Source organism: Actinoplanes sp. ATCC 53533 (assembly GCF_003947245.1).
The window spans coordinates 1-55,627 of sequence record NZ_QHHV01000137.1 but is presented as its reverse complement, the minus strand read 5'-3'; the positions used below and the strand labels follow the sequence as shown (position 1 = coordinate 55,627).

At 72.1% G+C, this 55,627-nt stretch carries 53 protein-coding genes and 2 pseudogenes (1 of these 55 cut by a window edge); 34 read left to right on the top strand and 21 right to left on the bottom strand.

From position 1 onward, the window contains the following. A protein-coding gene (locus DMB66_RS38515) for a hypothetical protein (protein WP_125809066.1) crosses the window boundary here: on the top strand, positions 1-530 show its 3' portion. It extends 190 nt beyond the left edge of the window; only the last 530 of its 720 coding nucleotides appear in the window; its start codon lies off the left edge, out of view; its stop codon occupies positions 528-530. Positions 531-538: 8 nt separating this feature from the next. Continuing rightward, positions 539-1,975 carry a pyridoxal-dependent decarboxylase gene (locus DMB66_RS38510; protein ID WP_125809065.1) on the top strand — a complete coding sequence of 479 codons (1,437 nt, stop codon included), beginning with the start codon at positions 539-541 and terminating at the stop codon, positions 1,973-1,975. Between the two features lie 33 nt (positions 1,976-2,008). On the opposite strand, the gene DMB66_RS38505 is transcribed toward DMB66_RS38510, so the two are convergent. The 3 genes from DMB66_RS38505 to DMB66_RS38495 form a co-directional block, all read right to left on the bottom strand. Next, the gene (locus tag DMB66_RS38505; protein WP_125809064.1) at positions 2,009-2,656 is read right to left on the bottom strand and encodes an OmpA family protein; all 648 of its coding nucleotides are present in this window, start codon (positions 2,654-2,656) and stop codon (positions 2,009-2,011) included. Then, positions 2,653-4,929 carry an IPT/TIG domain-containing protein gene (locus tag DMB66_RS38500; protein WP_125809063.1) on the bottom strand — a complete coding sequence of 759 codons (2,277 nt, stop codon included), beginning with the start codon at positions 4,927-4,929 and terminating at the stop codon, positions 2,653-2,655. Before DMB66_RS38500 ends, DMB66_RS38505 begins: the two co-directional genes overlap by 4 nt. Before the next feature lie 185 nt (positions 4,930-5,114). Continuing rightward, a complete protein-coding gene (locus DMB66_RS38495; RefSeq protein WP_125809062.1) occupies positions 5,115-7,205 on the bottom strand; it encodes a M14 family zinc carboxypeptidase in 2,091 nt (696 codons plus the stop codon). 187 nt (positions 7,206-7,392) lie between these two features. Here DMB66_RS38495 and DMB66_RS38490 point away from each other — a divergent pair, with 187 nt between their 5' ends. From DMB66_RS38490 to DMB66_RS38480, 3 genes are read left to right on the top strand one after another with little or no spacing between them, the layout of a single operon-like run. Next, positions 7,393-8,940: a hypothetical protein gene (locus tag DMB66_RS38490; RefSeq protein WP_199752871.1), complete on the top strand. Its 1,548-nt coding sequence runs from the start codon at positions 7,393-7,395 to the stop codon at positions 8,938-8,940. A gap of 27 nt (positions 8,941-8,967) precedes the next feature. Beyond that, positions 8,968-10,047 carry a hypothetical protein gene (locus tag DMB66_RS38485; RefSeq protein WP_125809061.1) on the top strand — a complete coding sequence of 360 codons (1,080 nt, stop codon included), beginning with the start codon at positions 8,968-8,970 and terminating at the stop codon, positions 10,045-10,047. Further along, positions 10,044-11,630: a deoxyguanosinetriphosphate triphosphohydrolase family protein gene (locus DMB66_RS38480; RefSeq protein WP_158647510.1), complete on the top strand. Its 1,587-nt coding sequence runs from the start codon at positions 10,044-10,046 to the stop codon at positions 11,628-11,630. The genes DMB66_RS38485 and DMB66_RS38480 overlap by 4 nt, the downstream gene beginning before the upstream one ends. A gap of 54 nt (positions 11,631-11,684) precedes the next feature. On the opposite strand, the gene DMB66_RS38475 is transcribed toward DMB66_RS38480, so the two are convergent. Together DMB66_RS38475 and DMB66_RS38470 are read right to left on the bottom strand one after the other, a co-directional pair. Then, positions 11,685-12,965, bottom strand: a complete 1,281-nt coding sequence (locus DMB66_RS38475) for an MFS transporter (protein ID WP_125809059.1) — start codon at positions 12,963-12,965, stop codon at positions 11,685-11,687. After that, positions 12,962-13,549, bottom strand: coding sequence for a helix-turn-helix domain-containing protein (locus DMB66_RS38470; protein WP_125809058.1), 588 nt, complete (start codon positions 13,547-13,549; stop codon positions 12,962-12,964). Before DMB66_RS38470 ends, DMB66_RS38475 begins: the two co-directional genes overlap by 4 nt. 146 nt (positions 13,550-13,695) lie before the next feature. On the opposite strand from DMB66_RS38470, the gene DMB66_RS38465 reads away from it, so the two are divergent. Both DMB66_RS38465 and DMB66_RS38460 read left to right on the top strand, forming a co-directional pair. Then, the gene (locus tag DMB66_RS38465; protein WP_125809057.1) at positions 13,696-14,019 is read left to right on the top strand and encodes a YciI family protein; all 324 of its coding nucleotides are present in this window, start codon (positions 13,696-13,698) and stop codon (positions 14,017-14,019) included. Then, on the top strand, positions 14,016-15,257 hold the full coding sequence (locus DMB66_RS38460; RefSeq protein WP_125809056.1) for an RNA polymerase sigma factor: 1,242 nt from the start codon (positions 14,016-14,018) through the stop codon (positions 15,255-15,257). The genes DMB66_RS38465 and DMB66_RS38460 overlap by 4 nt, the downstream gene beginning before the upstream one ends. Positions 15,258-15,284: 27 nt before the next feature. Here the strand turns inward: DMB66_RS38460 and DMB66_RS38455 are convergent, their stop codons facing one another. From DMB66_RS38455 to rox, 3 genes are all read right to left on the bottom strand, one after another. After that, a complete protein-coding gene (locus DMB66_RS38455) occupies positions 15,285-16,520 on the bottom strand; it encodes an MFS transporter (protein ID WP_233625139.1) in 1,236 nt (411 codons plus the stop codon). 150 nt (positions 16,521-16,670) lie between these two features. Then, positions 16,671-18,095, bottom strand: a complete 1,425-nt coding sequence (locus DMB66_RS38450; RefSeq protein ID WP_125809054.1) for a PLP-dependent aminotransferase family protein — start codon at positions 18,093-18,095, stop codon at positions 16,671-16,673. A gap of 125 nt (positions 18,096-18,220) precedes the next feature. Beyond that, complete coding sequence (gene rox, locus DMB66_RS38445) at positions 18,221-19,687, bottom strand: rifampin monooxygenase (protein ID WP_125809053.1); 1,467 nt, start codon at positions 19,685-19,687, stop codon at positions 18,221-18,223. Between the two features lie 171 nt (positions 19,688-19,858). Here rox and DMB66_RS38440 point away from each other — a divergent pair, with 171 nt between their 5' ends. Then, on the top strand, positions 19,859-21,211 hold the full coding sequence (locus DMB66_RS38440; protein WP_125809052.1) for a sorbosone dehydrogenase family protein: 1,353 nt from the start codon (positions 19,859-19,861) through the stop codon (positions 21,209-21,211). A gap of 154 nt (positions 21,212-21,365) precedes the next feature. Here DMB66_RS38440 and DMB66_RS38435 read toward each other — a convergent pair whose 3' ends face one another. Continuing rightward, complete coding sequence (locus DMB66_RS38435; RefSeq protein ID WP_125809051.1) at positions 21,366-22,364, bottom strand: nitronate monooxygenase; 999 nt, start codon at positions 22,362-22,364, stop codon at positions 21,366-21,368. A 91-nt stretch (positions 22,365-22,455) separates the two neighbouring features. Here DMB66_RS38435 and DMB66_RS38430 point away from each other — a divergent pair, with 91 nt between their 5' ends. The 8 genes from DMB66_RS38430 to DMB66_RS38395 all read left to right on the top strand — a co-directional run bounded on the left by DMB66_RS38430 (position 22,456) and on the right by DMB66_RS38395 (position 29,301). Further along, the gene (locus tag DMB66_RS38430) at positions 22,456-23,349 is read left to right on the top strand and encodes a S1C family serine protease (protein WP_125809050.1); all 894 of its coding nucleotides are present in this window, start codon (positions 22,456-22,458) and stop codon (positions 23,347-23,349) included. Positions 23,350-23,385: 36 nt separating this feature from the next. Then, entirely contained in the window at positions 23,386-24,426 is a 1,041-nt protein-coding gene (locus DMB66_RS38425) for a MoxR family ATPase (protein ID WP_125809049.1), read from the top strand. 3 nt (positions 24,427-24,429) lie between these two features. Next, a complete protein-coding gene (locus DMB66_RS38420) occupies positions 24,430-25,314 on the top strand; it encodes a DUF58 domain-containing protein (RefSeq protein WP_125809048.1) in 885 nt (294 codons plus the stop codon). 2 nt (positions 25,315-25,316) lie between these two features. Next, positions 25,317-26,285: a VWA domain-containing protein gene (locus DMB66_RS38415; protein ID WP_233625138.1), complete on the top strand. Its 969-nt coding sequence runs from the start codon at positions 25,317-25,319 to the stop codon at positions 26,283-26,285. Next, the gene (locus DMB66_RS38410; RefSeq protein ID WP_125809046.1) at positions 26,285-27,370 is read left to right on the top strand and encodes a VWA domain-containing protein; all 1,086 of its coding nucleotides are present in this window, start codon (positions 26,285-26,287) and stop codon (positions 27,368-27,370) included. Before DMB66_RS38415 ends, DMB66_RS38410 begins: the two co-directional genes overlap by 1 nt. A gap of 91 nt (positions 27,371-27,461) precedes the next feature. Beyond that, positions 27,462-27,803: an anti-sigma factor antagonist gene (locus tag DMB66_RS38405; protein ID WP_125809045.1), complete on the top strand. Its 342-nt coding sequence runs from the start codon at positions 27,462-27,464 to the stop codon at positions 27,801-27,803. A 36-nt stretch (positions 27,804-27,839) separates the two neighbouring features. Beyond that, positions 27,840-28,478: a LysE family translocator gene (locus DMB66_RS38400; protein ID WP_125809044.1), complete on the top strand. Its 639-nt coding sequence runs from the start codon at positions 27,840-27,842 to the stop codon at positions 28,476-28,478. A gap of 10 nt (positions 28,479-28,488) precedes the next feature. Then, complete coding sequence (locus DMB66_RS38395; RefSeq protein ID WP_125809043.1) at positions 28,489-29,301, top strand: LLM class flavin-dependent oxidoreductase; 813 nt, start codon at positions 28,489-28,491, stop codon at positions 29,299-29,301. 34 nt (positions 29,302-29,335) lie between these two features. Here the strand turns inward: DMB66_RS38395 and DMB66_RS61655 are convergent, their stop codons facing one another. The 4 genes from DMB66_RS61655 to DMB66_RS38375 all read right to left on the bottom strand — a co-directional run bounded on the left by DMB66_RS61655 (position 29,336) and on the right by DMB66_RS38375 (position 31,393). Beyond that, positions 29,336-29,509 (bottom strand): hypothetical protein, encoded by a 174-nt coding sequence (locus DMB66_RS61655; RefSeq protein WP_158647509.1) that lies wholly within the window; start codon positions 29,507-29,509, stop codon positions 29,336-29,338. 13 nt (positions 29,510-29,522) lie between these two features. Continuing rightward, entirely contained in the window at positions 29,523-30,335 is an 813-nt protein-coding gene (locus DMB66_RS38385) for a phosphotransferase enzyme family protein (RefSeq protein WP_125809042.1), read from the bottom strand. Positions 30,336-30,479: 144 nt separating this feature from the next. After that, positions 30,480-30,821, bottom strand: a complete 342-nt coding sequence (locus tag DMB66_RS38380) for a hypothetical protein (RefSeq protein WP_125809041.1) — start codon at positions 30,819-30,821, stop codon at positions 30,480-30,482. Next, the gene (locus DMB66_RS38375) at positions 30,818-31,393 is read right to left on the bottom strand and encodes an alpha/beta hydrolase (protein WP_233625137.1); all 576 of its coding nucleotides are present in this window, start codon (positions 31,391-31,393) and stop codon (positions 30,818-30,820) included. The genes DMB66_RS38380 and DMB66_RS38375 overlap by 4 nt, the downstream gene beginning before the upstream one ends. Positions 31,394-31,490: 97 nt before the next feature. Between DMB66_RS38375 and DMB66_RS38370 the strand changes: the two genes are divergently transcribed. Continuing rightward, positions 31,491-31,976, top strand: coding sequence for an Lrp/AsnC family transcriptional regulator (locus DMB66_RS38370; RefSeq protein WP_370320012.1), 486 nt, complete (start codon positions 31,491-31,493; stop codon positions 31,974-31,976). Positions 31,977-32,422: 446 nt separating this feature from the next. After that, positions 32,423-33,043 (top strand): DUF3159 domain-containing protein, encoded by a 621-nt coding sequence (locus DMB66_RS38365; protein ID WP_125809038.1) that lies wholly within the window; start codon positions 32,423-32,425, stop codon positions 33,041-33,043. A 7-nt stretch (positions 33,044-33,050) separates the two neighbouring features. Here the strand turns inward: DMB66_RS38365 and DMB66_RS38360 are convergent, their stop codons facing one another. Beyond that, the gene (locus DMB66_RS38360) at positions 33,051-34,808 is read right to left on the bottom strand and encodes an alpha/beta hydrolase (RefSeq protein ID WP_125809037.1); all 1,758 of its coding nucleotides are present in this window, start codon (positions 34,806-34,808) and stop codon (positions 33,051-33,053) included. A gap of 389 nt (positions 34,809-35,197) precedes the next feature. Between DMB66_RS38360 and DMB66_RS38355 the strand changes: the two genes are divergently transcribed. The 9 genes and pseudogenes from DMB66_RS38355 to DMB66_RS62965 all read left to right on the top strand — a co-directional run bounded on the left by DMB66_RS38355 (position 35,198) and on the right by DMB66_RS62965 (position 43,542). Beyond that, on the top strand, positions 35,198-35,956 hold the full coding sequence (locus tag DMB66_RS38355) for an ABC transporter ATP-binding protein (RefSeq protein WP_125809036.1): 759 nt from the start codon (positions 35,198-35,200) through the stop codon (positions 35,954-35,956). Beyond that, positions 35,943-36,638, top strand: a complete 696-nt coding sequence (locus tag DMB66_RS38350; RefSeq protein ID WP_125809035.1) for an ABC transporter ATP-binding protein — start codon at positions 35,943-35,945, stop codon at positions 36,636-36,638. The genes DMB66_RS38355 and DMB66_RS38350 overlap by 14 nt, the downstream gene beginning before the upstream one ends. A gap of 39 nt (positions 36,639-36,677) precedes the next feature. Next, entirely contained in the window at positions 36,678-37,901 is a 1,224-nt protein-coding gene (locus DMB66_RS38345; RefSeq protein WP_125809092.1) for an ABC transporter substrate-binding protein, read from the top strand. Further along, positions 37,898-38,770, top strand: a complete 873-nt coding sequence (locus DMB66_RS38340) for a branched-chain amino acid ABC transporter permease (RefSeq protein ID WP_125809034.1) — start codon at positions 37,898-37,900, stop codon at positions 38,768-38,770. The genes DMB66_RS38345 and DMB66_RS38340 overlap by 4 nt, the downstream gene beginning before the upstream one ends. Positions 38,771-38,775: 5 nt before the next feature. Further along, positions 38,776-39,711 (top strand): annotated as a pseudogene (locus tag DMB66_RS38335) (branched-chain amino acid ABC transporter permease); the annotation flags it as partial. Positions 39,712-39,819: 108 nt separating this feature from the next. Beyond that, positions 39,820-40,581, top strand: coding sequence for a 3-hydroxybutyrate dehydrogenase (locus DMB66_RS38330; protein ID WP_125809033.1), 762 nt, complete (start codon positions 39,820-39,822; stop codon positions 40,579-40,581). After that, positions 40,566-42,428, top strand: a pseudogene (locus DMB66_RS38325) (helix-turn-helix domain-containing protein); the annotation flags it as partial. The gene DMB66_RS38330 and the pseudogene DMB66_RS38325, both read left to right, overlap by 16 nt. Before the next feature lie 92 nt (positions 42,429-42,520). Beyond that, positions 42,521-42,967 (top strand): tannase/feruloyl esterase family alpha/beta hydrolase, encoded by a 447-nt coding sequence (locus tag DMB66_RS62970; protein ID WP_199752869.1) that lies wholly within the window; start codon positions 42,521-42,523, stop codon positions 42,965-42,967. A gap of 233 nt (positions 42,968-43,200) precedes the next feature. After that, positions 43,201-43,542 (top strand): hypothetical protein, encoded by a 342-nt coding sequence (locus tag DMB66_RS62965; RefSeq protein WP_199752868.1) that lies wholly within the window; start codon positions 43,201-43,203, stop codon positions 43,540-43,542. A 109-nt stretch (positions 43,543-43,651) separates the two neighbouring features. Here the strand turns inward: DMB66_RS62965 and DMB66_RS38315 are convergent, their stop codons facing one another. From DMB66_RS38315 to DMB66_RS38305, 3 genes are all read right to left on the bottom strand, one after another. Further along, the gene (locus DMB66_RS38315; protein WP_125809031.1) at positions 43,652-44,215 is read right to left on the bottom strand and encodes a pyridoxamine 5'-phosphate oxidase family protein; all 564 of its coding nucleotides are present in this window, start codon (positions 44,213-44,215) and stop codon (positions 43,652-43,654) included. Between the two features lie 132 nt (positions 44,216-44,347). Then, complete coding sequence (locus DMB66_RS38310; RefSeq protein ID WP_233625136.1) at positions 44,348-45,484, bottom strand: calcium-binding protein; 1,137 nt, start codon at positions 45,482-45,484, stop codon at positions 44,348-44,350. 116 nt (positions 45,485-45,600) lie between these two features. Continuing rightward, positions 45,601-45,807: a hypothetical protein gene (locus DMB66_RS38305; protein ID WP_125809029.1), complete on the bottom strand. Its 207-nt coding sequence runs from the start codon at positions 45,805-45,807 to the stop codon at positions 45,601-45,603. A gap of 135 nt (positions 45,808-45,942) precedes the next feature. Between DMB66_RS38305 and DMB66_RS38300 the strand changes: the two genes are divergently transcribed. Together DMB66_RS38300 and DMB66_RS38295 are read left to right on the top strand one after the other, a co-directional pair. After that, positions 45,943-46,674, top strand: coding sequence for a hypothetical protein (locus DMB66_RS38300; protein ID WP_125809028.1), 732 nt, complete (start codon positions 45,943-45,945; stop codon positions 46,672-46,674). A gap of 75 nt (positions 46,675-46,749) precedes the next feature. Then, positions 46,750-47,415 carry a hypothetical protein gene (locus DMB66_RS38295; protein WP_125809027.1) on the top strand — a complete coding sequence of 222 codons (666 nt, stop codon included), beginning with the start codon at positions 46,750-46,752 and terminating at the stop codon, positions 47,413-47,415. Positions 47,416-47,425: 10 nt separating this feature from the next. Here DMB66_RS38295 and DMB66_RS64400 read toward each other — a convergent pair whose 3' ends face one another. Continuing rightward, the gene (locus tag DMB66_RS64400; protein ID WP_233625135.1) at positions 47,426-47,956 is read right to left on the bottom strand and encodes a DUF6308 family protein; all 531 of its coding nucleotides are present in this window, start codon (positions 47,954-47,956) and stop codon (positions 47,426-47,428) included. On the opposite strand from DMB66_RS64400, the gene DMB66_RS38285 reads away from it, so the two are divergent. The 3 genes from DMB66_RS38285 (at position 47,925) to DMB66_RS38275 (ending at position 50,469) form a co-directional block, all read left to right on the top strand. Next, the gene (locus DMB66_RS38285) at positions 47,925-49,079 is read left to right on the top strand and encodes an ATP/GTP-binding protein (protein WP_125809025.1); all 1,155 of its coding nucleotides are present in this window, start codon (positions 47,925-47,927) and stop codon (positions 49,077-49,079) included. The genes DMB66_RS64400 and DMB66_RS38285 overlap by 32 nt on opposite strands. Then, a complete protein-coding gene (locus DMB66_RS38280; protein WP_125809024.1) occupies positions 49,076-49,426 on the top strand; it encodes a hypothetical protein in 351 nt (116 codons plus the stop codon). The genes DMB66_RS38285 and DMB66_RS38280 overlap by 4 nt, the downstream gene beginning before the upstream one ends. A 242-nt stretch (positions 49,427-49,668) precedes the next feature. Then, positions 49,669-50,469, top strand: a complete 801-nt coding sequence (locus DMB66_RS38275) for an SAM-dependent methyltransferase (protein WP_233625134.1) — start codon at positions 49,669-49,671, stop codon at positions 50,467-50,469. Between the two features lie 106 nt (positions 50,470-50,575). On the opposite strand, the gene DMB66_RS38270 is transcribed toward DMB66_RS38275, so the two are convergent. Both DMB66_RS38270 and DMB66_RS38265 read right to left on the bottom strand, forming a co-directional pair. Then, positions 50,576-51,016, bottom strand: coding sequence for a pyridoxamine 5'-phosphate oxidase family protein (locus DMB66_RS38270; protein ID WP_125809022.1), 441 nt, complete (start codon positions 51,014-51,016; stop codon positions 50,576-50,578). Positions 51,017-51,055: 39 nt separating this feature from the next. Then, positions 51,056-52,252 (bottom strand): cytochrome P450, encoded by a 1,197-nt coding sequence (locus DMB66_RS38265; protein WP_125809021.1) that lies wholly within the window; start codon positions 52,250-52,252, stop codon positions 51,056-51,058. 163 nt (positions 52,253-52,415) lie between these two features. On the opposite strand from DMB66_RS38265, the gene DMB66_RS38260 reads away from it, so the two are divergent. Next, positions 52,416-53,378, top strand: coding sequence for a phosphodiester glycosidase family protein (locus DMB66_RS38260; protein WP_233625133.1), 963 nt, complete (start codon positions 52,416-52,418; stop codon positions 53,376-53,378). Then, positions 53,375-54,439 carry a glycosyltransferase gene (locus DMB66_RS38255; protein ID WP_125809019.1) on the top strand — a complete coding sequence of 355 codons (1,065 nt, stop codon included), beginning with the start codon at positions 53,375-53,377 and terminating at the stop codon, positions 54,437-54,439. Before DMB66_RS38260 ends, DMB66_RS38255 begins: the two co-directional genes overlap by 4 nt. A 22-nt stretch (positions 54,440-54,461) precedes the next feature. Here the strand turns inward: DMB66_RS38255 and DMB66_RS38250 are convergent, their stop codons facing one another. After that, positions 54,462-55,409 (bottom strand): carbohydrate kinase family protein, encoded by a 948-nt coding sequence (locus DMB66_RS38250; RefSeq protein ID WP_125809018.1) that lies wholly within the window; start codon positions 55,407-55,409, stop codon positions 54,462-54,464. Positions 55,410-55,627 lie beyond the last annotated feature (218 nt).

Here is a 55,627-nt window from a genome sequence, read left to right as displayed (position 1 = left end):
CGGTCACCAGCAGGCGCAGGGGGTTCGCCAGGTCGGTGGTCGTGAAGGTGGCCGCGGGCGTGGCTGTCGTCCTGTTCGGCGGCACGGCGCTGGCGGCCGAGACCGGCAACCTGCCGGGGGCCTCCCAGCGGCACGCCCACGAGCTTTTCTCCGGCCTCGGAGTGCCGGCGCCACCCAGCGCCCGCCCGGCCCCGACGGTTCCCGCCGCGTCCGAGAGCGCCGTCGTGCCCACCCCCGAGCCGAGCTCGGTCAGCCCGAGCAGGACCCCCGGCCCGGCCGGCGCCGCGACGCGCGGGCTGTGCCGATCGTGGCAGGCCCGGCAGCAGAACCCGAAGAAGAAGCCGATGAAGGCCGAGTCCCTGCGGAGCCTGACCGCGGCGGCCGGCGGCGCGGAGCACATCACCGACTTCTGCGCGGCCCTGCTGACCGACGACCCGAGCGCGACCACCACCCAGGGCCCGGCCGCGGTCTCACCCACTCCGAGCCATCCGGGTAAGGGCAAAGCCAAGGGGCACAGCAAGAAGGAGTAGACAGGCGCATGGCTGATCCACTGCTCGACCGGGACATCGCGGCGGCGGCGCTGGCCCAGGTCTGTGCTGCCGCCGGCCCCTATGTCGAGGCCCTGGCCGAGCGGCCCGTGCACGATCCCGCCGCCGCCGGGTCGCTCGCCGGCATCGGCGGCCCGTTGCCGGAGGAGGGCACCGGCACCACCGCGGCCGTCGACCGTCTGCTCGCGATCGGTACGGCCACCGCCACGGCCTCGTCCGGCCCGCGGTTCTTCCATTTCGTCACCGGCGGCACCACCCCGGCCGCCCTCGCCGGCGACTGGACCGCCGCGCTGCTGGACCAGAACGCCTTCGCCCGGGTGTCGTCTCCCTTCGCGCACGAGGTGGAGACCGTGGTGCTCGGCTGGCTGCGGGAGCTGTTCGGGCTTCCGGCCGGCTGGGGCGGGGCCCTGGTCGGCAGCGCCACGTTCGCCAACTTCACCTCGCTCGGCTGCGCCACCCAGTGGTGGGGCGAGCGCCACGGCGCCGACACGGTGCGGGACGGGCTGTCCGGGCTGCCGCGGATGGCGGTGCTCTCCGGCGGCTACGTGCACGCCTCCGCCCGCAAGGCGTTGCAGATGCTCGGGCACGGGCGCGACGCCGTCCAGGTCTGCGCGCGCGACGACGTCGGCCGGGTCGACCTGGTGGGCATCGAACGCCGGCTGATCGCGCTCGACGGCGCCCCCGCGGTGCTCATCGCCAACGCCGGGGAGGTCAACGCCGGCGACTTCGATCCGGTGGACGCCCTGGCCGAGCTGGCCGAGCGGTACGGCGCCTGGCTGCACGTCGACGGCGCGTTCGGGCTGTTCGCCGCCCTGTCCCCGCGCAGCGCGCACCTCGTGCGCGGCATCGACCGGGCGCACTCCATCGCCGCCGACGCGCACAAGTGGCTCAATGTGCCGTACGAGAGCGGGTTCGCGCTGATCCGCGAGCCGGGCCGGCTCGGCACGGCGTTCGGCATGCCCGGGGCCGCGTACCTGCCCGGGCCGCGGGATCCCGGCGGCGGCTACGGCCTGCACGGGCCCGAGTCGTCGCGCCGGGCCCGGTCGCTGCCGATCTGGGCGACCCTGACCGCGTACGGGCGCCAGGGGCACCGGGCCATGGTGGAGCGGCACCTCGACCTCGCCCAGCACCTGGCCCGGCGGATCGACGAGGCGCCCGAGTTGCAGCGCCTCGCCGACGTGCCGCTGTGCATCGTGTGTTTCCGGGTCGCGCCGCCCGGCGTACCGGATGAGGATCTTGACCGGTGGAACCGGGCCGTCGGCGAAGCGCTGATCGCCGACGGCCGGGTCTTCTGCGGGACCACCGTCTACGGCGGCCGGGTGGCGTTGCGGCCCGCCATCGTCAACTGGCGCAGCACCGTGGCCGACGTCGACCTGTTCGTCGATGTGGTCCGGGAACTGGCCGCCCGCACCAGAGCGGAGCCCTGACCGGCCGGATCTCGCGGTCGGCCGGTTCGCGGGTCAGTAGCGGACCCTGATGACCACCCGCCGGTTGTACTTCTGGGCCTTGCCGCGGAGCGGGCTGACGCCGCCGGCACCCACGATGGTGATCGGCGCCCTGACACCCAGGCTCCGCAGATAGGCGCGGACCGCGGCGGCACGCCGTTTCGCCAGGTCACGGTTGAACTTCCTGGCCGCTTTCGACTTCATGGTCGTCTGGGTGTAGCCGGTGATGGTCATCCGCTTCGCGGTCCTGATCGGGCTCCGCAGGCCGCGCAACACCGACTTCGAGTGCGGGGTCAGCTTGGCCGACAGATGCGGGAAGATGAACGTCCCCAGCGTGACCGTGTTGTCGACCGGTTTCGCCTTGCGCACGCTGCGGCTCTTGCAGTTGTCGTCCAGCACGATCCAACTACTGTCGCGCAGCGCGTCGCCGTCCGGTGTGATCCCGGTGAGCACCAACTCGTGCAGGCCGCCGGAGACGCAGATCTTGCTGGGCAGCTTGATCTGGGCCCGGAAGTTGCCGGCGTCGTCGGTGAGGCCGGCGGCCACCTGCACCGGCGTCGAGCGCATCGTCAGCACGTACTTCGACTGCGACCGCAGGCCGCCGCCGGTCATCACGGCCTGGGCGCCGACCACCGGTGAGTTGACCTCCAGGTCCAGCGTCAACTGCAGGCGCGGGGCCGCGCTGGGTGCCGGCGCCGGGGGCGGGGGCGGGGGCGGCGTAGGCCCGGGAGGGGGCGCCGTGCGTCGGGTCCCGGCGCCGGGGTCCCGGTCGGCGTGGGCTCAGCCGTGGGCTCAGGTGTGGGCTCAAGAGTGGGCTCAACGGTTGGCTCAGGCGTGGGCTCAAGGGTGGGCGCCGTGGTCGGGGTCATGACGGGTGGCGGAGCGGTCGCCGTGGCCACGTAGGTGTACGCGCCGGCCGCCCCGACGAATCCGCCGGCCGTGGTCACGTTCACCTGCACCGGGCCGAGCGCCGTCCCGGCGGGAATGGTGCAGGTCACCTGGGTCGGCGACACGTTCACGATGGTCGTGCACGCGGTCTCCTCGAGCATGACCGAGCTGGTCAGCGAGAGGTTGGTGCCGGTGATGGTGAGCGTGCCACCGCCGGAGAGCCGGCCGGAGATGGGCGACACCGAGTCGATGGTCGGCGCCGGTTGGGTGTATTCGTACGCGCTGGCCAGCGAGGCCGTGCCGGCGGTCGCGGTGAGTTCCAGGCCGACCGTGCCGGTGGTGAGCCGGGACGGGATCGTGCAGGTCACCTCGGTCGCGGACACGTTCGCGATGGTCGTGCACGCCGTGCCGCCGAGGGACACCGCGGAGGTGTCGGTCAGCAGGGTGCCGGTGATCGTCAGCGTGCCGCCGCCGGCCAGTAGGCCCGTCACCGGCGAGATCGATGTCACCGTGGGTGTCTCCACGTACTCGTACGCCGCGAGCTTGGTGCCCGAGGCGATCGGGTTGGTGGCCACCACGTCGAAGGCGCCGGCCTCGAGCTTCTCCGGAAGGGTGCAGGTCACTTCCGTCGCGGACTGCACCACGACCGACGTGCAGGCGTCGCTGCCGACCGTGACCGAGTTCGTACCGAGCAGGTTGGTGCCGGTGATGGTCAGCGTGGTGCCACCGGCCAGCGGGCCGGACGTGGGCGACACCGAGGTCACCGTCGGCGCCGCCGCGTAGGTGTAGGAGCTGAACAGCGGTGACACCCCCCGCGGGCTGACGACCTGCACACTCACCGGGATGGCCAGGGCACTCATCGGAATGGTGCAGGTGACCTGCGTCGGCGACACCACCACGACGGAACCGCAGGCCATCGCCCCCACCATGACGGCCTGCGTCCCCTCCAGGTCGGTGCCGGTGATGGTCAGCGTGCCGCCACCGCTCGGCAGGCCCGTCGTCGGCGAGATCGAGGTGATCGCGGGCGTCGGCACGACCTCGACGAACGTCGCCTCGACCGCGCCGGTGCCGCCGTCGGGCATCGTCGTCGGGTCGCCGGCGGCCAGCCCCGTACCCCCGGAACCGGCGCCGGTGCCGCCGGCGTGACCGAACCACCTGGCCGGCATCGCGCCGGTGTTGGTGTAGTTGCCACCGCCGCCACCGCCGCCGCCGAGGTACTGGGTGGTCAGCGTCATCACGCTGCCGACGCTGCCGGCGCCGGCCAGGGCGAGGTCCTGCGCGCCGCCGCCACCACCGCCGGAGTAGCCGCCGCCGCCGTTGCCGGCGCGCCGGGTGCCGATCGAGGCACCGATCCCGCCCGACGCGATGGCTCCCCACATGGCGCCGCCCCCGGCCGTGCCGGCGTAGTCCCCGGACCCACCGGCGCCCCCGTTGACCCCCGAGGCGGCGGCCCCACCGTTGGCGCTGTAGGCACTGCCGTAGCCGGTGCCGGCGGCACCGGCGTTACCGCCTGCCCCGCCGCCGGTGACCGTCGTGCTCGTATCCTGCCCGCCGGCGCCGCCGCCACCACCGGTGATGACCAGCGTGCCGAGCATGACGGAGGTGGCGCTGTAGGCGAAGACACCGGAGCCGCCGCCACCGCCGCCACCGCCGAGGGAGTCGTCCGTGCCGGCGACGCCGCCCGCGCCGCCCGCGCCCACCTTGATCCGCAGGAAGCTCGTCCCGAGCGGCAGGGTCGCCCAGCCGGAGGTCACCGCGCCCTTGCCGCCGCTGGCCCAGCCGTCCGCCGCCCGGCTGCCGCCACCGCCGCCGCCGGTGACCTTCAGGTGCACGGCGGTCGCCCCGGCGGGGACGGTGACGTCCTGGGTGCCGGCGCTGGTGCAGGTGACCTGCGTGTCCAGGGCCGGCGTCGCGCTGGCGCAGACGGCCGTGGCACGCGCCGGGGCGGCCGGCGCCACAGCGAGGCCGACCCCGAGCAGAACGGCGGCGGTTCCGGCGCCCCACGGTCGGAGCACACCGTTCCGGGGCGATGCGGGAAGGGCCGGCATAACTCATCTCCTGACAGGTCGGCTGCGGGCTCAGGCCCAGCTTGCCCGACTTTCTGCCTGTAAAGACATGAAATGCCCTCTTTTTCGGTGACCCGGCCGGCGCCGACGGCCGGGTCACCGGCGGGACCACCGGCTACGGCGGCCGGGTGGCGTCGCGGCCCGCCATCGTCACCTGGCGCACCGCCCTAGCCGGTCGCCGCGCTGTCGCGGGCGATGCGGACCAGTTCGAGCAGGCCGTCGGCGTATTCCTGGGACTCGGCGTGCGCCTCGGCGAAGGGCGGCTGGAAGCCCACCCCTTCCCACTGCTGGGTCTGCTCGTTCCAGAGGTCGTTGCCGATCTCGAAGTTCCAGGCGACGATGCCGAGGTCGTAGTAGAGCTGGTCGGCGGAGTTGCCCGCCGCCGAGTACAGCACGTCGGCGACCGGGCCGGTGTACGCCGGCCAGGTCACCGTCCCGCGCCCGGCGCCGATGGCACCGATGATGCGGCGGGCGCTGTCCTGGAAGTACTTCGACTCGTCGATCGACGGGCGGGGCAGGGTGACCCGGCCCGCCGCCTTGTACGCCCCCGGCGACCACATGAAGTAGCCGCCGTAACTGTGCACGTTCAGCGAGTACTTGATGTTCCGGTGGGCCTTCGCGAACGCGACCACGTTGCCGCTCTCCGCCTCGGACAGCTCACCCGTGCCCGAATACACCCCCGACAGACAGTTGGTGCTGCCGCCGACGTAGCCGTCGAACAGGGAGCCGACCGTGTAGTTGCGGTTCACGTCGACACCCCACTGGTCGCGCAGGCGGGGGTCGCGGGCCGCGCCCGTACAGTGGTTGACCAGGTTCTTGCGTTGGAAGTTGAAGTCGTTGAACGAGTAGTTCGCGCCGTCCGGGTTGACCGTGGGGATGACGAAGACCTCGACCGAGTTCAGCAGCTCGCGGGTCGCCGGGTCGGTCCGGTAGTTGGCCAGCAGGCGCTCGGCGAACTCCATGGTCACCAACGGCGTCGCCCACTCCCGGGCGTGCTCCTGGCTGTAGGCCAGCACGCCCACCTTCGAGCCGTCGCGGACCGCGCCGATCCGCAGTGCCTGCACCGTCCACGGCCGCCGGGAGACCTCGGTGCCCCGCAGTCCGTCGTCGAGGCGCGCCGGGCCGGCGACCGGCATCGGCAGGCCCGCGGAACCGTCCTCGACGAAGGCGGTGAAGCGCTGCGGGTACCGCGCGGTGATGAAGGCGGCCACGTCGTCGGTCGTGCTGATCACCTTGCCGCCGGCGTCGGTGGCCAGCGAGACGGTCAAGACCCGGTCCCGGTACGCCGCACCGAGCGGCCGGTTCGCCCGCCCGGGGTCCACAGTGCGCACCTGGACGCCGTTCAGGCCCTGGTCGCCGAACTTCACCGACTCCACCACGACGGCCGCGGCGGCGGGGTCACCGAGGTAGGCCGCGGCCGTACGGCGGTAGCCCTGGGTCTTGTTCGGCAGGTTGACCACGTCGACCAGGCCGCGGTACTGCCGGCCCAGCCGCTGGATCCGCGCCCGCAGGTCGGTCGGCGTCAGGTACGCGTCGATGAAGTCCTTCTGGTATCCGCTCGGCAGCGCGGGCGGGGTCGCGTTCGGCCAGGCCGCCGGGGTGATCACCCGCGACTGCCCGCCGAGGCTGGAGACCGCGCTCACCTTGACCGGCTGCGCGGGCAGCCGCTGCGGCACCTGCACGTGGTACTGGTATTCGCCGGCGTCCTCGAACCGGTACAGCGGGTAGCTGCCGGTGGTGCCGTCGGCGGTCGTCCAGGTCACCGTGATCTCGACGTCCGGGTCGTCGGAGGCCGACGTGGCGACCTGCGTCTGCAGGAAGGTCCGCCCGCCGCTGCTCCACCAGTACGCCTGCAGGAACTGCAGGGTGTCCGCGCCGGCGGCCCGGGCCGTGCCCCGGCGCTCGGCGAGCCGGCGGGCGCCGTCGGCCTCGGTCTGGATCACCTGTACGGCGACCGCGCCGCGCGCCGTCAGCGCGGCGAACTCGGCGGAGGTCACCACGACATCGGCCATGACCTGCCCGTTCGTGCTCCGTGGCCGGGTCGCGACGTCGGCACCGGAGGCGACCAGGTCGTGGAACGCGGCCTCGTCCGGCAACCGGAAGCGGATCAGGGCGGTCTCGCCGGCGGCCGGCGCGACCACCGCACCGGCGGCCGGGGTGGCGGGTGGTGCGGCGGCGCTCGCACCGGGATGGGTGAGTAGTCCGACTGTCAGTACGGCGGTGGCGGCGGTGGCCGCCCAGCGGCGTCGGGATGACATCGAGCCTCCTGCGACATCGAAGGATGGTGATTCCAGAGCAGTCCATCAATCGACCGATGTCAACTCCACGGAAATTCGCCTACGCCGTACGGCGTACCCCGGTGCCTTTGTTGACCGCATTTCGCAGACGCGGAAGGGCGCCGCGAAATCGACCATGGGGGTATCCGTTTCTGGAAGGACTGCCGTCATGCCCGCACCCCTGCCTCCCGACGTCGACATCACCGATCAGGCGCGCACCCCGGTCGAGGACCCCACCCTCGGCATCGACGTCGCGGCCGGCCTCGGCGACGTCCCACCTCCGAAGCACCGGTTGGTCACCATCGGGGACTCGCTGCTGCACGGCATGCAGAGCGGCGCCGTCTATCAGACCGGCCTGTCCGCGCCCGCCATCGTCGCCTACGAGCTCGGCTGCCTCGACTCCTTCCGGTACCCGACCTACGGCGGCCCCGGCGGCCTGCCGTTCAACATCGAGCTGTTTCTTCGCGTCCTGCAGGACCAGCACGGCGACGAGGTCGACTGGTGGGAGGTCCCCGCCGCGCTGTTCACCGCACGGCAGTGGATGGACGGCGGCGAGGACTACTGGGAGCGCGGCCCCGGCTCGGCCCTGCCCACGACCACGAGTATCCCGCACAACCTCGCCATGTACGGCTGGGACCTGCGCGACGCGCTGAGCCAGACCGCCGCCCGCCTGCTGTCCCGGCTGGGCGACCCGGCGGACGACTGGGTGAACCAGCGGATCGAGAACGACTCCGAACGCGCCGCGCTGCGCATCTACCCCACCCAGCCGGAGACCGGCCGCGACCGGACCGTCTTCGACCTGGCCGCCGAGCTCGGCGAGGGCGGCATCGAGACCCTGGTCGTCTTCCTCGGAGCGAACAACGCCCTCGGCGCGGTCAGCGAATTGAAGGTCGTCTGGAGCGGCGACAACTACCGCGACCTCGACGGTAAGGGCGCCTACACCGTGTGGCGCCCGCTGCACTTCGCCGCGGAACTGGCCGAGGTGGCCGCCCGGGTCCGGGGGATCGGGGCCCGGCACGTCATCTGGTGCACGGTCCCGCATGTCACCATCGCCCCGATCTGCCGCGGCACCGGCGGCAAGATCGAGCCCGGGTCGCGGTACTTCCCCTACTACACCCGGCCGTGGATCAGCGACCGTGACTTCGACCCCGGCCGCGATCCGCACATCACCGCGGCCGAGGCGCGCGCCGTGGACAGCGCGGTCGACCAGTACAACGACGCGATCACCGACGTCGTCCGGGAAGCCCGCACCGGCGGCGAGGACTGGTACCTGCTCGACACGGCCGGCGTCCTGGACCGGCTCGCCGACCGTCGCTATCTCACCGATGTGACGGCCCGGCCGGACTGGTGGCGGCCCTACCCGCTGCCCGCGGACCTGGCCGCGCTGACGCCGCCGTACACCTCGGGTTTCCTGACCGCCGACGGCAACGGTGGCCGCGCGACGGGCGGCTTGTTCTCCCTGGACGGCATCCACCCCACCGTCACCGGCGCCGGCATCATCGCCCAGGAGCTCATCACCGTGATGCGGCAGGCCGGGGTCGAGTTCCGGTCGCCCCTCGGCGCGCCGCGCATCGAGCCGGTCACCGTCGATTTCGGCCGGCTGCTGCGGCGGGACACTCTGGTCACCCGGCCGCCGCAGAACATCGACTCCACCCTGTCGGTGTTCGGCTGGGCGGACGAGGTCCTCGATCTCATCCGCGCCGCTGTCCCGTTCTGACCGGCCCGCCCCCGCCGTGGAGACCCGATGAACCAGCCAGCGCCCCAAGTCCCGCCGCCGTGGCCCGAGCCGTGGGCGGTGCAGGTCTCCGTCGAGGCCGACCGGATCGAGCACCGCATGCGTGCCGCGACGGCCGATGCCCTGACCGGACCGGAGGCTGTCAGCAAGGCAGCCGTCGAACGCCACCTGACCCGGGCGCGCGAGGCCTGCCGATGCCGTTCGAAGCTCAAGCGCCGCGGGTTGCGGGACAAGTGGCGAGGCACCTCCGTCGAGAGCGCCTACATGCATCTGCACGCCGCGAAGATCTTCCTCGTCGACCTGCTGCCCGGCCCCGAGTTCGAGGCCGTGGTGCCCGACGTCACCACCCGCCTGGCCATGGTGCTCGACCGCAACGATCCGCGCCGTTTGGAAGCGGAGGAGCTCCTGCGTCGCAGCCGCCGCAAGCAACGGCGAGCGGCCCTGAAGCAGGCGATGGAGACGGTGTACGACGCGGCGGACGAGGAATACATCCGGCTGCGGGACTTCCGCAACATCCTCCTGCTCACGGCGATGGCCATCGCCTTGCTCACCGGCATCCTGGTGGCCGCGGTGGCGCTCTCTCCGGCCGCCATTCCGCTGTGCTTCGAGCCGGGCGTGACCACCTCGGAAATCGCGCAGCAGCCGGTGCCACAGCTGATGAGTGTGTGCCCGAGCGGTGACCGTCAGGAGCCCACCGGCGGCGACATCCTGATCGTCGCGGGCCTCGGCGCGGTCGGTGGCCTCGTGGGAGCGACCGTCGGCATCCGCAATCTCCGCGGCTCGTCGACGCCCTACCCGGTCTCCACGGCGCTGGCCGTCCTCAAGGTCCCGGCCGGCGCGCTCAGCGCGATCATCGGAGTCCTGCTCCTGTCCGGAGCCTTCGTCCCCGGACTCTCCAACCTCGACAACCAACGGCAGATCCTCGCCTACGCGCTCGTCTTCGGCATAGCTCAGCAGCTGGTCACCCGCGTCGCGGACGACCGCGCGCAGCAGATCCTCGCCCACCTGCCGAGCAAGGAATCGCCGGCTCCGCCCGAACCATTACCGGTCAAGCTGTCGGCCGGTGCGCAGCCAGGAGGCAAGACGTGACGAACAGGCTGGCCGAACTCATCCTTGAAACGGTGCACGCCCACCGGCTGATCGGCATCGAAGATCTCCTGCAGAAGGTCGGGGCGCGGGCACACACCAGCAAGCTCAACGTCGCCGCCGAACTGTGGGATCTCATTCACTGGGAGCAGATCCGACTGACCGTCGACAGCTGCGTGACCACCCAGGAGAACGGGGAGCACGGCCCCGCGCCCTCGACCGGCCGCGACTCGCGCGCGCGTGCGGAGAAGCGCCCGAACGACATCCGCACCGAGGCGCGTCTCGATCGCGACCGGGTGCTGCATTCTCCCGCGCTGCACAGGCTCGCGGGCGTCACGCAGATCGTCAGCCCCGACTATTCCGGCCACCTCATGCACAGCAGGCTGACCCACTCCATCAAGGTCGGTCAGGTCGGCAGGAGGATCGCCGACCAGCTCGCCTCGCGAACCGATGAAGCCGTCATCGCGGCCGGCGGCGGGCTCGATGCGGACGTCGTCGAGGCGGCCTGCCTGGCGCACGATGTCGGGCATCCCCCCTTCGGCCACGCGGGCGAGCAAGCTCTCGACGTGTACGCCCGCGAGCAGATGGATCTGCCGAACGGTTTCGAGGGGAACGCGCAGAGCTTCCGGGTTCTCAGCCGGCTGGAGAGCCGGTTCCAGCATCACCCCGGGCTCAACCTCACGGCGGCCACCCTGGCCGCGGTCATCAAATACCCGTGGCTGCGCGACGAGGACCCGGACAGCGTGAAATGGCGCAAGTTCAACGCCTACGAGTCCGACAAGCTCACCTTCGACAACGTGAGAGCAGCCGTGCCCGTCGCCCCGGAAGCCCAGACTCTCGAAGCGTCGATCATGGACACGGCCGACGACATCACCTACGCGCTGCACGACCTCGAGGACTTCTACTGCGCCGGGTCGTTCCCCCGTAACCAGATCGTCGCCGTGCTCGGCGACTTTCTGGGCGCCCGGCGAAACACGACCGCCCACGTCCCGGTAGCCGAGGACTTTCACGAGCTGGAAGCGCTGGACCTGAGGCTGAAGCGCGACTTTCCGTCCCGGCACAGAGACGGACACCTGGCGCTCGCGGCCGAGAAGGTGCTCGTGCTCATCGAATACACCATGCTGCGCCATTTCAACGGTTCGCGAACCGCGTACACGATGATCCGTTCCGCATTCGCCGCCCGGACCGACTCCTACGTCCGCGGCATCACAGCCGGGCCGAACGGCCCGCACGAGGCCGTCACGGCCAGGCTGAGGGACGACCATTGGCACGAGGTGCAGGTGCTCAAATGGCTGACCCGCAAGTTCGTGATCGCCCGCGCCGAACTGGCGCTGAGCCAGCTCGGCCAGACCCGCGTCCTGCGAGACACCGTGGCCCGGCTGCTGGAGTGGTCGGAACGAGACCCGCGGCGGTTGCCGAGAACCTTGTACGAATACCGGGAAGGCATGCCGGATTCTCCGACCAGCGGCCGCCGTGCGATTCTCGACTACGTATCGTCGTTGACCGACGCCCAATTGCTGACGCTGTCGAGAACGCTGGCGGGATCCGGCGAGCGAGGTATCGGCAACACGTTCTTCGTCTTCTAGACGCGACGGGCAGGTCGATCCGGGTTGCTGTTTCTGCGAAACGTTCGCATGCGTCTATGTGAGGGCCCCGAACGCTCTCGCGGGTGCCTCGGCGGCGATCCGCGGCGCCGCCCGCAGGCGCAGGAAGAGCCCGGCCGAGGCGAGCAGGGCGACCGCGGCGATGGCGTAGCCCACCTCGATGCCGTTCCGGGTGGCCTGCCAGCCGATCACCGGGATGACCACCGCGCCGACGGCCTGCATCAGCAGGGACTGCACGGACAGGACCGTGGCGCGCTCGCCCGGCTCGACCCGTTCGTGCAGCAGGTGGGCCTGGGCCGGGAAGCCGGCGCCGAGCCCGATGAACAGCACGCAGTAGGCCACCCCGGCGAACACCATGGCCGCCGTCCCGGACAGCAGCGCGCAGCCCGCGAGCCCGGCCAGGGCCAGCGCCGACACGCCCCAGCCGGCCATCGCGGCCCGGGCGTGCGACCCGAAGTGCCGCACCGCGGCGACGGCCAGCATCCCGCCGATCGCGTCCGCGCCGAATCCCGCCGCCGCGACCACCGCGTAGGTGGCGGCGGCGCGCGGGCCGGACGAGAGCCCGGCCAGCCAGGCGGGCGTGAGCAGCTCGATGGTGCCCAGCGCGATGCCCGCCCCGCCGGCGGCCAGCAGCACCCGGGTCAGGGCGCGGTCGCGGCCCGCCACCCGCAGCCCGGCGGCGACGGTGGCCGGCACGCCGCGCAGCACGGCGGCCAGGGCCGGCCGCGGATGCGGCGGCTCGGGCAGCCGGACGGTGAGCAGCCCGCGCAGCGCCTCCGCGCCGGCGGCCAGCAGCACCGGCACGGCCAGCGCCGGCAGCCCGGCGACGCCGCCCAGGGCCAGCGGCAGCAGCCCGCCGACCAGGGTGCCGGCGCTCAGGGCCAGGGAAGCGGCGACCTCGCCGCGGGCCAGGCCGGCGGTCAGGTCGGCGTCCCGGCCGAGCTCCGCGTGGACGGTGTCGACGTACCAGGCCTCCAACGGCCCGGTGGACAGGGCCCGGGCGGCGCCGCGCAGCACGGCGGAGGCCAGGAACAGCGCGACGGTCTCGGCGAGGCCGAGCAGCAGCAGACCGGCGGCGCCGGCCACCGCCGAGGCGATCAGCACGGGCCGGCGCCCGAGGACGTCGGCCAGCCCGCCGGTGGGCAGTTCGAGGACCGCGATGGTGAGCCCGTAGACCACGCCGACGACCGCGATCGTGGCCACCGGCAGGCCGCGGTCGAGCATCAGCAGGACCAGCGGGACGAGGTAGAGCCCGGCCGGCAGCCAGAGCAGGAAACTCAGCAGGGCGTAGCGGCGCGCGGCCGCGTTGCCGGTCATCGGTCCGCGGCGCGGGGGAACCCGGCCACCACGATGGAGACGACGGCGGTCGCCGGGTCGTCGGAGTCGCGCGCCCGCAGTTCGTCGAGGTGGGCGTAGAAGCGGTCCCACAGCTCGGTCATGGACGCCTCGGTCAGCCGTACCAGAAGGTCGCCGATGCCCGCGGCCTCGACCCAGGCCGGCGCCAGCCGGTCCTGCTCGGTCTCGAAGCGCTCGACGTCGCCGATGAGGACCTCGACCTGCCGGCGGCGCATCATGGCCACCGCTTCCCGCCCGGCGTCGGTCGCCGCGAGTTGGGTGTTGCTCCAGCCGGTCGTGCGGTGCACGGCCGCCCAGCGGCGCTCCCGGGGATGTCGGCGCCCTTCCGGGTCGGCCGGCGCCTCGGCGACGAAGCCGTGCTTGGCGAGGATGCGCAGGTGGTAGCTGGTGGACCCGGTCTCGGTGTGCAGCCGCTGGGCCAGCTCGGTGGCGGTCGCCGGCCCATGCCGCCGCAGCAGCGCGAGCATCTGCACCCGCAGCGGGTGGGCCACGGCCTTGAGGTCGGCGGGATCGGTGACGTGACGGTCTTGCTGGGGATCGGTCATGTGCTGACGGTAGCCTATGCAGAGACATTTCTGCAGAGAAATCTCTGCAAGCTTGCCGACAGTTCCTGGCGGAAGTCCGGCCGGGCGGCGTCGGCCACGCCCGAGCAGAATCGGTGGAGTCCCGAACGACAGGAGATGATCGTCAGATGCAGTTTCTGGTTTCCGTGATCACCGACTCGACCGACCTCGCCTCCCCGGCCGAGCGGGCCGCTATCGACGTGTTCAACGACCGGCTCCAGGCCGAGGGTTACTGGGTCTTCGCCGGCGGCCTCGGCGGGCCCGGCACGGCCACCGTGATCGACAGCCGCGGCGGCGAGGCTCTGTTCACCGACGGGCCCTTCGTGGAGTCGAAGGAGTTCCTCATCGGCTTCTGGATCATCGAGGCTCCCGACCTCGACGTGGCGCTCAACCTCGCCGCCGAGGGTTCGAAGGCCTGCAACCGCAAGGTCGAGGTGCGGCCGTTCCGATGAGCGAGGCCGACGTCCGGGCGGCGATCACGCAGGCGCACCACCGGGAGTGGGCCCGGGTGGTCGCCGCCCTGACCAGACGTTTCGGCGACCTCGACATCGCCGAGGAGGCGGCCGCCGAGGCGTTCGCGACCGCCGTCGAACGGTGGCCGGCCGACGGCGTACCCCCCAACCCCGGCGCCTGGCTGACCACCACCGCCAACCGCAAGGCCATCGACCGGATCCGGCGCGAGAGCAAGCGCGACGACAAGCACAAGCAGGCTCAGCTGGTGCGCGACGACGACCCGCCCGACCCGCCCGGTGCCATCGATGACGAGCGGCTCCGGCTGATCTTCACCTGCTGTCACCCGGCGCTCGCCATGGAGGCCCGCGTGGCGCTGACGCTGCGCCTGGTCGGTGGGCTGACCGTGCCGGAGATCGCCCGCGCCTTCCTGGTGCAGGAGACCGCCATGGGGCAGCGGATCACCCGGGCGAAGGCCAAGATCAAGGCGGCCCGCATCCCCTATCGGGTGCCGGCCGCGGCGGATCTCCCGGCCCGCGTCTCCGGCGTGCTCGCCGTGCTGTTCCTCGTCTTCAACGAGGGCTACCTGGCGACCGGCCCCGGCACCGATCCCGTCCGGCACGACCTGACCGCCGAGGCGCTCCGGCTCACCCGCCTGATCCGCGCCCTCCTGCCGGCCGACGGTGAGGTGGCCGGGCTGCTGGCGCTGATGCTGCTCACCGAGGCCCGCCGCGCCGTCCGGGTGTCGGCGCGCGGCGAACTGGTCCCCCTCGACGCGCAGGACCGCGGGGCCTGGGACGCGGCCATGATCGCCGAGGGTCATCGGCTGGTGCGCGAGCGCCTCGCCGCTGCCGCCACCGGGGCGGCGCCGGGCCGCTACCAGATCCTCGCGGCGATCAACGCCGTGCACACCTCCGCCCGCCACGTCCGCGACACCGACTGGTCGCAGATCGTCGCCCTCTACGACCAGCTCATCCGGATCGATCCGTCGCCGATCGTCGCCCTCAACCGGGCCATCGCGGCCGCCGAGCTCGACGGCCCCGAGGTGGCGCTGGCAGCCGTCGACCGCCTGGCCGACCAGCTGGCCGGCTACCACGCCTACCACGCGACCCGCGCCGACCTGCTGCGCCGGCTCGGCCTCGGCCAGCAAGCGCGGGCGGCGTACGGCAGAGCCATCGAGCTGGCGGGCAACACCGCCGAGACCGCCGCCCTGACCCGCCGCCGCGACCAGCTGGGGTAGTGCGGCGAAGCCCGCGCGCCGGTCGCCTCAGGCGACCGGCGCGACCGGGATGGCGGGGGAGCCCGGGCGGTGCCGGGCCGCCCAGCGCGCCACGGGAACGGTGGCCACGGCGGCCGCCGCGATCAGCGCGCCGAGGACGAGCCAGCCCGCCGCGCCGTACCCGAGGATCAGCCCGGTCAGGGCGGCCGGGCCGAGGATGCGGGCCAGCGGGATGCCGCTGTTGTACATGCCCTGGTAGAGGCCGTGCCGCCCGGCCGGGGCCAGCCCGAAGCTGAGCTCCCAGCTCCCGGCCGCCTGCAGCATCTCGGCGAGCACCTGCAGCAGCGCGGCCGTCACGAGAGCCGCGCAGGCGAGCCAAGGCGAGGCGGTGCCGGCCGTGCCGGCGAAGACGGCGCAGGCGGCGAGCATCACCAGCCCGGCGGTCCGGACGGTGCGCGCGGCCGACGGCACGTCGATGACCCGGCGGGCCACCCGGACCTGGAACAGCAGCACGCTTACCGTGTTGAGCGCCAGCACCGCCGCGGCCATCCAGGCCGGTGCCGCGGTGGCCGCCACGATCCACAGCGGCAGCACCAGGCTCAGCAGCGGCATGTAGAGCAGCATCACGGCGTTCAGCAGGGTCAGCACCGCGTACGGGCGATCACGCAGGACGGTCAGCGCCCGTTCGGCCTCGGGCGCCGGTGCCGGCGCCGGGCCCGCCGGCAGCCGGCTCAGCAGGAACGCGGCCACGCCGAACGCGACCGCGTCGAGGGCCAGCACCGCCAGGTACGCCTCGCGGGTGTCCAGCGCGAGGGCGACCGCGCCGACGACCGAGCCGAGCGCCAGCCCGCCGTTGATCCGCGACTGCAGCCGGGCCCGGACCCGGGTGCGCTCGGCGGGCTCGACCAGCCGGGTCAGCAGCGCCTGCCGGGCGGCGATCAGCCCCGACTGGCAGACGCCGTACGCGCAGATCACCACCAGGAAGGCGGGGAAGCTGTGTGCGGCCGGCAGCATCGCCACCGCGACCGCCGTGCCCGCCGCCAGGGCGATCGCGGCGCGGCGGGGACCGATCCGGTCGGCGAGGTGGCCCAGCGGCATGCCGGCGACCAGCCCGGCGGTCCAGGCCAGCGACATGCCCAGCCCGAAGCGCGTCGCGGACAGCCCGACGACGTGGGTGAAGTACAGCGCGAACGTGACGTAGAAGGCGCCGTCGCCGATCGAGTTGACCAGGTGGGTGCGCGCCAGCGTGCTGGCGATCCGGGCCGGGACGGTGTCGGCGCTCAATCTCTCCGCCTTCGGGTGACGTGGCTGTGGCGGCACCATTCTTCGATCGGCACCGTTTCGCCGACAAGTGCCAATTCGCGGCACTTCGATGGGGCCAACCGCCGCCAGGCGACTTCTCCGACCCTGGGTTTCTCTGACCCTTGTGGAGAGTCAGCCGGGCCTGAAGCAGCGGGCCAGCAGGCGTAGCGCCGCGGGCAGCTGGTCGGTCGGGATGCAGCCGTAGCCGATCACCAGGCCGTCGCGCTCCGGCGGCGCCAGGCAGAAGGCCGCCAGGCCGGTCACCGCGATCCCGGCCCGCTCGGCGCGGGCGACGACCGTGGCGGCGTCCACCCCGATGTCCGGGCGCAGGTGGGCGCTCAGGTGCAGCCCGGCCGCCGAGGACACCGGTGCCAGCCAGCGGGCCAGCTCCCGGTCCAGCGCGCCGAGCAGCAGGGTGCGGCGTTCGGCGTACACCCGGCTCGCGGCGCGCAGGTGCCGGGCGAACAGGCCCTCCTCGATGAACGCGGCCAGGGCCGCCTCGGTGCACGCGTCGCCGTGCCAGTCGCTGACCTGACGGGCGAGCAGCATGGCCGGGCGCAGCGTGGCCGGGGTGACCAGGAAGCCCAGGCGCAGCGCCGGCAGCATGGTCTTGGAGAAGGAGCCGACATAGATGACGCGCCCGCCGGCGTCGAGGCTCTGCAACGGCTCCAGCGGCCGCTTCTCGAAGCGGAACTCGCTGTCGTAGTCGTCCTCGACGATGGCGCTGTCGTGCCGCTCGGCCCAGGACAACAGCTCGCCGCGCCGGGCCGGCGACATCGGCACGCCCATCGGAAACTGGTGCGACGGCGTGGTGTAGACGATCCGGGCCGCCGGCGGCAGCGCGTCGACCACCAGGCCCTCGGCGTCCACGGGCACACCCACCACAGTGGCGCCCTGGGACCGGAACAGGTGGCGGGCGGGCGGATAGCCGGGCTCCTCCACCGCCACGACGTCGCCCGGCTCCACCAGCACCCGTCCGATGATGTCGAGCGCCTGCTGGGCGCCGTTGGTGATCAGCACGTCGCCGGCCCCGGTGCGGACCGACCGGGAGATGCCCAGCCAGCGGGCCACCGCGGCGCGCAACGCCGGGTGGCCGGCCGGGTCGGCATAACTGCCCGCCGTCATGGTGCTGGTGCGCAGCTCCCGGGTCACCAGGCGGCGCCACGCCGGCAGCGGGAACAGCGCCGCGTCCGGGACGCCGGCCCGCAGGTCGTACCGGGGGACCGGTCGCTTCGGCCCGGGCCCGGGGAGGTCCTGCCAGACCCGCCGCGGTCGCAGGCTGCCGCCGGGAGCGGCACCGGCCGGACGGCCGGCGGCCGCGGCGCCGTCGACGAAGGTGCCGGAGCCGACCCGCGCGGTGATGAAGCCCTCGGCCAGCAACCGCTCGTACGCCGTGGAGACGGTGTTGCGGGACACCGCCGCGCTGCGGGCCAGCTCCCGGGTCGGCGGCAGCCGCTCGCCGGGGCGCAGCCGTCCGTCGAGGATCGCCTCCCGCACCTGCCGGTAGACCTGGACGACGAGGTCGCTCGACCCCGCCACGTGCACCTGGAAGCTCACGGGTTCCCACAATTGGTCTGCTCAGCTGGCCCCGAATCGGCGCTTGGGTGGTGCCACTTTACCTCTGTAGCGTCGATCCGCACGGCCCTCGGCACCGCTGTGGTCGTCGGAGCTGGTCGGTGGGGTCAGTGCCCGGCCGTAGGGGCTCCCGCGGCGCCGAACCACTTGGTCAGCGCCACGTCGAGCGTCTGCTGATCCTCGCCGACCCACGCGACGTGCCCGTCCGGCCGGAGCAGCACCGCCGGCACGTCCAGCTCTTCGCCGGTGTCGGCGAGGTGGTGGACCCGGTCGGCCCAGCCGTGCACCGACAGCCGCCCCGTCTGGTCGAGCAGCAGCCCGCCGCCGGTGCGCATCAGCTCGAACAGGCGCCCGTGCTTCAGCCGGACGTCGCGCAGTCGCCGCCCGAGCAGGGCATGGCCCGCACCGAAGTCGTACCGGATGCTGATCGCCGTGATCTTCTCGATCAGGAACCGGTTGACGTCGTCGAAGTCCATCAGCTGCGCCAACAGTCGCCGAACCGCCTGCGGCCCGGGCTCGTTGGTCGTCAGCTGCATCTGTGCCCGGGTGTTGTCCAGCACGTCGGCGGCCACCGGGTGCCGCTCGGACTCGTAGCTGTCTAGCAGGTCGCCCGGTGCCCAGCCGTTGATGGCCGCCGCCAGCTTCCAGCCCAGGTTGAACGAGTCCTGGATCCCGAGATTGAGCCCCTGCCCGCCCATCGGCGGGTGGACGTGGGCGGCGTCGCCGGCCAGGAACACCCGCCCGACCCGGTAGCGCTCGGCCTGGCGGGTCGCGTCGCCGAAGCGCGACAGCCAGCGGGGGGAGTGCGCGCCGAAGTCGGTGCCGGCATACTCGCGCAGCTGTCGGGTGAACTCCTCGAGCGTCGGTGGCGCCGAACGATCCTCGGCCACGTCCGCGGCCGGCACGACCGCCCGGAACACCCCCGGCTTGCCCGACGGCCCGATCCCGAACCGTTTCTCGGTCTTGCGCACCGCGGTCATCACTTCGGTGATGTGCTCCGGGGACGCCGTCACCTCCATCTCGCCCAGCAGCGTGTCGATTTTCGACGGCTCGCCGGGGAATCCGACCCCGAGCAGCTTCCGAACCGTGCTGCGCCCACCGTCGCAGCCGACGACGAACCGCGCCCGCACCGGCGTCCCGGATCCGTTTCCAAGGTGGACGGTCACGCCGTCGTCGTCCTGCGCCAGCCCGACCACCGCACAGCCGCGCCGGATCTCGGCGCCGACCTCGGCCGCGTGCTCGGCGAGCAGCCGGTCGGTGAGCGTCTGCGGAATGCCGAGCACGTATCCGTGTGCGGTGTCCAGCCCGGCGGGAGCGGGCTTCTCGATGCCCGCGAAGAATCCCCGGATGTCGCCGGGATGGATCGGATACCGCTTGCCGTTTTCGAGGAACCTCTCCAGCAACCCCCGCTGATCCATCACCTCGACACTGCGCACGTGCAGCCCGAGCGACCGCACGAACGGCGGCGGCTCGGCCTCCTTCTCCAGCACGAGCACGGTGACGCCCCGCAGCCGTAATTCGCTCGCCAGCATCATGCCGGTCGGCCCGCCGCCTGCGATGATCACATCGAACATGCGTTCCCCCATGGTGTGCCGAATGTTGCGCCCGGCCGACGAGTGTGCGCCACGACCGGGGTCTTGCCGCAAGCCCTGGGGTGCGGTATATGTTGATAGTGGCAAGGAGTTCTCCTCCTTGCCTTATTTGTTGTTTGCCTCAAGCCGGACACTTGGGGTACAGATGCACCGGTGAAGACGATCCTGCGTGCGGTGGTGGCCGGCGGCCTGGCGCTCACCCTGGCCGCGTGCTCCGCCGACGAGCCGGCCACTCCCGAGTCCGCCGGCATCCGGTCGACCGTGCCGCCGTCCTCGGGCTCGGCCGAGGTGCCGGCGCTGGCGGCCACGACCGTACGCCCGCTCGCCGGCACCGGCGATGCGCCGTTCGACGACAACCGGCAGGTGCAGGCACCACCCGGCTGGACGGTCACCGTCTGGGCCCGGGTGCCCGGCGCGCGGCTGCTGGCCTGGACCCCGGACCAGCGGCTGCTGGTGTCGCGGCCCAAGTCCGGCGATGTCGTCGAGCTGCTCCCCGGCCGGGGCGACGCCGCGCCGGCCCAGCGCACCCTGGTCAGCGGGTTGAACCAGCCGCACGGGCTGGCCTTCACCGGCAGCACGCTCTACCTGGCGGAGAGCGACCAGGTGGACCGCTTCACCTACCAGGCCGGGACGCTGACGGGCAAGCAGGTCGTGGTCGACGGGCTGCCCGACGCGAAGAGCCCCGAACTGGGCGGCAAATACGCCCACGCGCTCAAGAGCGTGGCGATCGGCGAGGACGGCGCGCTCTACATCTCGGTCGGCTCGAGCGGCAACGTGTCGGCCGAGGACCGGGAGGCGAAGCCGGAGCGCGCCACCATCCTGCGGGTGCCGGCCGCCGGCGGGCAGCCCACGGTCTTCGCGCGCGGCGTGCGCAACGGCACCGGGCTGGCGGTCGATCCCGACGGCGGGGTGTGGACCGCGGTCAACCACCGGGACAACATCCAGTACCCGCACGACGGTGACGACAAGGGCGAGGTCCTGCAGGCATACGTCAACGACCACCCGCTTGAGCCGCTGGCCCGGCTCGAGCAGGGACGCGACCTCGGCTGGCCGTACTGCAACCCGGACCCCGACCTGAAGCCGGGGGAGAAGGACTCGCCGCAGAGCTACACCCGGCGGCCGCTCGTGCGGGACCTCGAGACCAACCCCGACGGCAAAAAGCTCGACTGTACGGCGCTGGCCCCGGTCGAGCAGGGCATGGGCGCGCACTCGGCGCCGCTGGGACTGTCCTTCGCCACGTCGCCGGGACTGGCCGGCGCATACGGGCCGGGTGCCCTGGTCGGCATCCACGGCTCGTGGAACCGCAACCCGCCCCGGCCGCCGGAGGTGTCGTTCTTCGCCTGGCGTGACGGCACCCTGGGCCCGCAGCAGACGCTGCTCACCGGGTTCCAGAACAAGGACGGCTCGCGCTGGGGCCGGCCGGTCATGGCCGTGCAGGGCCCCGACCGCGCCCTGTACGTCAGCGACGACCTCGCCGGCGCCGTCTACCGCGTCACCGCACCCTGAGGCCCGCCGCGCGGCGGGCATCTCGCGGCCGGCCCCGGGCTTTACGCGGCCTCAGCCCAGCCGGTCGAGGATCTCGCGGCTGGTGCCGGGCTGAGCGCGGCCCCGGCCCAGCTGGTCGAGGATCTCGCGGCAGGGTGCCGGGCTGAGCGCGGCCTCAGCCCAGCCGGTCGAGGATCTCGCGGCAGGTGCCGGGCCGGGCCTGGCCGAACGCGGTCCCGGCCCACAGGTTGAGCGCGCCGGCGTCGCCGGCCCGCGCCGCCGCGGCCCGGATCGGCGCGGTCAGGTGATGCACCGCCGGATAGGCGACCGGCGCGTGCGCGGAGTACGCGTCCGTGAAGCGGTTGCGCAGCGCCCGGGCCGGCTGCCCGGTGAACGCCCGGGTCACCACCGTCGCGCCGCCGTCGCCCAGCGCCGCACGGTGCGCGGGCCGCGTCCCCGCCTCGGCCGCGAGCAGGAACATCGTGCCGACCTGGACCGCCGTCGCGCCGGCCGCGAGCAGCTCGTGGACGTCCGCCGCGCTGCCCACCCCGCCCGCCGCCACCACCGGCACGGACACCGCCGCCCGCACCTCGCGGACCACCTCCGCCGTGCCGCGGTCGCCGAGGTAGCCGCCGGGACGCGTGGTCGCGGAATGCCCGCCGGCGCTGCCGCCCTGAGCCACGACCACGGCGGCCCCCGCCGCCACGGCCTGCTGCGCCTCGCCGGCGTCCGTGACGGTGACCAGCACCGTCGATCCGGCCCGGCGCAGGGCCTCGACCACGCCGGCATCCGGGATGCCGAAGGTGAAGCTCACCCACGCCGGCGCCGCGGCCACCGCCAGCTCGATCTTGGCCGCGAAGTGGTCGTCGTCGAGCAGGCGCGGCGCCGGCAGCTCGACGCCGTACCGGTCGGCCTCCGCCGCCAGGCGCGCGCGGTAGGCCTCGACCGCCGTGACGTCGGCGGCGGACCGCGAGGGCACGAAGATGTTGAGGCCGTAAGGCCGGCCGGTGTCGCTCAGCTCCCGCAGGTCGCGGTGCACGGCCTCCGGGGTCAGGTAGCCGGCGGGCAGGAACGCCGCGGCCCCGGCCTCGGCGGCGGCCCGCACCAGCGCGGTCGTGGACACCCCGCCGGCCATGGGCGCGACGACGACGGATCGTTCGCATTCGTCCAGCATCCCGACACTGTAGGACCACCGGTTTGCGCATGGTCGGCACGCTCAGCCGGCTCCCATGGATCTTTGAGGTATCCGACCTAACCTGGGCTGCATGGTGATTGACCTGACGGACGGCCGGAGCGAGCCGGGCGAGGCCGGCACGTCACCCGATCGGCCCGTCCGCCGGCCCTGGGGCACCTACCTCAGCGGCCGGTCGCGCCGGCTGCTGCCCTGGGCGGCGGTCGTCGCCGCGCTGGCGCTGACCGCCGCGATCTTCTTCCGCTGGGGCTCCGCCGCCGCACCGGCACCGGTCACCGCGCGGCCCGCCCCCTCGGCCTCGGCCACGGCGCTGACCGTCCCGCAGGTCTACGACACGCTGCTGCCGTCGGTGGTGTTCATCCAGGCCACCGGCGGTTCCTCCGCGGTCGGGCGGGGCGTCGAGGGCGGCACCGCCACCGCCGAGGCCGCCACCGGCACGGGGGTGATCGTCAACGCCGACGGCACGGTGCTCACCGCGCTGCACGTCGTCCAGGGCGCCTCGGCGATCCAGGTGACCTTCGCCGACGGCACCCGGGCGGCGGCCAAGGTCGCCACCGCCGAGGCGGCCAGCGACATCGCGACGCTCACGGTCGCCAAGCTGCCGGAGATCGTCGTGCCCGCGGTGCTCGGCGGCGCGGGGCTGGGCGTGGGTGACGACGTGGTCGCGATCGGCAACCAGCTCGGCCTGCGCTACAGCACCACCGCCGGGGTCGTCTCCGGCCTCGACCGCTCGGTGGGCCGGGGCACGACCGCCGACCTCACCGGGCTGATCCAGTTCGACGCGGCGGTCAATCCGGGCAGCTCCGGCGGGCCGCTGATCAACACCAGGGGCGAGGTCGTCGGCGTCATCGTCGCCCTGGCCAACCCGACCGAGGCCGGCACGTTCATCGGTGTCGGCTTCGCCGTGCCGATCGGCGCGGCGCTCGGCGGCGCCGGCGAAGGCACCGGACCAGCACTACCCCTCTGACTCCCACCAGCAGCCCCGACTCTCAAGGACGGCTTCATGAACTCACCGGTACGCGGCGGTCAGGACTGGACGGACGCCGGTCGGCTGTCACCCGGCGGCCTGCCGGCGGCGCCCGCCGGCCCGGTGGAGCAGGTGCTCTACGAGGTCAAGAAGGTGATCGTCGGGCAGGACGTGCTGATCGAGCGGCTGCTGGTCGCGCTGCTCGCCCGCGGGCACATCCTGGTCGAGGGCGTGCCGGGGCTGGCCAAGACGCTGGCGGTCAAGTCGCTGGCCGAGGCGATCGGCGGCCAGTTCCACCGGGTGCAGTTCACCCCCGACCTGGTGCCCGCCGACATCCTCGGCACCCGGATCTACCACCAGCCGACCGGGGAGTTCCAGGTCTCGCTGGGCCCGGTGTTCACCAACCTGCTGCTGGCCGACGAGATCAACCGGGCCCCGGCGAAGGTGCAGAGCGCCCTGCTGGAGGTGATGCAGGAGCAGCAGGTCACCATCGGCCGGGAGACGCACCGGGTGCCGCTGCCGTTCCTGGTGATGGCCACCCAGAACCCGATCGAGTCCGAGGGCACCTATCCGCTGCCCGAGGCGCAGGTCGACCGGTTCATGATGAAGGTCCTGGTCGGCTACCCGAGCGCGACCGAGGAGTTCGTCGTGGTCGAGCGGGCGATCGGCACGGCCGCGGCGATCGTCCGGATCATCGACCCGGAGGCGCTGGTCGCCATGCAGGCCGAGGCCGACCGGGTCTACATCGACCCCTCCCTGATCGAGTACGCGGTCAGCCTCGCCAACGCCACCCGGCAACCCGGCATGGTGGGCCTGGCCGACCTGGCCCGTTACGTCACCTTCGGCGCCAGCCCGCGCGCCTCGATCAGCCTGGTGCTGGCCGCCCGTGCGCTCGCCTACATCCGGGGCCGCGAGTACGTCGTACCCCAGGATCTGACCGACCTGGCCCTGGACGTCCTGCGGCACCGGCTCGTCCTGTCCTACGAAGCGCTCTCCGACGACGTGACGGCCGACGCCGTCCTGCAGAAGATCCTGGCGGCGCTGCCGATCCCGGATCCCGCGGGCCGGAGCCACTGAGCGATGACCACCGCCAGCGACCGATTGCTGCGCCGCCTGGAGTGGCAGGTGGTCCGCCGCCTCGACGGGCGCCTGCAGGGTGCCTACCGCACGCTGTGGCACGGCGCCGGCACCGACTTCACCGACCTGCGCACCTACACGCCCGAGGACGACGTCCGGCACATCGACTGGAACGTCACCGCGCGGCTGGACGAGCCGTTCGTGCGGCAGTACACCGAGGACCGGGAGATGACCGCCTGGCTGGTGCTCGACCGCTCGGCGTCGATGCGCTTCGGCGCCGCCGGGCACGGCAAGGACTCGGTCTCCGCCGAGTTGGTGGTCGCCCTGGCCCGGCTGCTCACCCAGGGCGGCAACCGGGTGGGCGCGATCCTGTACGACAACCGCGCGCACCAGGTGATCCCGCCGCGCACCGGCCGTAACCAGATCCTGCGCCTGGCCCACGAGCTCACCCGGCCGCAACCCGCCGCGCCGCCCGGCACGACCACCGACCTCGCGGCGATGCTCCGGCTGGCCGCGTCGACCACGGCGCTGCGGCGCAGCCTGGTCTTCGTGGTCTCGGACTTCATCGGCGACCCGGGCTGGGACCGGGCGCTGGGCATGCTCACCCACCGGCACGAGGTGGTGGCCGTCCGGATCGTGGACCCGGCCGAGCTGGACCTGCCCGACGTGGGGCTGGTGCTGGTCGAGGACGCCGAGACCGGCGAGCAACTGCTCGTCGACTCCAGCGACCCGCTGCTGCGCCGCCGGCTGGCCGAGCAGGTCAGCGCCCACGAGGAGGCCGTCACCGCCGGCATGCGCCGGGCCGGGGTGCGCCCGCACCGGATCACCACCGATCAGGACCTGCTGCGGGCGCTGGTCGACCTGGTGCTGCAGTCGGGACGGCGGTGAGCATGCGATATCCGATCATGCTGGTGGTGGCCGTGGTCGTCACGGCCGCCGCCGTCTGGGCGTATCTGAGGATCCAGCGACGCCGCACCCAGGCCCTGGCCGCCTTCGGGGTCGGCGGTCCCGGCGGGTCGCGGCGGGCCGCCGTGCGCCGGCACCTGCCGTACGTGTTGCTGCTGGCGGCCTTGCCGCTGCTGCTGGGCGGCCTGGCCCGGCCGCAGGCCACCATCGACGTGCCCCGGGTGTCCGGCACGGTCGTGCTGGTCTTCGACGTCTCCAACAGCATGGCGGCCAAGGACGTCGCGCCGAACCGCCTGGCCGCCGCGCAGGCGGCCGCGACCGGCTTCGTCTCCGAGCAGCCGGACACGGTGGACATCGGCGTGGTCGTCTTCGGCGACCAGGCGCTGACCACCCAGGCGCCCACCGACGACCACGCGGCGGCGCTCGCCGCGATCAACCGGCTGACCGCGACCGGCGGCACCTCGCTGGCGCAGGCGATCCTGGCCTCGCTGACCACGATCACCGGCAAGCCGGTGGCCCTGCCCGAGGACGGCGCCGCCCCGCCCGACCTGGGCTACTGGGGCTCGGCGAGCATCGTGGTCTTCTCCGACGGCGAGGACACCGGCGGCCCGGAGCAGGCCGAGGCGGCCGCGGACCTGGCCGCCGCCGCCGGGGTGCGCATCCAGACCGTCGGCGTCGGCACCACCGCCGGCGCCACGGTCGAGGTCGAGGGCTACCAACTCGCCACCAAGCTCAACGAGCAGGTGCTGCGCGGCCTCGCCGACGCCACCGGCGGCAGCTATCTGACCGCCGGTGACCCCGGTGCGCTGGCCGAGTCGACCCGCTCGATCGATCTGCGGGTGACCAGCAAGAAGGAGCCGGTCGAGCTCACCGGCCCGGTCGCCGGGCTCGCCCTGCTGCTGCTCGCGGCCGGCGCGCTGCTGATGATTCGCTGGCACGGGAGGATCGTCTGATGTCGCTCAGCTGGCCCTGGGCGCTGACCGCGCTGCTGCTCGTACCGTTGCTGTTGATCTTCCGGTGGTGGTCCAACCGCCGCCGCAAGCGGGCGGCCCTGCGGGTGTCGAGCGTCGCGTTGATCCGGGCGGCGCTGCCCGGGCGTTCCCAGTGGCGGCGGCGGATCCCGGTGATCCTGTTCCTGACCGGGCTGCTCGCCCTGGCCGGCGCCGTCACCCGCCCGCAGGCGTCGCTGGCCGTGCCGTCGAACGAGAGCACGATCATGCTCGCCATCGACGTCTCCGGCTCGATGTGCTCGACCGACGTCGCGCCGAACAGGCTGACGGCCGCGACCGCGGCGGCCCGCAAGTTCGTCGAGGACCAGGACGGGGCCCGCATCGGGCTGGTCGCGTTCTCCGGCATCGCCGCGCTGCTGGTCCCGCCGACCACCGACCAGGACGCGCTGCTCGCGGCGATCGACTCGCTGACCACCGCCCGCGGCACGGCCATCGGCCAGGCGGTCCTGACCGCGATCGACGCCGTCGCCGAGATCAACCCGGACGTGCCCGCCACCGGCGTCGACCTCGGCGACGGCGGGCCCGGATCGGCGGTCACCGACTACGAGCCGGAAACCATCGTGGTGCTCACCGACGGCGCGAACAGCCGGGGCGTCGACCCGGTCACCGCCGCCGAGCAGGCCGCGGCCCGCCGGCTGCGGGTCTTCACGATCGGCTTCGGTACGACCCGGCCCGGCCAGATGGTCTGCACGCCGGACCAGGTCAGCGGCGGTTCCACGATGCGCCGGGACCCGCAGGGCTTCGGTGGCGGTGGCGGGCGCAACCAGCAGATCGACGAGGAGGCGCTGACCCAGGTGGCCGACCTGACCGGCGGCCGCTACTTCCCGGCCGAGGACGCCGAGCAGCTCGGCGACGTGCTCGGCGACCTGCCGGGCGAGATCGGGCTGCGCCGCCAGGACGTCGAGATCACGTCCTGGTTCGTGCTGGCCGGCACCCTGCTGGTCTTCGCCGGGCTGGGCCTGTCGCTGTGGTGGAACCGCTCGCCCGGCGGCGCGCGGCGGGGCCGGGCCGTCGTGACCCCACCGTGACGAGATGAATTCTCGCGGGATCGCTCGACCTGCCGGGGCTGCCGCCGTAATCTGACCGCCCGAACAACAGCCGGTTACGGAAGGCCGCACAATGTCCGACCGGGACGTCGACATCGCCACTCGTGACGACGGCAGCCTTGAGATCCGACCACACGGCACGGTCGGTCCCGACCAGGCCGTCCATCTCCAGCAGACCCTGGTCCACGCGCTGCGGCACACCCGGCCGCTGCGCCTGATCCTCGAGCTGCGGGACGTGGCCGACATCGACCCGATAAACGTGGGCACGTTCGTCGCCGCCTGCGGGCTCGGCGACGACCACCAGGTCGCCGTCTTCCTCGACAACCCGTCGGAGGACATCGCCGACCGGCTCGCGGCCGCCGGTGTGCCACGGCAGCGGCTGCGCCACACCGCTCTGCCGGAGCCGGCCGGCTGACCTCGCGCCTGCTCGTCCACGTGGTCTCATAGACCCATGGTGTCCACCGACCGGCTACTCGGTTTCGCGGTCTTGTCCTTCCTGCTGATCGTCGTGCCCGGGCCGAGTGTGCTGTTCGTCATCGGCCGGGCGTTGGCGCAGGGCCGCCGGGCGGCCCTGACCACGGTGCTGGGTAACACGCTCGGCGCCTACGCGCTCGTCGTCGCCGTGGCACTCGGCGTCGGAGCCGTCGTGGAGCGCTCGGCCCTGGTCTTCACGGCCCTGAAGCTCGTGGGCGCCGCATACCTGGTGTATCTCGGCGTCAAGGCGGTGCGCCAACGCGGGGCGTTGCACGCCGAGTTCACCGGTGCGGGGGTCGCCCACGGCGGCTGGCGCAACCTGGGCGAGGGTTTCATGGTCGGCGTGGCCAACCCCAAGACCATCGTGTTCTTCGCCGCTGTGCTGCCGCAGTTCGTCGACCGCGGCCAGGGGCACGTCACGGCTCAGCTGCTGCTGCTGGGACTGGTCTTCAACGTCATCGCGGTGGCCTCCGACAGCGTGTGGGGGCTGGCCGCGGCCACGGCCCGGGGCTGGTTCGCCCGCTCGCCGCGGCGGCTCGCGCTGGTCGGCGGGATCGGCGGGCTCACCATGATCGGCCTCGGCGTCACCGTCGCCGCGACCGGCCGCAAGGACTAGGTGGTCGACGATGGCCCGGTTGCGGTCGGCGCTCTGGCTGCCGATCTTCGATGATCTCGCCGACCCGGGTGCGGTCGCGCGTCTGGCCGCCGAGGCGGAGGCGGCCGGCTGGCACGGCGTCTTCGTCTGGGACCACCTGAGCTGGCGGGCGCCGGTCCGGCAGGTGGCCGACCCGTGGATCACGCTGGCCGCGATCGCCACCGCCACCGCAGCCATCAGGCTGGGCCCCATGGTCACACCCCTTGCCCGCCGCCGGCCGTCCAAGGTCGCCAGGGAAACCGCGACGCTGGACCGGCTCAGCGGCGGCCGCCTCACTCTCGGTGTCGGTCTCGGCAGCGACCGATTCGGCGGCGAACTGTCCGCGACCGGCGAGGAGCTCGACGACCGGCGGCGAGGCCAGCAGCTCGACGAGTCGCTCGCGATCCTGGCCGCGGCCTGGTCGGGCGATCCGGTCCACCACCACGGCGAGCACTACACCGTGGACGGCATGCGGTTCCTGCCGCGACCGGTCCAGCGGCCCGGGGTGCCGGTCTGGGCCGCGGGATTCCCGGGCAACCTCAAGCCGCTGCGCCGGGCCGCCCGCCTCGACGGCTTCTTCCCGGTCAACCTCGAGCATCCGGACCAGGTCGCCGAGATCGCCACCACGATCAGCGAGCTGCGGGAGAGCCCGGCCGAGCCCTACGACATCGCGGTCGGCCTCGCACCCGGCACCGACCCGGCGCCCTACGCCAAGGCGGGCGCCACCTGGTGGCTGACGGAGTTCGCGCCGGAGACTGTGACGCTGGACCAGGTGCGAGGCGTGCTCCGCGACGGCCCGGCCTGAGGCGCTCGAATCCCGGCAACCTGTCCAGGTACGTCTACCGGCCCGCCGGGCCGCCGGCCGGTGCCCCCGCGGTCGTCCTGCTGCACGGTCGCAGCCAGAACGCCGCCGGGTACTTCGCGAACTCGGGCTGGCGCGAGTTCGCCGACCAGTTGCGGTTCGCGCTGGTGCTGCCCGAGCAGAAGGCCGCGAACAACTCCGGCTCGCGCACCGCCGGGGCGGGTTCACGATGCGGCTAGGTCGGGCCGCAGACGCCGACGGGCATCGTCGAGGCCCTTCTCATTCTCCTGCGGCCCGCTGATGCCGGTCAGGTCATCCTCGACGATCCGCCGGGCGAAGTAGTCCGCCTGAACCGCCCACCGGAACCTCAGCATCGGCAACAGGCCACGCTCCACCTCCGAACGGGTCAGCACGTCCTCACCCAGGTATGCCGCCACCAGTTCGCCGGCCCGCCCGGCGCCACCGACATACATGACCGCCGAGGCGAGGTCATACAGGAGTGGCCCCGCCAGAGCGACGCTCCAATCGATGACCCCACAAACGCCCGTCGCCGGGTCCAGCCGGAAAGCCTCCGGGGCAGGATCAGTGTGCAGCAATCCCCACGACAACGTCTCCAGGCCCAGCGCTTCCACAGCCTCGACCGCTGCGGCGACGGCCGGTCGCACCCACCCCCGCACCGCCAGATGCGCCGCCGCGGGATCAACCCAGTGGAACCGTGCGACGCCCTCGATCGATTCCGCGGCCAAGGCCCGATGCACCCGGGCCAGGGTCACCCCGATCAGCCGCTGCTCCCGCTCGCTCTCGCCGGTAAGCGCGTCCCCGGCGACCCAGCTCAGCAACGCCAGCGGGTAGCCACCTACCGCGACCACGTCCTGCCCGCCGACCGTGGGCACCGGCGCACCCGCCGGGATCCCCGCCCGCTGCAGCCGCCCGGCCACCGTCAAACCCGCGACGAACTGGTCGCGTGACCCGGGCACCACCGACTTGGCCACCCACCGACTGGCACCGTCATCGACGAGCCACGTCGCCGAGTTCATCCCACCGTCATGGACAACGACCCGGACCCGGGGCAAACCCCAGACCCTCGCCAGACAGGAACGCACCGCCGATTCCGAGATCACCGGGCCAGTGAAGCAGCACGACCCTGCCACGAGCCACCGACTTCCCACCGTCTGTGGCGGTCAGGGCGCGAGCTCTTCGACCACGCTGGTGCCGCCGCCGGCGCGTGACTCCCACTGCCAGTTCTCGTCGAGGCGCAGCCGCCCGTCCGGCAACGTGTCGATCGTGGATCGGCAGTGCCCGCTGGACGTCTCGCCGCTGGTGTTGAGCTGGACATAACGGATGTCGAGCGTGTCGTGGGTTCGGGTGCCGACGAGGAAGCCACGACGCACCGCGCCACCGTCGTAGGTCGCCCAGATCTCGCCGTCGCGTTCCCGATACTCGAAGACCGTGTCGGCGCCGATCTCGCCGCCGACGTTCGCGACAGCGGCGAACCGGCGGCCGTCCAATGAGGGTGTGGTCATGCCTTCCGTCCTGCCAATCCATGATCGATCCCGGCGTGGCGGGCACCGGTGCCGGCGGTGAACGCGGTGAGCAGAGCATGCCCGAAGTCCCAGCTGCCGACGCCGCTCGCCGCGTTGAGGTGACCGGCGCGGCCGGCGCTGACGCAGTCGAGCTTCCAGCCGGCGGCCAGCCGCCACGCGGCGGCCGCGGTGCAGTAGAGGTCATTGTCGCTGACGACCATCAAGCCGGGCACGTCGAGAGGCACCGCGGTCAACCCGGTGAACGTCGGGGCGGTGTCGGCCGGGAAGTTCGGCCCTTCCTGGTCCGGCGGCGCCACGAGGAACATCCCGGCGACGTCTCGCCGACGCCGGGTGGCCCACTGGGTGGCGGCGAGACATCCGAGGCTGTGGGCGACCAGGACGACTCCAGCCGGCAAGGCGGTGACGGCCCGATCGATCGCCTGGCACCAGTCGGCCAGGTTCGGCTCGTCCCAGGACGACGGCGAGATCCGGGATGCCGACGTTCCCCACCTGGCCTGCCACCTGCTCTGCCAATGATCCGCACCGGAGCCGTTGACCCCGGGAACAACCACAAAGTGCATTTTCGCCCGTTTCTTCGCTACCGGCGCTAGCTGTCCACCGCCTGCGGGACAGTATGTGCGGGCCATCGCCTACAGTCGCTCACTGACGATGGATGGAAGGTCGATGACAGGCGAGACGTCGGTTTCATTGGATGCGGTCGACCATGCGATCTTGTCCGTGCTGCAGGCCGACGGGCGCCTCGGCGTCACCGAGATCGGCCGGCGGATCAACCTGTCGCAACCGGCCGTTTCGGCCCGCATCAAACGCCTGGAACAGTCCGGCGTCATCACCGGATACCGGGCGGTGGTCGACCCCACCCGGCTCGGCCTGAGCATCCACGCCGTTGTCCGGTTGCGCACCACGCACGCCCGCATCCCCGCGTCCCTGGACCACTTCGCCCAGCTACCCGAGATCGTCAGCATCTACCGGCTCACCGGCGAGGACTGCTTCCTGCTCGACGTGCACGCCGCCAGCGCCGAGCGCCTCGAAGCCATCGTCGACAGCGTCGCCCGCTTCGGGCCCGTCACCACCTCGCTGGTCCTGCGCACCTACCAGACCAAGCCGATGGAACCGGGCCGCCCGCAGCGCCCCTGAGCGTGGCGGTATCCCGTTGGAAGGCGTCACGGCTTCGATCCGCACGAGCTCGGGCGCCGGGGCGAAACCTGAGGCGCCGAGGTTCTGTACCAGCGTTATATAACGATGGTATTTTCGGTGCGTGAGTCCTCGAAGCGGTGATCCACGGGTGCGGACGATGCTGGTCGAAGCGGCCGCACGCGTGCTGGCCGAGGCAGGCCCGGCCGCGCTGACCAGCCGCCGGCCGGCGGCGAGGTCGGGTCCTCGACGATGGCCTTGTTCAGCCGGTTCCGAAACATGGCGGAGATCCGCTCGGCGGTGCGGGAGGAGGCCTCCGCCCGTCTCGACGCGCGGCTGGTCGCGGGTGGGCTACGGCGACGACCCTGACCGTGCCCGGCGGTCGGTGGAGCGGGGGCAGCCGCGCCGCCGTGGCGAGTGGAGCACACCCATAGGAGAGGAGAAAGGCCATGCCGTCCGACGACAAGACGACGACACTGTGGCAACGCACCGGCGGTGTGACCGGGCTGGTCCAATCATCCTTGCCGCCCACGACTCTGGTGATCGCCAACTCGTGGTGGGGGCTGTATCCGGCCATTGCCGCCGCCGTGACCACCGGTGTGCTGATCACCCTGGTCCGGCTGGCACGCCGGCAGCAGCTGCGCCCGGCGTTCGGCGGATTCGTCGGCGTGGCGATCTCCGGGGCCCTCGCCGCCCGCAGCGGTGAAGCCCGGGACTTCTTCCTGGCCGACATCTGGTGGTACGGCGTGGCCGCCGTCATCCTGGCCGCATCGATCCTGGTCCGCCGCCCGCTGGTCGGCGTGCTCTGGAGTGCCATGCAGGGCGCCGGCATGTGGTGGCGCCACGACCGGCCGTCGCTGCGGCGCTACGACATCGCCACGGGCGTGCTCGCCGCCGTGTTCGCGGCCCGGTTCGCCGTGCTGCACCGGCTCTACGAGGACAACCAGGTCGGCTGGATGACCTTCTCGAAGATCGCGATGAACTATCCGCTCTGGGCAGCGGCACTGCTCGTCGCCGTATGGGCGGTACGCCGCGCGGACCGACGTTTCTCCTACTGCCGACACGCTTGACGGGTACTCAGGGTCGCCGCTCCAGCAGGAGGGGAGACGAACCGGCGAAGGGGCCGGCGACCGGCGGAAGCTGCTTGGCATCGACCTGCGCCGCGGCGCCCGCCAGGTGGAGTGCGGCGCTGCGGCCGGTGAAGGGCTGCATCGAGGAGTGGCAGACGGTGCCGGCCGCGGGCAGCGTCCCGCGCAGCAGATAGCGATCCACGGCGGTGGTCACGCAGGTGGACGTGCCGTACGCGGTGTGGCCCCAGTTGTCGCTGGACAGCAGCCGGCTGCCCGGCAGCAGCTTGGCCGCCGAGGTCGCCTGCCGGTAGCTCGTCGCCGGGTCCCAGTGGTTGCCGACGAACAGCACGGGCGCGCCGGTGCGCCGGTTGAACGGTCCCCGGTAGGCGTCCTCGTCCCGCACCGTCCACGTGTCTCCGGCGCAGAAGACCGTGCCCCAGCCCCAGGCGCGACCGAAGTACGGTGCGCGGGCGTCCTCGGCCGCGGTCAGCGCCGGCCACAGCGCCGTGTCCCGCGGATGGTCGGCGTCGGTGCACATGACGCCGCTGAACGCCTCGACCGAGTTGTCGTACGGGAAGTCGCGCGCCGGTGTGCGTACCCGGGAAAGATGTGCACGCAGCTTGGCCCGGGCGACGGCGCGTTTCTTCGCGGTCTTGCCGGTGGGGGCGGCGAGCAGGGTCTCGACCGCGGCGGCGACCGAGGTGACGAGGTCGCCGGCCTCGGGCGAGTACAGGCCCATCAGGGTGATGCCGATGAAGTCGGCGTAGGTCAGTCGCACCGGCTGGCCGTCCTCGGTGCGGCCGAGCACCAGCGAATTGGCGCGCAACACCCGGGCGATGGCCGCGAAGTGCCGTTGGGGGTCGCCGGCGGCGAAGCCGCAGCGCTTCGCGCCGGCGCGGTCACAGCGGATCAGCAGCTCGCGCAGCGCCCGGTACGCCGCGTCCGCCGAGCGCAGCCGGTCGTCCTGCAGCGAGCCCTGGTTCGCCGGGACACCGGTCCAGGACCTGGCGTTGACGACACCGTCGAGGGCGAGCGCGCGGACCCGGTCGGGGAACATGCCGGCGTAGTACTGACCGAGCGCGGTGCCGTAGCTGAAGCCGAGATAGGTCAGCTTCGGGTCGCCGACCGCGCGGCGCAGGACGTCCAGGTCGCGGGCCGCCTCGGCGGTGGACATCGCCCCGGCGAGCGTGGCGCCGGTGGTCGAGCAGGCGCGGCCGATCGCACGGGCGGCCTTGGTGTAGGCGGCCTCCTCCGCAGCGCCGTACGGGAAGAACTTGTTCAGCTGTTTCTGCGCCGCGACCTGCTCGCGCGTCGAGGAGAAGCACTTGAGGTTGTCGCTGGCGCCGATGCCGCGCGGGTCGAAGCCGACCACGTCGAACCTGTCCAGGACGCTGTCGCTGAGGAAGGCGGGGGCCATGGCGGCCATGTCGGTGCCGGACCCGCCCGGTCCACCGGGATTGACGAACAGGCTGCCGATCCGGCTCGCCTGCTTGCGCGCCTTGACGCGCAGCAAGGCGATCTCCACCGAGGCCCCGTCCGGTTCGTCGTAGTCGAGCGGCAGCCGCACGGTGGCGCACTGCGCGAGCCCGGAGCAGGCGTACCACTTCAGCTCCGGTGTCGGCACCCGGTCGACCCGCTCGGCCTCCTGCTGACTGGTCACGTCTCCAGCGGCGATAGCCACGGCGGCGCCGGCCGGCGCGACGACTGTGCTCGCGAGCAACGAACCGGCGAGCCCGAGGCTGAGGAGGCGGGCGGGGAAGGACATGCGGAAGGCCTCCTGCTGGGCGGGTGTCTCGCCGATACAGCGAGTGACTGCCGCGGGGATGTGCGGGCATCGTCTTGCTCGCTTTCAGGGTCAATTACCGCATCTCGCCCGGGCGAGATCCAGGGGCCAACTACACAGAGTGGCTGCCGAAACGGTGACGGATTGTCTATCAACAGGCGCCGTCGTCCGCCGTTCGGCTATGTGGTCCGCGACCACGAAGCCGGGCCGGTCCGTGGCCGGACCGGCGATGCCGCATGGCGGAGGCCGCCACTGGAACCGGACGGAATATGGGTACGGCACACATAGGTGGGCATGAATCCGGCCCATAGTGTTGCACGTCACAGGGCGGCGCCGATCCGACGTGGCCGCCCGCACCAGAGGAGGCCAGGATGCCCCCGCCGATCCTCCAGGCCCGCGGGCTGGGCAAGCAGTTCCGTGGCTTCCGCGCCGTCGACGGCGTCGATCTCGACATCGCCCCGGACAGCGTGCACGCCCTCGTCGGGCCCAACGGCGCCGGCAAGTCCACGCTGTTCAACCTGCTCACCGGCTTTCTGCGGCCTACCACCGGCCGGATCACCCTGGACGGCACCGACGTCACCGGGCTGCCGCCCGAGCGGGTGGCCCGGCTCGGGGTGGCCCGGTCGTTCCAGATCACCACCCTCTTTCCCCAGGTCACCGCCCGCGAGCACGTGGAGCTGGCGCTGCAGGCCCGGACCGGACTGGGCTGGCGGTTCTGGCGCTCGGAGCGGCAGCTCGGCCGGTTCCGGGACCGGGCCATGGCGCTGCTGGACGACGTGGGCCTGGCCGGCGCGGCCGAGGTGCCGGCCGCCGCGCTGGCCTACGGGCGCAAGCGGGCCCTGGAACTGGCCGTCGCGCTGGCGCTGGACCCGCGGGTGCTGCTGCTCGACGAGCCGACCGCGGGCATGGGCGCCGAGGACATCAGCCGCACCATCGAGCTGATCCGCCGGGTCCGGCCGGGCCGCACCGTCGTCCTGGTCGAGCACAACATGAGCGTGGTCAAGAACCTCGCCGACCGGGTCACCGTCCTGCAGCGCGGCACCGTGCTGGTCGAGGGCGGGTACGCCGAGGTCCGTGCCGACCCCCGGGTGATCACCGCCTACCTGGGAGAGTCGCATGCTGACCGTTGAGGGGCTCAACGCCTGGTACGGCGAGGCCCAGGTGCTGCGCGACGTGCACCTGACCGTCGCCGAGGGCGAGATCGTGACCCTGGTCGGGCGCAACGGCGCCGGCAAGACCACGTTGCTGCGCTGCGTCATGGGCCTGCACGCGCACTGCACCGGGCGGATCGGCCTGCTCGGCGACACCGCCTTCGGCACCCGGCCCGCGCACCGCCGGGCCCGGGCCGGCATCGGCTACGTGCCGGACGACCGCGGCATCTTCGCCACCCTCAGCGTCGAGGAGAACCTGCTGCTGCCCCCGGTCGTCGGCCCCGCACCCTGGTCGCTGCGCCGGGTCTACGACACGTTCCCGGTGCTGGCCGAACGCCGGCGCTTCGCCGGCACCCAGCTCTCCGGCGGCGAGCAGCAGATGCTCGCCCTGGCCCGGGTCCTGCGCACCGGCGCCCGAATGCTGCTCTGCGACGAGCCCACCGAGGGGCTCTCCCCGCTGCTGGTCCGGCAGATCGGCGACATCCTGCTGGAGATCAAGGCCGCCGGCGTCACCGTGCTGCTCATCGAGCAGAACCTGCACTTCGCGACCACCGTGGCCGACCGGCACCACCTGCTGGCCGAGGGCCGGGTCGTCGAGACCCTCGACAACGGCGCGGTCCGGCAGCGCGAACACGAACTTCTCGCCTACCTCGGCATCTAAGGAGATTCCATGTCAACGACGATCCGGGCGCTGACCGCCATGCTCGCCACGGGCACGCTGCTGGTCGCCGGTTGCGGCCGCGGCGGCCCCGGCGGCGGCGATGACGACAAGGTCAGCGGCGGCAAGATCGTGCTGGCCGTCCTCAACGACCAGTCCGGTGTCTACGCCGACCTCTCCGGCCGCAACAGCGTCGAGGCGGTCCGGATGGCCGTCGCCGACTTCCTGGCCGAGCACGGCGACCAGGCGCTGACGAAGGACATCGAGGTGGTCTCCGCCGACCACCAGAACAAGCCGGACATCGCCAACTCCAAGGCCCAGGAACTCTACGACCGGCAGCAGGCCGACGTGATCCTCGACGTGCCGACCTCCTCGGCGGCCCTCGCGGTGGCGAACGTGGCCAAGGCGAAGAAGAAGGTCTACTTCAACATCGGCGCCGCCACCACCGAGCTGACCGGCAAGCAGTGCAACAAATACACCTTCCACTACGCGTACGACACGTTCATGCTGGCCAACGGCACCGGCTCGGCGGTGACCGAGCAGGGTGGCAAGAACTGGTACATCGTCTACCCGGACTACGCCTTCGGGCAGGACATGGAGAAGTCGTTCACCGCCGCGATCACCGCGGCCGGCGGCACGGTGCTCGCCAAGGACCCGACGCCGTTCCCGAACGACAACTTCTCCACCTTCCTGCTCAAGGCGCCCGGCCTCAGCCCTCGGCCGGACGTGCTGGGCACCATGCAGGCCGGCGGCGACCTGGTCAACCTGGTCAAGCAGTACAACGAGTTCAAGCTGCGGGACAAGGGCGTCAAGCTGTCGGTGGGCCTGATGTTCATCACCGACATCCACTCGCTGGGCCCGGACGCGTTCGCCGGCACCACCTTCACCGACGCCTGGTACTGGAACTTCGACGACCGCAACCGGCAGTGGGCGGACAAGTTCACCGCCAAGACCCAGACCCGGCCGTCGTTCGCGCACGCCGCGAACTACTCGGCCGCCCGGCAATACCTGGAGGCCGTGCAGCGCGCCGGCACCGATGCGTCCGACGCCGTGGTCGGCAAGCTCGAGGGCTACTCGTACGACGACGTGTTCGCCCGCAACGCCACGATCCGCGCCGAGGACCACCGGGTCATCCACGACGTCTACCTGGCCGAGGTGAAGCCCAAGAGCGAGGTCAGGACCGCGTGGGACTACGAGAAGATCCTGCGCACCATCCCGGCGGCGGAGGCGTTCCGGCCGGCCGGCGCGGGTGGCTGCGCGCTGTGAGCGGCTTCCTGCAGCAGTGCTTCAACGGCCTGGTCAGCGGCGGCTTCTACGCGCTGCTGGCGCTGGGGCTGGCGGTCATCTTCGGCATGCTGGGCGTGGTCAACTTCGCCCACGGCGCGTTCTTCATGCTGGGCGCGTTCGGCGCCTACCTCGCGCTCGCCGAGTTCGGCGTGCCGTTCTGGGCGGCGCTGTTCGGCGTTCCCGCGCTGCTGTTCCTGTTCGGCGCGCTGCTGGAACGCACGCTCATCCGGCGGCTGGTCCCGTTCGACCCGCTGTACAACTTCCTGCTGACCTTCGGGCTCACCCTGGTGCTCCAAGACCTGGTCAAGCGCGAGTACGGGGTGCAGTCCCAGCCGTATCCCCGCCCCGCCGAGTTGTCCGGCTCCCTCGACCTCGGATTGTTCGACTACCCGGCGTACCAGGTCTTCGTGCTCGCCGCGGCGATCGTGCTCTGCGTCGCGGTCTGGTTGATCCTGACCCGGACCCGGGTCGGCATGGTGGTGCGGGCCGCGACCGAGCGCCCGGAGCTGACCCGGGCGCTCGGGGTCAACGTGGGCCGCTGGGTCACCCCGGTCTTCGCCTTCGGGGTGGCGCTGGCCGGCCTGGCCGGGGTGCTGGCGGCGCCGATGCGGGCGGTCAACCCGCTGATGGGCGCCGAGGTGATCATCGCGGTCTTCGCCGTGGTGGTGATCGGCGGGCTGGGCTCGGTCTTCGGCTCGGTGCTGGCCGGCTTCGGCATCGGCCTGGTGCAGTCGCTGGGCAACCTCTACGTACCGGCGCTGTCCCAGACGCTGATCTTCATCATCATGGCCGGGGTGCTGCTGTGGCGACCCGCCGGGCTGTTCGGCCGCGAGGAGGCCCGCACGTGATCCGGATGTTCCTGCGCCACACCGAGCCGGCCGGGCGCCGCCCGCTGCGCTACCTGCTGCTCGCCGCCGGCCTGCTGCTGGCCCTGGCCCTGCCCTGGCTGATCTACCCGCCGGTGGCCATGGACATCGCCAGCTGGGCCCTGTTCGCCGCCGCGCTGGACCTGCTGCTCGGCTACACCGGCCTGCTCTCCTTCGGCCACGCCGCCTTCTGGGGCACCTCGGCCTACGCCGCCGGGCTGATCGCCATCCACAGCGGACTGCCGTTCCCGGTGGCCGTGCTGGGCGGCGCGATCCTGGCCGCCGCGCTGGCGGCGCCGATCGGCTATCTCTGCGTGCGCAACAGCGGCATCTACTTCGCGATGGTCACCCTGGCCTTCGCCCAGATGATCTACTTCATCGCCAACCAGTGGCGCTCGGTCACCGGCGGCGAGAACGGGCTGCAGGGCATCCCGCGCGAGCTGTTCGGCCTCGACCTGAGCGACCCGTTCGTCTTCTACTACGCCGGGCTGCCGATCGTGTTGCTCGGGCTCTGGGGACTGTGGCGCATCGTGCACTCGCCGTTCGGGCACGTGCTGGTCGCCATCCGGGACAACCCGGCCCGGGCCCGGGCCATCGGCTACCCGGTCGAGCGCTACAAGCTGCTCGCGTTCGTGCTGTCGGCGGCGCTGTCCGGCCTGGCCGGCGGCCTGTTCGCGATCAGCCACGGCTTCGCCTCGCTGCAGGAGGTCAACTGGACCACCTCCGGCAAAGCCGTGATGATGGTCGTGCTGGGCGGGATCGGCTCGCTCTGGGGCAGCGCCCTGGGCGCCGCGCTCGTGGTGCAGCTCGAGGACTACCTGTCCACCTCGGGTTTCAACGGCATCGGCATCGTCACCGGGACCGTCTTCGTGCTGGTGGTGCTGCTGTTCCGGCAGGGCCTGTGGGGCGCGGGCCGGCAGCTGGGCGCTGCCGCCGGCCGGGCCCTGCGCCGCGGGGGAGAGCCGCCGCCCGCCGCCGCCGAGGCGGTCCCGACCCGCACACCGTCCACGACCGCGCGCTGAGAGGGCAGCATGGACACCATCCCGCAGGAGGTCCTGGCCGGGCGCACGGCGGTGGTCACCGGCGGCGCCGGCGGCATCGGCCGGGCCTGCGCCATCCGGCTGGCCCGCGCCGGGGCCCGGGTGATCGTGCTGGACCGCGACGGCGACGCGGCCGCCCGGGTCGCGGCCGAGATCGGCGGCAGCGCGCAGACCGTGGACCTGTCCGACCTGGCCGCGGTCGACCGGCTCGACCCGGCCATGGACATCGTGGTCAACAACGCCGGTTCGCAGCACGTCGCGCCGCTGCACGAGTTCCCGCCGGAGACGTTCTCGCTGCTCCTGCGGCTGATGCTGGAGGCGCCGTTCCGGCTGGTGCGCCGCTGCCTGCCGCACATGTACGCCCAGGGCTGGGGCCGCATCGTCAACGTGTCCTCGGTGCACGGGCTGCGCGCCTCGCCGTACAAGGCGGCGTACGTGTCGGCCAAGCACGGCCTGGAGGGCCTGTCCAAGGTGATCGCGCTGGAGGGCGCGCCGCACGGGGTCACCTCCAACTGCGTCAACCCCGCGTACGTGCGCACCCCGCTGGTGGAGGCGCAGATCGCCGCCCAGGCGGCCAGCCACGGCATGGAGCCCCGCAGAGTCCTCGAGGAGGTGATGCTGGCGCCGGTGGCCGTCAAGCGGCTGGTCGAGCCGGCGGAGGTCGCCGAGCTGGTGGCGTACCTGTGCTCGCCGCCGGCCTCCTTCATCACCGGCGCCTCGATGGTGCTGGACGGCGGATGGACGGCGCATTGAGCAGCGTCTTCCTGGAGTTGCTCCTGCGCGAGGCGGCGGCCGTCGAGTTCGAACGGCCGCTGCTGGAGGCCCGCGCCCAGGGCAGCCCGCCGGCTGAGCTGGCGGAGCTGGACGAGCTCAAGGCGCTCGCCCTGCGGGTCCGGGCCCTGCTGGAACGGCGGCGCCGGCGCGAGGCCGAGCTGAGCGCCCTGGTCGACACCGTCGGCGACCTGGCCACCCTGCGCGAGATCGACGCCGTGCTGGAGGCGATCGTGCGCCGGGCCCGCGAGCTGCTCGACGCCGACGTGGCCTACATGACCCTCAACGACACCGAGCGCGGCGACACCTACATGCGGGTCACCTACGGCTCGGTGTCGGCCCGCTTCCAGCAGCTGCGGCTGCCCCTGGGCGACGGGCTGGGCGGCCTGGTCGCGCAGACCGCCGCGCCCTACGTCACCGCCGACTACGCCGCCGACGCCCGCTTCCAGCACACTGACGAGATCGACAGCGGCGTCACCGAGGAAGGCCTGGTCGCGATCCTCGGCGTGCCGATGCGGCTGGGCACCCGGGTGCTGGGCGTGCTGTTCGCCGCCAACCGCAGCGCGCGCCCGTTCACCCGCCAGGAGGTGACGCTGCTCGGCTCGCTCGCGGCGCACGCCTCCGTCGCGCTGGACAACACCCGGCTGCTCGGCGAGACCCGGGCCGCCCTGGCGGAGCTCGGCGCGGTCAACACCGTCGTGCGCCGGCACAGCGAATCCCTGGAACGCGCGGCGGAGGCGCACGACCGGATGACCGAGGTGATCCTGCGCGGCGGCGACCTGGACGACCTCGCCGCCGTCGTCGCCGAGGTGCTCGGCGGCGAGCTGGCCATCCTGGACGCCGACGGGCACCGCCTCGCCGCGGTCGGCGCCATCGCCGAGGTCGCCTCGCTCGCCGGTACGGCCGTGACCGGCAACGGGCTCGGCCGGGCCACCCGCCACGGCGAGCACTGGGTGCTGGCCGCGGGCGCCGGCAGCGAGGCGCTGTGCACGCTCGTCCTGCACGCTCCCGGCGAACTGAGCGAGACCGACACCCGCATCCTGGAACGCGCCGGGGTGGTCACCTCGCTGCTGCTGCTGTTCCGCCGCAGCCTGGCCCAGGCCGAGGGCCGGGTCCGCGGCGAGTTGCTCGAGGACCTGCTCAGCCGCGGCGTCGAAGACCCGGTGACGGTACGGCAGCGAGCCCGGCGGCTCGGCGTCGACCTCGACGCCGCACACGTGCTGGTCGTGCTGACCTGCCCGCCCCGGCACCGCGAACGGGCCGCCCAGTGGAGCGCCGCGCAAGCGGCGGCCTGCGGCGGGCTGGCCGCCCAGCGCGAGGACGGCGTGACCCTGCTCGTCGGCGGGGACCATCCCGGGGACGCGGCCCGCCGGATGGCCCGCGACCTGGGCGGCTACCTCGGCGTACCGGTGACCGGGGGAGGCGCGGGACCGGTCGCCGGGCCGCAGCAGGTGCCCGGCGTCTACGCCGAGGCGCAGCGCTGCGCCTCGGCACTGCTCGCGCTGGGCCGGGCCGGCGACGGCGCCAGCGCCGCGGAGCTGGGCTTCGTCGGCCTGCTGGTCGGCGCCGACCGGGACGTGGGCGCGTTCGTCGCCGACACCCTCGGCGCGCTGCTGGAATACGACCGGCGGCGCGGCAGCGCCCTGGTGCGGACCCTGGAGTCCTACTTCGAGGCCGGCGCCAACGCGGTCCGGGCGGCCGAGGCGCTGCACGTGCACGTCAACACGGTGACCCAGCGGATCGCCCGGATCGCCCAGGTGCTCGGCGCCGGCTGGCAGCACCCCGACCGCAGCCTCGAACTGCAGCTCGCCCTGCGCCTGCACCGGCTGCGCACCGGCAGCCCCGGCACCCACAACCCGCCGGCGAACAGTGTGGTCCGGGCCCATGGCCCCGGCGACGGGCGCGCCGGAGCATGACAGGCATGCTCAACCCGACGCGCGGCTGGCACCATGACGCGCAGTTCGTGCTCCGGCTGCCCGACCGCTGGAACGGCGGCCTGGTGGTGGCCGGCTCGCCGGGCGTCCGCGAGCAGTACGCCAACGACTTCGCGATCGGCGACTGGGTGCTGGCCCAGGGCTACGCGTTCGCCGCGACCGACAAGGGCAACGTCGGCGCGACGTTCTACCGCGACGGCATCCGCCCCGGCGACGCGATCGCGGAGTGGAACCAGCGCGTCACCCAGCTCACCCGGGCGGCCCGGGCGGCGGTCAAGCAGCGGTACGGCCACCGGCCCCGGCGCACCTACGCGGCCGGCCTGTCCAACGGCGGCTACCTGGTGCGCTGGCAGCTGGAGAACCACCCCGAGCTGTACGACGGCGGGTCGACTGGGAGGGCACCCTCTGGCATCCCCGCAAGCCCCACCTGCTGACGTTCCTGCCGCCGGCGCTACGGGCGTACCCCCGGGGTGCGGATGGTTTCGCACCCGGGTCGGAGTTCCTCCGGGAATACCACTACCGGGTCTACTGGGACCTGACCCAGCGCATCTACCGCGAGGAACTGGACCCCGGCTACGACGGTCCGGCCGAGGCGGGCACCCCGTTCTGCGCCTCCGGCACCCCGGCCTGCGACGCCGACTACGACTACGCGACCCGGCCCGCGGCGGTGCGCGCGGCGATCGCCCGGATCGCGCTGACCGGGCGCATCCAGCGGCCGCTGATCACGCTGCACGGCACCCTGGACACCCTGCTGCCGATCACCGAGGACTCCGACGTGTACGCGCGGATGGTCGGCGACCGGCCGTTTCGCTACTACCGCGTCGAGGGCGGCAACCACGTCGACGGCCTGTACGACGCCTATCCCGACCGGCTGCGCCCGATCCTGCCGTGCTTCCGCACCGCCTTCACCGCGCTGACCGGCTGGACCGAGCGCCGGATCGCGCCGCCGCCCAGCCACACCGTGGCCCGCCCGGCATCCGGGGACCTGGCCAACACCTGCGCGCTGTGACGGCGGGCTGCGGCGTCGGTCAGGGCTGCGGCGTGGGTCAGGGCTGCGGCGTGGGTCAGGGCTGCGGGGTCGGTCAGGGCTGCGGCGTGGGTCAGGGCTGCGGCGTCGGTCAGGGCTCCGGCGTGGCGAAGATCGGCAGGCCGTCGATGCTGACGCCGTTGCGCACCCGGCGGTATTCCGCGAGGTCCGCGTCGGTCTTCCGGTCGTTCCACCGCAGCAGCAGGTCGCGGTCGCCCTCGTAGGTCATCAGCGGCACCGAGTAGCCGCAGGAGTCGCTGACCCGGTGCACGTCGACGTCGATGATCGAGCGCACCCCGTGCCGGTCCGGCGCGGCCGGGAAGTGCCGCGCCAGCTCGGCGTGCTCCGGGTCGGTGATCGGCACGGCCCGTCCCCGGCCGTGCAGTCGCACGATGTTCGGCGGGCCCTGGAAGGCGCAGAACATCAGCGTGATCCGGCCGTTCTCCTTCAGGTGCGCGATCGTCTCCGCGCCGCTGCCGTGATAGTCCAGGTATGCCACCCGGTGCTCACCGAGCACCGCGAACGTGCCGCCCATGCCCTTGGGGGAGAGGTTGACGTGCCCGTCCGGCCCGGCGGGCGCGGTGGCGACGAAGAACATCGCCTGCGCGTCGATGAACTCCCGCAACCGTCCGTCGATCCGCTCATGCAGCTTCATGACGTCCATCCTGCCAAGCCACGCGACCAGGCGGTTCCAGGGTGTTCGGGATCACCCGGACGCCGGGACGGCTGGTCCGACGGCACGGCGAACTGAGCCTACGTGCCGCCGGCGATCCTCATGGCTGCCGGGTCAGCGTTCGCAGCCGACCACTGTGTCGTGTCTGCTGGGGTGGCATTCGTCGCCCAGGGGTCCGTTGGCGCCGCCGTCGAGCCGGTCCGCTACTGCCGGGAGGTCGTCGCCGTCGAGCCAGTCGTCGCCGGGGCCACCGTAGACCTTGTCGCGGCCCTCCAGGCCGTACAGCTCGTCGTTGCCCGCACCGCCGTAGACGATGTCGTTGCCGTTGTCCGCCATGATTCTGTTGTCCGCGCCGTTGCCGGTGAGCCCGTCGTTGCCGGAGCCACCGTAGATCTTCTCGACGTCGGCGCCGACGGTGTCGTGTTCGCCGGCCAGGCCGTCGTCGCGCCGGGAACCGTCCAGGTCGACGGTGATGGCTTTCTCGTAGTCGCCGTAGTTGACCTCGTCCGATCCGGGGCCGCCGAGGAGGACGTCGGCGGCCGTGCCGTCGGAGTACACGTCGCCGATGAGCCAGTCGTCGCCTGCGCCGCCGTCGAGGCGGTCGCGGCCTTGGTAGCCGTTCAGGTCGTCCTGGCCGGCTCCACCGTAAATCTTGTCGTTGCCTTCCTCGCCGAAGAGGTCGTCGTTACCGTTGCCGCCGTGCAGGGTGTCGTGGCCCAGCCAGCCGTGGATCGTGTCGCCGCCGTCGCCGCCGTGGATCAGGTCGTTGCCGTTGCGGCCGTCGAGGTAGTCCTTGCCGCCCCGGCCGTAGAGCCGGTCCGTCCCGGTGCCGCCGTGCAGGCGGTCGCCGCGGGGCCCTCCGGTCAGCGAGTCGTTGCCGGTGCCACCGTCCGCGGTCATCGGCAGGTCGGTCTTGTTCACCACGGAGTCGTTGCGGTCGTACGTGTAGATCCGCACCCTGGTCGGCGCCTTCGGCAGCGTGCAGCGCACCTTGGTCTTGTCGCCCTTGATCTTCTTGCAGCCCTTGCCGGCCTGGATCGCTACCTTGTCGTCGATCGTGACGGTGCGCCCGGAGCGGGTGACGACGACCTTGTTCTGCTTGCCCTTCGCGGCCTTGTATTGCACCTTGGTCTTCTCCGCGACGGTGACGACACCCGCGGGCGCGCCCAGAGCCGGCGTGGCGAGCACGCCCACCGAGATGGTCGTGAGCACGGTGAGGCCGAAACAGGTCAGCACGGGGTAACGCGGCACGTGGATCCTCTCGCAGCGACGCGGAGGGCGTCCATCCACCTCCGGAGCCAAGATCATAGAACGGCGTCGTTACGACGTCGATGGGGCACCGCCGAGCCGACCGGTGGCGTGACGTGTCAGCCGCGTCGGCGTAGCGGGCGCCGGACGCGCTGCGCGACCCTGGTGAATCGCGCGTGGCCCGGCAGATAGCGCTGGCGCCGGCGGCGGCGGCGCAGCGGCTCCGGCTCGCGTGGCGGCTCGTAGCGGGGCGGCGGCCCGCCGCGGAAGAACACCGGCCCGGGACGGCGATACTCCCGCAGCGGTGGGGTGAGAATCATCAGCACGCCCTCGATCGTGTCGCGGCGGCAGCTCTCGCGCCACCGGGTTATCGCGTGGCGATCAGCGTCCCGGGTCAATAGCCTGACGGGGTACGGGCGCCGGCGTCGTGCGGAATCTCTGCTGCTCGGAGGCGAGTCAACGTGCCAGTCATCGCGGCTGTCGTCTCCGTGGTGCTGACGGCGGTCCTGGCCTGGTTCATCGGGACCCGGATCACCTACGGCTGGGACGAGGTCAAGCGGCAGCGCGAGTCCGACCTCGCCGCTCTCAAGTCGTTCTACGAGTGCTACGGCAAGTTCTTCGCCGCCTGGAAGATGTGGGACGTCTACCTCAAGGCTGCGCCGTCCGGCATCCGTGCCTTTCCCGCCACGGATCCGACAGCCTGGGCTCTGCTCCGCGACGCCGAGGCGGCCGAGGGCGGGTTCGAGTCGATCCTGGTGAAGCTGGCGGCGGAATACGCCACCAGTGAACAGGACAGGTTGCTGCTCGCATCCTTCCGTCAGGGCGCCCAATCGTTGCGCGAGGCGATGCGCAGCGGCCAGGCCTTGAGCTGGAAGGCGCAGCCGACGTCGGTGGACCGTCCCGGGGACCAGGAGCGGCGGCGCCTCGATTACCGCAAGTACCGTGCGTTCAAAGCGCTCTGTGAATACGTCGCGGTCAGGTTGGCTCAGGGTCCGGCCGTGCCGCACCGGTGGTATTGGGGTCGCCGGTCGCGCGATCGCGATCAGCCGACCGTGTTGCTGGGGAGCCGGCCGCAGCGGCCCATCGACGAGATGAACGCCGTGGCGGCCTTGATCGAGATCACCCAGGTGCAGAACATCGGCGGGCGCTGGTATGAGATCGCGGAGGATGCGTTCGGTCTGCCCGAGGTCTGAGCGGCGTCGTCGTCCTCGGCGGATGTCGTACCCGGGCGGTATCTTGCTGCGGAAATCGGCAAGCGGGAGGTTCGCGTGCGGGCACAGGATTCGCCTTTTCGTCCTTACTGGTGGGCGTTCGGCCTGGAGTCGGCGGGAGTGTCCGCCCGCCCGGCGGTGGCCACCTACGGCCGGTACGACTTCGCGGTTCTTCCCCCGATCCCGCGCGAGCTGACCGGGGAGCTGACCTGGCTCGCCGATCAACCGACGCCTGAGGAATGGAGCATCGGCACGGAGCCGGCCGCCGAGCTGCCCGAGTTGGCAGCCGCCTGCGACCGGCTCGGCCTGACCCTGCCGGCGGTCTTCCTCGACTTCCTGCGTTCGCCGCTGCTGCAGAGCAAGATCCGCTCGTGCACGGCCTGTTACATCAGCGTCGGCCCGGTGCCCGTGCGGGCGCCGGGAGCTGACGGCCACCTGATCCGCTTTCTCGCCGACCAGCAGGGCTGCCTGTACTGGTATCTCTACGTCACCGCGACCGGCCACGCGGTCGTCTCCTCGATGGACTTCTACGGCGGCCCGGAGGACGACTGCACCGAGGGCGGCGAGGTCGAGTTCTGCGGCGAGTCCTTCGAATCGTTCCTCTACCGCTTCTGGCTGGAGAACGAGATCTGGTATGCGGCCAACGAGGGCGACCCGATGCCGGCGGACGCCGAGGAATACATCCGCCGCTACCAGGCCAACGCCGCCGCCGGGGAGCACTGATTCCGGCGGCTCACGGCTGCCACGTCAGGATGTCGAGCAGGCGAACGTCGCTCAGCTGTGCGACCTGCCGGACCCGCTCGTCGGCGTCGCCCCGCAGCAGACCGCGCAGCGACGCGAGCGCGGAGGCGTTGGCGGGCGCGACGACGTCGTTCCGTACGGCGGCCCAGTACATGCGCCGGTGTCCGCGCCCAGGATGCAGGGCCGCCGCTTCCTCGGCCGGCTTGCGATAGGCGCGGGTCACTCGCGAGTCCAGGATAGGGAAGAGGTGCGGCCGTTTGAGATGCAGGACCTTGGAGACCTTGCCCAAGCTGATTCCCGGCGCCAGATACCGGTTGAAGACGGCGCAGGGTGATCTCGCCGGTGGTCCGGGCGGTGTCGCCGAGGGCCGTCCCTTTTCGTGGTAGCACGGCGGATATCGACTGTCTTCTGACGGGTTCTCCGGCCGTTTCCCGGGCGCTCCCCGGGTGGATGCGCGGGTTTCGGGATGCCGGCTTGCGTAGGATCCGGATATGCAACTGAGCAGAGTCCTGGAGCAGCACATTGCGGTGTTCGGTGAGAGCGGCAGTGGTAAGACCGTCTTGCTCTCCTCGTTCTACGGAGCCACGCAAGAGCCGCAGTATCTGCAGCGGAGTCTGTTCCACGTCGTGGCGGAGGATATCGGCCAGGGTGCTCGGCTGCATCGGAATTTTCTCGGCATGAGGAATAGCGCGCGGCTGCCCGTGGCGAACCGCTTCTCCGCCACGTCCTACTCTTTCTCGGTCAAGCTGCGGGACGACTCCGATGCCGCGACGATGAAGGCCAGACCGTTCGACGCCATGCGCCTCATCTGGCACGACTATCCGGGGGATTGGTTCGAGCAGGGCGTGAGCGGGCCGGAGGAGGCCCAGCGCCGGAGCGACACCTTCAAGTCGCTGCTGAGTTCCGACGTCGCGCTCCTGCTGGTGGACGGTCAGCGGTTGCTGGACAACGCCGGCGAGGAGGAGCGGTATCTCAAGTCGTTGCTGTCCAATTTCCGCAACTCGCTGGTGTTGCTCAAAGATGACCTGCTGGCAGACGGCAAGCCGCTCGTCGAGTTCCCGCGGATCTGGGTGATGGCGCTGTCGAAGGCCGATCTGCTGCCGGACATGGACGTGTTCACGTTCCGGGATCTGCTCATCGAGAAGGCCTGCGATGAGATGGACGAGCTGCGGAAGGTGCTCGCCGGGCTGGTCGAGGCCAGCGACGCGCTGTCGGTGGGTGAGGATTTCGTGCTGCTGTCGTCGGCGAAGTTCGAGGCGGGCCGGATCGAGGTGACCGAGCGGGTCGGTCTGGAGCTGATCCTCCCGCTGGCCGCCATGCTCCCGTTCGAGCGACACGTCCGGTGGTCCCAGATGCGGCAGATCCCTGGGAAAGTGGTCGAGAATCTGCTGGCCGGCGCCGGGAGCCTGGCCGCCGGGCTGATCGGACGCAAGGGCATCTCGCTGCCCGGCCCATTCGGCCGGCTGATGACCGTCATCGGTCCTGATCTCGTGAGCGCCGCGGCCAGGCTGGCCGGGGACAAACTCGGGGACATGAACACCGAGGCGCTGGCCAAACATGAGTACCTCACCGCCACGCTGACCGGTTTCCGGATGGACCTGGTCAAGGGCGAGGAAAAGCGGGTCCTGCTCCGGAGCCTGCGATGAGCCTCATCTGGGCCACTCGCGGGCGAAGCTGGGGCTTCCGGTTTCTCCTGACCGCGGGATTCGAGGATCCGCTCCCGGAATACGACGCCGCCTTCGCGGGTGCCGGGGACGGCCCGGAAATCTGCCACCGCGTGGGCGCGCGGGTGGCGCTGCGTTTCCCGGACCCGCTGGGCCGGAAAGACCGGGCCGGTCGGGTGATCCCGCACGAATTCGTCGTCTCCGGTTCCTTGGCCGAGGGGATCGAATCGGTTGAGGACGGTCTTCGGGTGATCTGGAGCCGGCCCGGGGTGGCCGACGAATTCGCCCGGATCTGGGAGTCGCCCGAGCCGCCCGCGGCGCACGGATGACTGATGGCTGATGCGAATCTCGGCGGTTGGACGGTGCTCAGCTCCTTGATGGTCTCGGCGTGAGGAGGCCCCGGTAGGCCTGGATGGCGGTCCGGAAAGCCGGTGTCCGGCCGCTTGTGCACGGGCGCATCGTCGCCGGCCGGCGCTGCGGCTCGGACCGGCCGCTCCCACCCCTCGCCCTACCAGTCAGAGCATCGCTACGATGACTGGCTATGGTGGATCAGTCCGACAGGACTCAAGACTTGTCCGAGGTTCTCAACATCAACGAGTGCCACCCGGCCCGGCGGTACGACTACCTGCTGGGCGGGAAGGACAACTACGCGGCCGACCGGGAGTCGGGTGACCGGCTGGTGGCCGCGCACCCCGGTGTCAAGACCTCGGTGCTGGCGAACAGGGCGTTCCTGCGCCGAGCGGTGCGCTTCCTGACGCGCGAGGCCGGGCTGCGCCAGTTCCTGGACATCGGCACCGGCCTGCCGACCAGGCCGAACGTGCACCAGGTCGCGCAGGGCATCGCGCCGGAGTCCAGGATCGTCTACGTCGACAACGATCCGCTGGTCCTGACCCACGCGCGGGCGCTGTTGACCAGTTCCCCGGAAGGCACCACCGAGTACGTCGACGCCGACCTGCGCGACCCGCAGGCGATCCTGAACGACATCGACCTGCAAGCCGCGCTCGACCTGAAAAAGCCGGTCGGTCTGCTGTTGCTGGCCGTCATGCATTTCGTCACCGACGAGCGGAAGCCGCACGACATCGTGCGCCAGCTCCTGGCGGCGCTGCCATCGGGCAGCTATCTGGCGATGTCGCACGTCACCTACGATCCGCTCCCGGAGCCGGTGGTGGCGAGGTTGAACCAGGAGCAGCAGCGGACCGGGGAGCAGTTCCAGCCTCGCAGCCGCGAGGAGTTCGAGCGGTTCTTCACCGGCCTGGAGCTGGTCGAGCCGGGGATCACCCTGGTCTCCGACTGGCGCCCGGACGACGAGTCGGGGCCTCGATCGCCGGACGCTTTCGCCGCCCTCTACTCAGCCGTTGCCCGCGTCCCCTGACCGGGTCGGGTGCGCTAGGCCGCGACGTAGCCGTTGAACACGTGGACCCCGTCGTGGGCGCCGCTCGAGTTCGCCCGGTTCGTGCTCAAGTACATACAGCTTGCTGTCATGATGACCGGGGATGCTTCGCGTAGTCGACGGTGAGCCATCGTTCTGGCCGCATACGAAAAAGCACGTTTCCGACCTCGTCCCGGGTGTCCTCGATGTATTGGTCGCCCAGTTCGGTGCCGAAATAACGGTGCGCGAGGGGCCGCCCATCGCGCTCAAGGTCTACTGCTTCGATCGAGACGATCGGGCCCTCCACGCTGACGTACTTATATGGCAGCGTTTCCGTTTGCACGCATAGGCTGAACCGCCCCGCGCGCTCCAGCAGCTTCCCCTTTCGCGACGTCCGGCCGGTTATGATTCGCACCTCGCCGCCCGGCTCGTAGGAATACCAAATCGGAACCACGAGCGGCCCATAGCCGTCTTCCGCAACGCTGATGACGGCCACATGAACGTCGGCCAGAAACGCCTCTCGTTCTTCCTTTGTCATCGTGAGTGCCATCGTCGCCCTCCCGGTCGGCAAGCTTCAGGGTGTCACGCCTCAGGATCGGGCGGCGGCGCCGGGCCGGACCGGCAGGTCGTGCAGGCCGCGGATGAGGTAGCCCGGGCGCCAGGTCAGCCTGTCCGCGGGCCCGGCGAGCTCCAGGTCCGGGAAGCGGGCCAGCAGCTTGCCGAAGGCGACCTGCGCCTCCAACCTGGCCAGTGGCGCGCCGAGGCAGTAATGGATCCCGTGGCCGAAGGCGAGGTGCGGGTTCTGCGCGCGGTCGAGCCGTAGCTCGTCGTGGTCCGGGAAGCGGCTCTCGTCGCGGTCCGCGGCGAGCAGTGACACCAGTACGGGGTCGCCGGCCCGGATCGCGGTGCCGCCGATCTCCAGGTCCTCGGTGGCGAACCGGTAGGTGGACGTCTCGACCGGCCCCTCGTAGCGCAGGAACTCCTCGATCGCGCTCGGCAGCAGGGCCGGGTCGGTGCGCAGCCGCTCCCACCGGTAACGCTCGGCCAGCAGCAGGTGGACGCCGTTGCCGATCAGGTTGACCGTGGTCTCGTGGCCGGCGATGAGCAGCAGGAAGACCATCGAGGACAGTTCGTCGGAGGACAGCTTGTCGCCGGCGTCGCGGACCTCGATGAGGCCGGACAGCAGGTCGTCGCCGCCGTGCGTGCGCCGCTCGGCGATCAGCTCGCGGATGTAGGACGCCATCGCCTGCATGGCGCCGGGCAGTTGGTCACGGGTCGGGGTGCCGCTGACGATGATGGTCGTCCAGGCGCGGAAGCTGTCCCGGTCGGTGGCGGGCACGCCGAGCAGCTCGCAGATCACCTGGATAGGCAGCGGGAACGCGAAGGCGTCGATCAGGTCGACCCGGTCGCGGCCGGTCATCGCCGCCAGCAGTTCGTCGGTGATCTGCTCGATCCGCGGGCGCAGCGCCTCGATCCGGCGCGCGGTGAAGGCACTGGACACCAGGCGCCGCAACCGGGTGTGATCCGGCGGGTCGGCCGAGAGCATGTGCCGCGACGTGGCGGCGGCGATGGGGTCCGCGTCTTCGCCCCACTGGATCGCCTTGGACAGCCGGGGGTCGCTGAGGGCCTGGCGGGCGTCCTCGTACCGGGTCACCAGCCAGGCCGTCATGCCGCTGGGGAGCAGCACCCGGCGGACCGGGGTCTCCCGGCGCCAGCGCTCGTACTCCGGGTGGGGATCGGCCTGGAAGGCCGGGTCGGAGAAGTCCGACCGCACGTCCTGGGTCATCGTGCCTCCCGATCATCGGTGCCGATCTATGACGATACCTGCCGAATGCGACCAGACGGTGCCCCGCTGCCGGTGCGCTCACGCGGGGGTCAAAGGTGCGCTCACGCGGGGGACAAAGCCGCACCACAGCGGAGTCACAAGGAACGTCGCTTCACTGACCGGTGTGAGCAGCCGACAGCATGCAGAGATCACCCGCCGGCCGTTGATCAGCCGGCGCCGGGCCCTGACCGGGGGCCTCGGCGCCGTGGTCCTCGCGGGCGGAGGCGGCGGCGCCTGGGCGCTGAACCGCTACGTCATCGACCACGTCGAGGTCGCCGAGGCGTCCGCGCGGACCGCGTCGAACGTCACGGTCGCCGAGGCGGACTCGTCCGGCACCGGCACGGCGACCGGTTACACCAGCGACACCGCGAAGATCAAGATCCAGACCGTGGTGACCGGTACGGGCGACAGCCAGGTCACCTACTTCGTCGCCGACGTGACGGTCACCGACGCGACGATCATGCGCTCGGCGTTCGCCGACGACGAGTTCGGCCAGAACATCATCGCGAACCCGTCCGAGATCGCCGAGAGCGTGGGCGCGGTGCTGGCGATCAACGGTGACTACTACGGTTTTCGGGACACCGGCATCGTCATCCGCAACGGCGTGGTCTTCCGCGACAAGGGCGCCCGCCAGGGTCTCGCCTTCCTGACCGACGGTTCCGCCCGGCTCTACGACGAGACCACCACCAGCGCCGCCGCCCTGATCGCCGACGGGGTGTGGCACACCCTGTCCTTCGGGCCCGGGCTCGTGCAGGACGGCAAGGTGCTCAACGGCATCGACACGGTCGAGATCGACACCAACTTCGGCAACCACTCCGTGCAGGGCCGGCAGCCCCGCACCGGCGTCGGCATCGTCGGCGACAACCACCTGCTCTTCGTGGTCGTGGACGGCCGCAGCGCCGGCTACAGCCGGGGCGTGACGATGAGCGAGTTCGCCCAGATCTTCGTCGACCGCGGCGCGAAGCTGGCGTACAACCTCGACGGTGGCGGTTCGTCCGCCATGATCTTCAACGGCGGGCTGGTCAACAATCCGCTCGGCAAGGGCGAAGAGCGGGGCACCAGCGACATCCTGTACGTGGCCGGATGATCGTCCTGATCCCGGCCTACGAGCCCGGCGGCACCCTCGTCGAGCTGGTCCGCCGCCTCGGGCAGCACACCGTCGTGGTCGTCGACGACGGCAGCGGGCCCCGCTACGCCGGGGTCTTCACCCGGGTGCGCGACCTGGGCGCCGAGGTGCTCACGTCGGAGCGCAACCGCGGCAAGGGGCACGCCCTGCGCACCGGCTTCGCCTTCATCCGGGACCGGTATCCGGGACGGGACGTGGTCTGCGCCGACAGCGACGGCCAGCACCGCCCCGACGACATCGAGGCGGTCGCCCGGCACGTCGAGGTCTCCGGTGCCGCGATGGTGCTCGGCGGCCGCCGCTTCACCGGTGCGGTGCCGGCCCGCAGCCGCTTCGGCAACGCCGTCACGAGCGCGGCGTTCCGGCTGGTCACCGGCGTGCGGCTGATGGACACTCAGACCGGGCTGCGGGCGTACCCGGCATGGATGTTGCCGTGGCTGGGCCGCGTCGGCGGCGACCGCTTCGAATACGAGCAGCGCCTGCTGCTGCGGGCCGCCCGCGAGCGGCTGCCGATCGCCGAGGTCGAGATCGCGACGGTCTATCTGCGGGACAACGAGTCCTCGCACTTCCGCCCGATCCGTGACTCCGTGCGTGTCTACCGTCCGCTGCTGGCCTTCTCGATGTCCTCCCTGCTCGCCTTCGCCGTGGACACGGTGGCGCTGCTGACGCTGGTCGCGCTGACCGGCAACCTGGCGCTGTCGGCCGTCGCCGCCCGGTTGATCAGCGCCACCGGCAACTACGCCGTCAACCGCGCGTACGTCTTCGGCTCCCGCACGAACCCGGCGGCGCGGCCGGGCTCGGCGCTGCGCTACGCCGCGCTCGCGGGTCTGCTCCTGCTGCTGAACGTCGTCCTGCTGCAGGCGCTGACGACCCTGACCGGCTCGGTGCTCGCCGCGAAGCTGCTCACCGAGATGTCCCTGTTCGCCGCGAGCTTCCTCGTCCAGCGGTCCCTGGTCTTCTCGTTCCGGCGCCCGGTGGCCCGCCGACCGCCCGCGGAGGAGGCCGTCAGCGTGCTCAGCCGATGACGGCCGGCCGCGGGAGAGACCGTCAGGCCGTCGCGAGGGTCGGTGTCGCCGCGGCGAACGCGTCCGCGGCGGCGAGGTCGAACTGGCCGTGGTCGGTGCCGAGACCCTGGGCCACCAGGGCCGCCGCCGCGCAGCCGAGCACGGCGGCCGCCGGCAGGGTGCGGCCCAGGGCGATGCCGCGCAGGAACCCCGCCGAGAACGCGTCGCCGCAGCCGGTGGTGTCGACGACCGCCACCGCGAACGCGGGCACCGCGATGGCCTCGTCCGCGGTGACGATCAGGGCGCCCCGTGCCTCCCGGGTGACCACGACGCTGCCGACGCCGCGCGCGATCAACGCCCGGGCCCCGTCCTCCAGCGAGTCGGTCTCGGTGAGCGCGCGCACCTGGTCGTCGTTGGGCAGCAGGAAGTCCAGGTACGGCAGGGCGGGCGCGATCCACTCGAGGATGCCGGGATCGCCCGGCGCGAGCAGGTCGGCGGAGGTGACCGCGCCGGCCGAGCGCGCGGCGGCCAGGATCTTCGCCGCGTTCTCGCCGCCCATCAGCTCAGGGCCGCCGAGGTGCACGTGGGTCGCCTGGGCGAGCTCCGCATACGGCGCGTCGTCGGCGCCGTAGGCGAGGTTGGCGCCCGGGACGTGGAAGGCCGGCCGGCTGCCGTCGGGGCGGATCGGCAGGACCGAGGCCGAGGTCTGCACCTCGTCGCGGCGCACCACCAGCGAGGTGTCGACCCCGTGCCCGGCGAGCATCCCCAGCAGCAGGTCGCCGATCGGGTCCGCGCCCACCGCGCCCGCCGTGCGGACCGTCGCGCCGAGCTTGGCCAGCGTGACGGACGTGCCCGCGGCCGTGCCGGCGGGGCTGAACCGGATCTGCTCGACCAGGGCCGCTCCCTGCCCCTCCGGGATGGCCTCGACCGGGAGAACGTGCACGTCCAGCACGTGCACTCCGACGGTGATGACCGTCTGGCTGACCGACATCTGCTCCTCCTGGGGGTGAGGTCCCGTGCGCCTTGGTCGGAAGGTACGCTAAACCCAAATCAAAGTCACGTTCAGGTTTGGGGCGGCGCATGGCTGATGATCGCGGTCCGACCGGTGCGGGTGAGACGCCGCTGCGCCGGACGCCGCGCCAGGCGCGGTCCCGGCAGAAGCTCGCCCTGGTCCTGGAGGCTGCCGACAGGTTGCTGGCCGCCGAGGGT

What these genes read in the sequence shown, in the direction of transcription:
- rox (WP_125809053.1), bottom strand. Translation starts at nt 19,687, where the DNA reads ATGTTCGATGTGATCATCGCAGGCGGCGGGCCGACCGGCATGATGCTG.
- DMB66_RS38360 (WP_125809037.1), bottom strand. Translation starts at nt 34,808, where the DNA reads ATGTCCTTCCCCGCCCGCCTCCTCAGCCTCGGGCTCGCCGGTTCGTTG.
- DMB66_RS38500 (WP_125809063.1), bottom strand. Translation starts at nt 4,929, where the DNA reads ATGCCGGCCCTTCCCGCATCGCCCCGGAACGGTGTGCTCCGACCGTGG.
- DMB66_RS38395 (WP_125809043.1), top strand. Translation starts at nt 28,489, where the DNA reads ATGGCCCGGTTGCGGTCGGCGCTCTGGCTGCCGATCTTCGATGATCTC.
- DMB66_RS38280 (WP_125809024.1), top strand. Translation starts at nt 49,076, where the DNA reads ATGAGCCTCATCTGGGCCACTCGCGGGCGAAGCTGGGGCTTCCGGTTT.
- DMB66_RS38250 (WP_125809018.1), bottom strand. Translation starts at nt 55,409, where the DNA reads ATGTCGGTCAGCCAGACGGTCATCACCGTCGGAGTGCACGTGCTGGAC.
- DMB66_RS38345 (WP_125809092.1), top strand. Translation starts at nt 36,678, where the DNA reads ATGCTCGCCACGGGCACGCTGCTGGTCGCCGGTTGCGGCCGCGGCGGC.
- DMB66_RS38365 (WP_125809038.1), top strand. Translation starts at nt 32,423, where the DNA reads ATGCCGTCCGACGACAAGACGACGACACTGTGGCAACGCACCGGCGGT.
- DMB66_RS38410 (WP_125809046.1), top strand. Translation starts at nt 26,285, where the DNA reads ATGTCGCTCAGCTGGCCCTGGGCGCTGACCGCGCTGCTGCTCGTACCG.
- DMB66_RS38330 (WP_125809033.1), top strand. Translation starts at nt 39,820, where the DNA reads ATGGACACCATCCCGCAGGAGGTCCTGGCCGGGCGCACGGCGGTGGTC.
- DMB66_RS38415 (WP_233625138.1), top strand. Translation starts at nt 25,317, where the DNA reads ATGCGATATCCGATCATGCTGGTGGTGGCCGTGGTCGTCACGGCCGCC.
- DMB66_RS38430 (WP_125809050.1), top strand. Translation starts at nt 22,456, where the DNA reads ATGGTGATTGACCTGACGGACGGCCGGAGCGAGCCGGGCGAGGCCGGC.
- DMB66_RS38490 (WP_199752871.1), top strand. Translation starts at nt 7,393, where the DNA reads ATGCCCGCACCCCTGCCTCCCGACGTCGACATCACCGATCAGGCGCGC.
- DMB66_RS38385 (WP_125809042.1), bottom strand. Translation starts at nt 30,335, where the DNA reads ATGAACTCGGCGACGTGGCTCGTCGATGACGGTGCCAGTCGGTGGGTG.
- DMB66_RS38285 (WP_125809025.1), top strand. Translation starts at nt 47,925, where the DNA reads ATGCAACTGAGCAGAGTCCTGGAGCAGCACATTGCGGTGTTCGGTGAG.
- DMB66_RS38355 (WP_125809036.1), top strand. Translation starts at nt 35,198, where the DNA reads ATGCCCCCGCCGATCCTCCAGGCCCGCGGGCTGGGCAAGCAGTTCCGT.
- DMB66_RS38380 (WP_125809041.1), bottom strand. Translation starts at nt 30,821, where the DNA reads ATGACCACACCCTCATTGGACGGCCGCCGGTTCGCCGCTGTCGCGAAC.
- DMB66_RS38425 (WP_125809049.1), top strand. Translation starts at nt 23,386, where the DNA reads ATGAACTCACCGGTACGCGGCGGTCAGGACTGGACGGACGCCGGTCGG.
- DMB66_RS38435 (WP_125809051.1), bottom strand. Translation starts at nt 22,364, where the DNA reads ATGCTGGACGAATGCGAACGATCCGTCGTCGTCGCGCCCATGGCCGGC.
- DMB66_RS38460 (WP_125809056.1), top strand. Translation starts at nt 14,016, where the DNA reads ATGAGCGAGGCCGACGTCCGGGCGGCGATCACGCAGGCGCACCACCGG.
- DMB66_RS38495 (WP_125809062.1), bottom strand. Translation starts at nt 7,205, where the DNA reads ATGTCATCCCGACGCCGCTGGGCGGCCACCGCCGCCACCGCCGTACTG.
- DMB66_RS38485 (WP_125809061.1), top strand. Translation starts at nt 8,968, where the DNA reads ATGAACCAGCCAGCGCCCCAAGTCCCGCCGCCGTGGCCCGAGCCGTGG.
- DMB66_RS38315 (WP_125809031.1), bottom strand. Translation starts at nt 44,215, where the DNA reads ATGAAGCTGCATGAGCGGATCGACGGACGGTTGCGGGAGTTCATCGAC.
- DMB66_RS64400 (WP_233625135.1), bottom strand. Translation starts at nt 47,956, where the DNA reads ATGTGCTGCTCCAGGACTCTGCTCAGTTGCATATCCGGATCCTACGCA.
- DMB66_RS38470 (WP_125809058.1), bottom strand. Translation starts at nt 13,549, where the DNA reads ATGACCGATCCCCAGCAAGACCGTCACGTCACCGATCCCGCCGACCTC.
- DMB66_RS38400 (WP_125809044.1), top strand. Translation starts at nt 27,840, where the DNA reads ATGGTGTCCACCGACCGGCTACTCGGTTTCGCGGTCTTGTCCTTCCTG.
- DMB66_RS38255 (WP_125809019.1), top strand. Translation starts at nt 53,375, where the DNA reads ATGATCGTCCTGATCCCGGCCTACGAGCCCGGCGGCACCCTCGTCGAG.
- DMB66_RS62970 (WP_199752869.1), top strand. Translation starts at nt 42,521, where the DNA reads ATGCTCAACCCGACGCGCGGCTGGCACCATGACGCGCAGTTCGTGCTC.
- DMB66_RS38350 (WP_125809035.1), top strand. Translation starts at nt 35,943, where the DNA reads ATGCTGACCGTTGAGGGGCTCAACGCCTGGTACGGCGAGGCCCAGGTG.
- DMB66_RS38370 (WP_370320012.1), top strand. Translation starts at nt 31,491, where the DNA reads ATGGATGGAAGGTCGATGACAGGCGAGACGTCGGTTTCATTGGATGCG.
- DMB66_RS38270 (WP_125809022.1), bottom strand. Translation starts at nt 51,016, where the DNA reads ATGGCACTCACGATGACAAAGGAAGAACGAGAGGCGTTTCTGGCCGAC.
- DMB66_RS38265 (WP_125809021.1), bottom strand. Translation starts at nt 52,252, where the DNA reads ATGACCCAGGACGTGCGGTCGGACTTCTCCGACCCGGCCTTCCAGGCC.
- DMB66_RS38510 (WP_125809065.1), top strand. Translation starts at nt 539, where the DNA reads ATGGCTGATCCACTGCTCGACCGGGACATCGCGGCGGCGGCGCTGGCC.
- DMB66_RS38465 (WP_125809057.1), top strand. Translation starts at nt 13,696, where the DNA reads ATGCAGTTTCTGGTTTCCGTGATCACCGACTCGACCGACCTCGCCTCC.
- DMB66_RS38420 (WP_125809048.1), top strand. Translation starts at nt 24,430, where the DNA reads ATGACCACCGCCAGCGACCGATTGCTGCGCCGCCTGGAGTGGCAGGTG.
- DMB66_RS38475 (WP_125809059.1), bottom strand. Translation starts at nt 12,965, where the DNA reads ATGACCGGCAACGCGGCCGCGCGCCGCTACGCCCTGCTGAGTTTCCTG.
- DMB66_RS38405 (WP_125809045.1), top strand. Translation starts at nt 27,462, where the DNA reads ATGTCCGACCGGGACGTCGACATCGCCACTCGTGACGACGGCAGCCTT.